This is a genomic window from Croceicoccus naphthovorans (genome assembly GCF_001028705.1).
Classification (GTDB): Bacteria; Pseudomonadota; Alphaproteobacteria; order Sphingomonadales; family Sphingomonadaceae; genus Croceicoccus; species Croceicoccus naphthovorans.
Genome location: NZ_CP011770.1, coordinates 2,720,082 through 2,777,752, shown reverse-complemented (window position 1 = coordinate 2,777,752; position 57,671 = coordinate 2,720,082). Strand labels below are relative to the sequence as shown.

Here is a 57,671-nt window from a genome sequence, read left to right as displayed (position 1 = left end):
TGATGGCGCGGGGCGGGGCCTCCAGCTTCGACGCGGCAAAGGCGTCCTCCATCGCGATGCAGACGCTGGCCTGTCCGTCGACCAGTGTGCCGTCGCAATCGAAGATCGCCAGCCGACCCATCAACGCTGACCTTTTGGTTTGGGTGATCCCTTGCCCTTCTTCGGCCCGCGCGACGGTGCTTTACCGGGTTTCTTGGCCTTGGGCGATGCACCCGTGGTGCGGGTGCGGCGCTCACCCCGGCGTTCCTTGCGGATACCCTTGGCATGGCGGCGGGCGGCCTGCTTTTTCTCTTCGCGCGTGGGCGGCGGCGGGCCGGTCTCGGGCAGCGCGTCGCTCATCGCCTCGTCGAAGCCGAGCTGTTCCATGCTTGCCGCGAAATGGTCGGGCAGGGGGGCGGTTACGTCCAGCGGGGTGCCGTCGGGATGGTCGATGATCAGGCGGCGGGCGTGGAGGTGCATCTTGCGACTGATGCTGCCGGTCAGGAACGCGGCCTGCCCGCCGTACTTGCCGTCGCCGACGATAGGATGGCCGATCGCCTCCATATGCACGCGAAGCTGGTGGGTGCGCCCGGTCAGCGGTTCGAGTTCGACCCAAGCGGCGCGGTTGCCCGCGCGGTCGACCACGCGATAGCGGGTTTTGGCGGGCTGGCCGTTTTCGTCGGGCATCATCTTTTCGCCACCGCTGCCCGGCTGTTTGGCCAATGCGAGTTCGATGGTGCCGGCCGAGATTTCGGGCACGCCGACGACCAGCGCCCAATAGACTTTCTTCGCGCTGCGGCCCGAGAATCGCTTGGAAAAGAACGCTGCGCTGCCCGGTGTTGCGGCGGTCAGCAGAACGCCAGAGGTATCCTTGTCGAGCCGATGCACGAGGCGGGGCTTTGGTCCATCGTCTGCGAACGCCTCCAGCAGACGGTCGACATGCCGCGTCGTCCCGGTGCCGCCCTGCGTCGCCAGCCCCGGCGGCTTGTTCAGCACGATGGCGGCGCGATCGCGGTGAAGGACCATCGCGTCGGCCTCTTCCAGCTCGGTTTCGGTCAGTTGGACGCGCTGACGCTCTGTCTTGTGCGGCGCGGCTCCGCCGGGGGGCACGCGAATCTGCTGGCCGGGGGTCAGGCGATCTTCGGGCTTGGCCCGCTTGCCATCGACGCGAACCTGCCCGGTACGCGCCCAGCGGCTGATCGTGGCGAACCCGATCTGCGGCAGGTGGCGACGGAACCAGCGGTCCAGCCGCACGCCATCGTCGTCGCGACCGACGGTGAACTGGCGGACTTCGTCTTCGTTACTACTCATGCCGCCATCCGCATCACGATCAGGCCAAGGAACAGCCCGGCCACGCCCGCCGCGACCGAAACGATCGCATAAAGTGCGGCCAGCCCCGGCGCGCCGCGTTCCCACAGCAACATGACTTCAAGGCTGAACGAGGAGAAAGTCGTGAACCCGCCGAGCAGCCCGACGCCCAGCAACAGTCGCCAGCCCTCCGCCTCTGCAGAGCCATACCGGGCCAGCCATCCGGCCAAAAGGCCCATACACAGACTGCCGACGACATTCGCGGTCAGCGTCGCATAAGGGAAGGCCAGCGCCGCCGTCGGGAACAGCGCGCCGACCGCGCGGCCAAGGTGGTAACGCAGCACGGCACCCGTCCCACCGCCAAGGGCGACGAGCGAGGTGGCGACAAGAGTGGTGGGCTGGGCCATGTCCGTCCCCCTAGCGGGCAGTCGCGATTTGCGAAAGAGGCCCTGTCTGTGGTATATGGGCAACATCGAAAATGACCGTCCGGCTTGCATTTGGCGTTCTGCGCTGGTAGCGGCGCCGCCGGTTATGGCCGATCGCTCGACATCCGTCGGGGGATTCGGCGTTCTTGTATTCTGACGAATTCATCGCGCTGTTGCGGTTCGCATCGATTTCCGCGCGGCGACAAACGAAATTGAGGTAGTGGCACTTTATGCAAATCATGGTTCGCGAAAACAATGTAGACCAGGCTCTCCGCGCGCTTAAGAAAAAGCTGCAGCGTGAGGGGGTGTACCGCGAAATGAAGCTGCGCCGCCACTATGAAAAACCGAGCGAAAAGCGCGCGCGTGAAAAGGCCGCCGCCGTTCGGCGCGCCCGCAAGCTGGAGCGCAAGCGGATGGAACGCGACGGTTCGCGCTAAGTCTGCGTAAGGGGCGCAAAGGCACTTGCCGCGCCCGTCTGCTTAAGCCAAAGGGGCGCCTGAGCGATCGGGCGCCCTTTTTGCTGCCCGTTACTTAAGAGGATCATCATGGCCGAAGTCACCCGCGTTCCGCTCCAGCCCATCGGCAAGGGCATTTTGGGCAAGCTTTGGCTGGGTGTTGTCGTGGCGATCCTGCTGGCCGCCGGTGCCGCATGGGCCACCGGGTACAAGGGCGTGACGGTCGAAACGCTGTCCGCCGGCACCGGATCCAGTCCGGCGATGGAAGACGTGGTTCTGGTGAACTACGAAGGCCGCCTTGCCGACGGCACCGTCTTCGATTCGGGTGAGCGCGTGCCGTTCCCGGTCAACGGCGTGGTTCCGGGGTTCTCGCAGGCCCTTGTCCAGATGCAGAAGGGCGGGCGGTACGAAATCTTCATCCCGTCCGATCTTGGCTATGGCAGCGAAGCGCGCGGCACGATTCCGGCGAACAGCGACCTGACCTTTACGGTCGAGCTGATCGATTTTCGTACGCAGGCCGAAATCGAGGAAATGCAGCGCCAGATGCAGCAGATGGGCATGATGCCGGGCGGTCCCGGTGCTCCGGGTGCTGCCCCTGAAAGCGCTCCGGCCGAATAATTCGACAGAATCTGCCCCGGCGGTGCATCGCACCGCTTGGCAAGCGCGCGCGGCAAAGCTAACCCGCGCGCCATGTCTGTCGATAAAGCAACGGTCGCCAAGATCGCATCGCTCGCCCGCATCCGCATGACGGATGCAGAGGTGGACGCGATGGTCCCCGAACTGAACCAGATCCTCGGCTGGGTAGAACAGCTGGGCGAGGTCGACTGCACCGGCGTAGAGCCGATGACCGCAGTCATCCCCAACACCTTGCGCCTGCGCGACGATGTCGTCGATGCCGACCCGCTGACCGGCGGCGGTGTGCGCGACAAGGTGCTGGCCAATGCGCCTGCTGCCGAACACGGCTTTTTCGGCGTGCCCAAGGTGATCGAATAATATGACCGACCTGACCGAACTCACCGTCGCCGCGATCCGCAAGGGCGTGGCCGATGGCACCTTCACCGCCGTCGAAGTGGCAGAGGCGTTCAACGCCAATGTCGCCGCTGCTGGCGCCCTGAACGCCTTTATCGTCGCGACGCCGGAAAAGGCGATCGAGGCGGCGGAGGCCACCGACGCCAAGCGCGCCAAGGGCGAAGCCTTGGGCAAGATGGGCGGCGTGCCGATCGGCATGAAGGACCTGTTCGCCACCGCAGGCGTGCAGACCACCGCGGCCAGCCACATCCTCGAGGGCTTTACGCCGCAGTACGAATCGACCGTTTCGCAGAACCTGTGGAACGCGGGCGCGGGCATGCTTGGCAAGTTGAACCTTGATCAGTTCGCGATGGGCTCGTCGAACGAGACCAGCTATTTCGGCAACGTGATCAGCCCGTGGAAACGTGGTGGCGGCGACAATGCTTCACTCGCCCCCGGCGGGTCTTCGGGCGGTTCTTCGGCGGCGGTTTCGGCGCGGCTTTGCCCGGCGGCGACCGGCACCGATACCGGCGGCTCGATCCGCCAGCCTGCGGCGTTCACCGGCATTACCGGCATCAAGCCGACCTATGGTCGCTGCTCGCGCTGGGGCGTGGTAGCCTTTGCCTCCAGCCTCGATCAGGCAGGGCCGATGGCGCGCGACGTGACCGACTGTGCGATCATGCTGGAATCGATGGCGGGCTTCGACCCGAAGGATGCCACCAGCCTGAACATGCCGGTGCCCGAATGGGAAGCGGGTCTGAACGCCGACCTGAAAGGCAAGAAAGTCGGCATCCCGCGCGAATACCGCATGGACGGGATGGACGCCGAGATCGCCAAAAGCTGGGACGACGGCATCGCTTGGCTCAAGGACGCAGGCGCAGAGGTCGTCGACATCTCGCTGCCGCATACGAAATACGCGCTGCCCGCCTATTACATTATCGCTCCGGCAGAGGCTTCGTCGAACCTCGCCCGCTATGACGGTGTGCGCTACGGCTTGCGCGACCTGCCCGAAGGCGCCGGGCTTCAGGACATGTACGCCGCGACTCGGGCCGACGGTTTCGGGCCGGAAGTAAAACGCCGCATCATGATCGGTACTTACGTGCTGAGCGCCGGGTTCTACGACGCCTATTACAATCAGGCGCAGAAGGTCCGTGCCCTGATCGCTCGCGATTTCGAACATGCGTTTACCCAGTGTGACGTGATCCTCGCGCCGACTTGCCCCAGCGCAGCCTTCGCGCTGGGCGACAAGACCAGCGATCCGCTGTCGATGTACCTGAACGACGTCTTTGCCGTGCCTGCCAGTCTTGCAGGCCTTCCGGCGATGAGCGTTCCGGCGGGCCTGAACAGCGAAGGGCTGCCGCTTGGCTTGCAGATCATCGGCAAGGCTTTCGACGAGCAGGGCGTGCTGAACGCAGGCCTCGCGATCGAACAGCGCGCCGGGTTCACCGCCAAGCCGGAGCGTTGGTGGTAACACGCAGGCCGACCGGGACGGCGCAGCCGCACCGGTTCGTCGCGCTCGATTCGCTGCGAGGGCTCGCGGCGGTGGGCGTGGTGCTGTTTCACCTGCCCGGTCTTGGCCCGGTGGGGAACTCGGCGCTGGCCCGGTCGGGCTATCTTTTCGTCGACTTCTTTTTCGTGCTGAGCGGCTTCGTCATCGCGGCCAGCTATGGCGACCGGCTGGCGCAAGGCTTTTCGCGATCCCGGTTTGCGGCGCTGCGGCTTGGCCGGGTCTATCCGCTCCATATCGTGATGGTCGGTGCCTATCTGGTCGCGGCGGTTGCGATCATGCGTCCGGCCTTTGCAGACGGGCGCGACCTGACGGATCTGTTTCGCGCGATCTTGCTGCTTGATGGCTATGCGCTCACCCGCACCAACTATTACAACGGGCAAAGCTGGTCGATCTCGGTCGAACTGCTGCTTTATGCCGGGGCGGCGATTTTGATGGGGCGGGGGCGGCTGGGCATCGCCATTGCCGGTGTGCTGGCGGTGGCCGCGATGGCATCGCTGCTGTCCGGGTGGCAGGTTCCGGTATGGAGCACGAATGTACAGCGCGGAATTTGCGGGTTCACGCTGGGCGCGGGCACCTTCGTCCTGTTTCGCAAAGGTTTCGGCGCGCGTCTGCCCGCCGGGCTTGCTGAAGGAGCGACTGTCGCAATCGCGATCGGGTTTTTGATCTGGGCTGAGCAGATTGGAACCCTGCGTTGGCTGGTGGTCTTTCCCTTTGCCGCACTCGTGCTTGTTTTCGCGCGTGATGCCGGGCCCTTGTCGCGGATGCTTGCCACGCGGCCCATGATGGCGCTGGGGCGGTGGTCCTACTCGATCTACCTTACGCACCCGTTTTTGTTGGGCCTGACCGGCCATCTCGCGCTGATGGCCGGGTTTGCAACCGGGCGCGGCGGGGCCGATCCGATCCTGGCGCGGCTGATCCTGCCCGAAGGGGGGCAGACCGCGGTTCTGCTAGGCTATCTTGCGCTGGTCGTCGGCGTATCGGCGCTGACCTATGCCTTGATTGAGGAACCGGGGCGCAAGTGGTCGAAGCGGTGGGCCGCGCGTTGGGGGGCGCCCGGTGCGGAACGGGTCGCCCCCACAATATGAGCGCGGCGATCTAGCCCCTTGGCGCGGGCGCGGCGGCGTTCTATCGGCTTATCCATGAGCACTTACACGATTCAGGGCGCGACGGGCGAATGGGAGGTTGTGATCGGCCTCGAAGTCCACGCGCAGGTCACCTCCAACGCCAAGCTGTTTTCCGGCGCCGCGACCGCATTCGGGGCAGAGCCGAACACGCAGGTTTCCCTTGTCGATGCCGCGATGCCGGGGATGCTGCCCGTGCCGAACCGCGAATGCATCAGGCAGGCGGTGCGTACCGGCATGGCGATCGATGCGCAGATCAACCAGTGGAGCCGGTTCGACCGAAAGAACTATTTCTACGCCGACCTGCCGCAGGGGTATCAGATAAGCCAGCTTTATCACCCGCTGGTGGGCGAGGGGCATCTGGAAATCAGTCTCGACGACAAAAATCCGGAAAACACCAAGCGGATCGGGATCGAGCGCATCCACGTAGAACAGGACGCAGGCAAGTTGATGCACGATCAGCACCCGACGATGTCCTATGTCGATCTTAACCGTAGCGGCGTTGCGCTGATGGAGATCGTGTCGAAGCCCGACATGCGTTCCCCCGCAGAAGCCGGGGCCTATGTGCGCAAGCTGCGTTCGATCCTGCGCTATGTCGGTTCGTGCGACGGGAACATGGAAGAAGGTTCGATGCGCGCCGACGTCAACGTCAGTGTGCGCAAGGCGGGTGACGAGTTCGGCACCCGGACCGAGACCAAGAACGTGAACTCCGTTCGCTTTATCATGCAGGTTATCGAGTACGAGGCGAATCGGCAGGTCGACGTGCTGGAATCGGGCGGCTCGGTCGATCAGGAAACACGCCTGTTCGATCCCGACAGCGGCACGACGCGCACGATGCGGTCGAAGGAAGACGCGCACGACTATCGCTATTTCCCCGATCCTGACCTGCTGCCGCTGGAACTGGACGATGATTTCATCGCCGATTGCCGTGCGTCCTTGCCCGAACTGCCCGATGCCAAGCGGCACCGGTACGAGACCGATCTGGGCCTGACCCCGTACAACGCGGGCCAGCTGACCGCAGAGGTTGAGACCTATGCCCGGTTCGAGGACCTGCTGGCCGCGACCGCGCAGAAACTGGGCAAGTCTGAAAAGGACGTCGCGACGCAGGTAGCCAACTGGTCGCTTTCCGTCGCGCCGGGCGTGATCAACGCCGTGGGTGACGAGGGCAAGATCGAGCACGCCACGACCGCGTCGCAGGCCGCGATCCTTGCCATGGTGGCGGACGGTTCGGTTTCCGGCGGACAGGCCAAGGAAGTGTTCGAGCATGTCCTGAAGTCGGGCCGCGACCCGGAAGAAATCGCCGAGGCGGAAGGTTTGAAGCAGACCAGCGACACTGGCGCAATCGAAGCGGTGATCGACGAGGTTCTGGCCAACAACGCCGACAAGGTCGCCGAATACAAGGGCGGCAAGGGCAAGCTGTTCGGCTTTTTCGTCGGCCAGACGATGAAGGCCATGCGCGGGCAGGGCAACCCGCAGGTGGTGAACGAGGTGTTGAAGCAGAAGCTGGGCTGATTGGTCCGGCACGGAATGCGAAAGGACGGCGGGAGCGATCCTGCCGCCCTTTTTGTTTGCGCGCGATCAAGGCGCGAGGCTCTTGAATAGGGCACGCTGAATGTAAATCTTGCGGCTTGGCGGTGCGGCAGACTTGTGTTGCAAAAGTGCAACACTATCTAGGGCCGGTATTCAGGAGAGACGACGCAATGAATCTCGAAAAGTTCACCGACCGGGCCAAGGGCTTTCTGCAGGCGGCGCAGACTGTGGCGATCCGCATGAACCATCAGCAGATCACGCCCGACCATATTCTGAAAGCCCTGTTGGAAGACGGCGAAGGCATGGCCAGCGGCCTGATCCAGCGCGCGGGTGGCAATGCCGCACTGGCGCAGGGCGAGGTCGACAGGGCGCTGGACAAAATTCCCGCGGTGTCTGGTGGCGGGGCGCAGCAGACGCCGGGCCTCAACAACGATGCCGTGCGGGTCCTGGACCAGGCCGAGCAGGTCGCGACCAAGTCGGGCGATGCCTATGTCACGGTTGAGCGGTTGCTGCTGGCGCTGACGCTGGCGACGACGACTTCGGCGGGGCAGGCGCTGAAGGCGGCTAACTTGACGCCGCAGGCTCTGGAGGCGGCGATCACCGACCTGCGCGGCGGCAAGAAGGCCGACAGCGCCAGTGCCGAGGAAAGCTACGACGCGATGCAGAAATACGCGCGCGACCTGACCGAGGCGGCGCGCGCCGGCAAGCTCGACCCCGTGATCGGCCGCGACGAGGAAATTCGCCGGACCATCCAGATTCTTGCCCGTCGCACCAAGAACAACCCCGTCCTGATCGGCGAGCCCGGCACCGGCAAGACCGCCATTGCCGAGGGGCTGGCCCTGCGCATCGCCAACGGTGACGTGCCCGACAGCCTGAAGGATCGACAGCTGATGAGCCTCGACATGGGGGCCCTGATCGCCGGCGCGAAATATCGCGGCGAGTTCGAGGAGCGGCTTAAGGCGGTGCTAGACGAGGTGAAGGGCGCCGAAGGCCACATCATCCTGTTCATCGACGAGATGCACACCCTGATCGGCGCGGGTGCGTCGGAAGGGAGCATGGATGCGGGCAACCTGCTGAAGCCCGCGCTCGCCCGCGGCGAACTGCACTGCATCGGCGCGACCACGCTCGACGAGTATCAGAAGTACGTCGAAAAGGACGCCGCCCTGCAGCGCCGGTTCCAGCCGGTATTCGTGGACGAGCCGACGGTCGAAGACACAATCTCGATCCTGCGCGGCCTCAAGGAAAAGTACGAACTGCACCACGGTGTACGCATCACCGATGGCGCGATCGTCGCGGCGGCGCAGCTGTCGAACCGCTATATTTCAGATCGTTTTCTGCCCGACAAGGCCATCGACCTGATGGACGAGGCGGCCAGCCGCATCCGCATGGAGGTGGAGAGCAAGCCCGAAGAGATTGAGAATCTCGACCGGCGGATCATCCAGTTGAAAATCGAGGAGCAGGCGCTCCAGAAGGAAACCGACACCGCGTCGCAGGACCGGCTGACGGCGCTGCGCGAGGAACTGGCGAACCTTGAGCAACAATCGAGCGAGCTGACCACGCGCTGGCAGAACGAGCGTGACAAGATCCAAGCAGAGGCGAAGATCAAGGAAGAGCTGGATGCCGCGCGTATCGAACTGGATCAGGCGCAGCGTGCTGGCGACCTCGCCAAGGCGGGGGAGCTTTCCTACGGCAAGATTCCCGATCTGGAGCGCAAGCTGGCAGAGGCTTCGGCGCAGAGCGAGAACGCTTTGCTGCGCGAGGAAGTGACGGAGGACGACATCGCGGGCGTGGTGTCGAAATGGACCGGTGTGCCTGTCGACAAGATGATGGAGGGCGAGCGCGAAAAGCTGCTGCAGATGGAGCAGGTCATCGGCAAGCGCGTCATCGGACAGGAGGACGCGGTGGTCGCCGTGTCAAAGGCGGTGCGCCGCGCGCGTGCGGGCCTACAGGATCCGAACCGGCCGCTGGGGTCGTTCTTGTTCCTCGGCCCCACGGGCGTCGGCAAGACCGAGCTGACCAAGGCGCTCGCCGAGTTCCTGTTCGACGATGATAGCGCGATGGTGCGCATCGACATGAGCGAGTTCATGGAAAAGCACGCCGTGTCCCGCCTGATCGGCGCGCCTCCCGGCTATGTCGGCTATGACGAAGGCGGCGTGCTGACCGAGGCGGTGCGGCGGCGGCCCTATCAGGTCGTGCTGTTCGACGAAGTGGAAAAGGCGCACCAGGACGTGTTCAACGTGCTGTTGCAAGTGCTCGACGACGGGCGCCTGACCGACGGGCAGGGGCGAGTCGTGGATTTCTCTAACACGCTGATTATTCTGACCAGCAACCTCGGCAGCCAGTACCTCGCCAACCTGGACGAGGGGCAAACGGTCGACGATGTCGAGCCGCAGGTGATGGACGTCGTGCGCGCCCATTTCCGGCCTGAATTCCTGAACCGGCTGGATGAGATCATCCTGTTCCACCGCCTTGCCGCCGAACACATGGCGCCGATCGTGGAGATTCAGGTGGGGCGTGTGCAGAAGCTGCTGAAGGACCGCAAGATCACGCTTGACCTTACCGAAGCCGCGAAGCGTTGGTTGGGCCGGGTGGGGTATGATCCCGTCTATGGCGCACGCCCGTTGAAGCGGGCCGTGCAGCGGTACCTGCAGGACCCACTGGCGGAGAAGCTGTTGGCAGGCGAGGTGCCTGATGGCAGCACAGTGCATGTCGATGAAGGCGACGGGGCGCTGGCGATGACGGTGGGGTGATCGGCAAAACAGATGCCACCGCTTGGTATATTAAGTAAGCGGTGGCGTTTGCGGATAGCAATCCAGAACAGAGCCAAGCGCCTCTTCCAGTTCGCCCAGATAAGGCGCGTAACTCTTCCAACGCTCCATGCCATCACGGTTGATCGGGGAACGCACCTGCTCTGAACTAGGAGTATAGACTGCCCGATCGTTCTCAAAAAAGCGCATGCAGCGTTCGTCAAACGGCAAACCGACGTAATCTAGAAGTCGGCGTACTTCGCGTTCCGTATCCTCAACCAATGATTCGTAAGTCAGGTGATGGATACGATTGGGTGCAACCGCATCAAGGTGCGCAATCGCGCGAACGTTGTTTTTATAAAAGTTCGCGATATGGCCAAGATCGTACGAATAATTGATGCCCCAATTGAAGTGCTGCATGAAATTGGCAAGACCGCAGCCCATTGGATGGCGTTTCACATCGATGATCTTTGCATTTGGCAGGATCGTCATAATCATGGCTGCGAAAACCCAATTGCTGGGCATCTTGTCTGTAAAGAAAGGGCGATCGGTATGGCGAAAACGCTTGGTTGCTTCGATATAATGGTCGCCCAAAGAGCGGATCTGCGCCCGGTCCATGCCGGGCAGGACATCAAGCCAGCCGCCGGTGCCGCCGGTTGGTGCAATCGATAACGCTATGCGTTCGATATCTCGGAGTTCTTCCGTGCCCTCGATCATCGGATGACTTGAGAGTATCTGTTCCACAAGCGTCGACCCCGATCGAGGGAGGCTGACTATGAAAATCGGGTCATTTCTTTCTGACCCCCATCCGGCACGATCGGCGAAGAACTTCGGTGTGCACGTTTCGCGCATTTTGTTCGTGTGTTGCGTCACCTGATCGGGATCATATGGGACTTCTTTAAGACGAATAGCGGCACCTTCGCTAAAGGTACGGAAGGCCTCCTCGAATCTAGCATTGTCATCAAGTGCCTTGCCTAATGCATAGAGCATGTGGAGCCGATTTTCTGCTGACATCTGCTCGGTCTGCAACGCCGCTTGCATCGCTGCAATATCCTGCTGATCGAAACGAATGGTTTTGAGGTTCGACAGCCCCCACCAAGCCAGCCCATAACTGACATCAAGCCCGATGGCGGTGCGGTACGCCTTGATCGCATCTTTCTGCCGTCCCACCGTCTTGAGCATGAACCCATGGTTGGCCCAGCCCCGTGCGTTTTTCGGGTGGTGTCGATGCAATTCTGTGAATGCCGTGTCGGCCTCATCGAAACGACGTAACTGTTCGAGGGCGGATGCCTTGAGCGCCAACGCGTTCAGTTGGTCGGGCTGAAGTCGAAGAACTTGGTTCAAAGCTTCCAGCGCCAGTTCGTAACGTCCTGTTTCCCGTGCATGTTTGGCGAAAGCGAGATGCGCTTCTGTGTAATGCGGCGCCAATAGAATTGCGCGCTTGAAAAGGTTGTCCGCTTCGACCGTTGCATTGCAGCTGGCGGCAATTTTTGCGAGCATGAGAGCAGCTGCGGGGTCGGCGGGGTCCGTTCTCAGATGGGCGCGAATAGCGACCTCAGCTGTCTCGAAATCATCCGCAAGAAATGCGGCTTGCGCTTCAGCAAAGGACGGTCGTTTAATGCCAATTGCGATAGCTTCGAGTTCTAACGGACCTGCGCTCATCTCGTCCCCCGACAGGCGCATCGCTTGCGCAAGACCGCGCAGGGCAACCATCTCGCGCTTCTGCGCGACGAGTGCCTGAAACGCCTCCACAGCATTTGCTGGATCGGTTTTGGTTTGCGCGAACGCTTCGCGAAGTGCCTGATCGTAGGCTCGGTCAGGCATCTGGCCCGAATTCATCAGATCGTTCCTAATTGCGATGGCGGTTTGGTGTGACTGCCAGAAGTGCCCTGCACCCTCGCAGGATCGTCGGCAGAAAAAAAGGGCGGAGCTTTCGCCCCGCCCTTTTTCAAATGGGATACCGATCGCCCGGGCGACCGGTATCCCATTTTATCAAAACGTGCGCGTCACATTCAGGAAGAGTGACCGACCGATTAGATCATAAGCGCTTGAGTTAAAGCGATTGCCAACGCGCGGATAACTACAGCCGGAGCTGGGGCAGTCCGAGATGATCGGCGGCTTGGCATTGAAGATGTTGTTCATGCCGAGCGTGAACTGACCAAGATCCTGGATCTTCCACTGCATCGAAATGCCGTGCTCGAAGTAGGACTTTGCCTTCAGATCAAGCGCAACCTCTCCGAGGAATGAAGCAACTTCGCCTTCGCCGAAGATCGACGAGTCCTGCGGGCCGACGAAGTCGACACCGTAATTGACTACGAAATTGCCGCTTGGGAAGGTGTATTTGAAGTTCAGGTCACCGACCCACTTCGGACCCGCGTTGTAGCCCTGCGTGCCCAGCGTACCATTGTAATCGAAGGGTTCTGACTCTTCGAAGCTCTGGTAGTACTGATGCAGCATGCGGGTGGCCGTCGAGCGGATTACTAGTTCGCCCCCTGCTAAGTCAGTCGCAAGCCGCGCGTCGAAGTCGATGCCTTCGGACTGACGCAGGGCGACGTTGAGGTAGGGGTTGAAGAAGGTGTCGAGGTTACCCCGCTGCGAGTCGCTTGCCGGCAGGCGATCACCGATCAAGTTACAGTAATAGTTGTCGGGGAAATCCTCTGCCTCATAGCAGCGCGACAGGATGAGGTTGCCAAGGGTGGCGACCTCGCCCTTAACCTTTACGTTCCAATAATCGACGGCGAAGGAGAAATCGGTCGAGCCGAGCGGAATCGTAAGGACGCCGCCAATACCGTAGGACGTTGAAGTCTCGGCATCGAGAGTCGAAGCGTTACCCTGGGTAATGACTTCGGGACCAGAGGTCGACAGGAATGCCAACGCACCTTCGACAACGTCAGGCGTTTCGGGATCATCGACGCCAAGAATAGGCGTAAGCACGGCCAAACAGTTGTCATAGATCGTATCGCCGGGGCTATAGCGGCCAGCGAAATCATTACACGGATCGACGCCCGAGCCATAGAAGCCCGACTGATCAGCAACGTTCTGTTCGAACAGGTTCGGCGCGCGGAAGGACGTGCCGTAGTTCGCACGGAAACGAATGATGTCGTTCGGTGCCCACTGACCGTTCAGGTGGTAAGTAAAGTCAGAGCCGAATGACGCATAGTTCGTGTATCGGCCCGAGGCACTGAGTTCGAGCAGGCGCGCGAACGGCTTGTCCGAGATGAGCGGCAGGTTGATTTCGCCGAAGACCTCGTCAACGTTATCCTTGCCCTTGGTAATGCCGCGCGTGCTGAAGCGATAAACGTTGCCGCTGATCGTATCGGCAGACGGGACGTCGTTGATCTTGTCTTCGCGGTGTTCGAAACCAAGCGCCACGTTGACCGTGCCACCGGGCAGTTCGAACAGCGGACCATCGACGATGAACGATGCCGTAATCTGACGGAATTTGCTCACGCCTTCGTCATATTGATACAGGTAGTTGTACTGGTTGTCGGGAATGGCACCGTTGCGCAGCGCGGCGAGGCCCATCAGATCGATTGGAACGCAAGTCGAACCTGCGATGAAGTTGCCCTCATCATCAACGTTGGAGGTGCAGGTGTAGGTGTTGCCGAAACCTGCCTGCCCTTCGACCGGGCTAACGGTCAGTGCGGCCGGTGTCCCATCGGGTGCGATGACCGTCGAAAGCGCATTGTTGAAGCGATCGATCGTTACCTGTGGCTGACCGGCCGTACCCTTCGTCTTCGAAAGCTGAAGGTTTGCGTCATAGCGCCAGTCGCCGAACAGTGTTCCGCGAAGACCGCCATTCCAGCGCATGAAATCGACTTCCTGCTTGCTCTTCGACAGGCGGTTTGGCTGGATGAAAGGCGTGAAAGCGATCACACCGGCATCGGCGAGCACGTTCGGGAAGAACGGACTGGTCGGATAGCCATACTCCGACAGCGGGGTGCCGTCATAGCTGCCGCCGTAGATTTCGATGGTGCTGAGGTCGAGCGAGTTAAAGTCGATCGACAGCTGGCGGCTGTACGAATAGCTCGACTTGCGGCGGGTAAAAAGAGCTTCGGTATAGATTTCAGCATCGCCCAGCGCTTCGATCTCGTAGCCTGCGGCAAGATATCCGGTCAGCGTTTTGACCGGGGCGATAATATCATCCTTGTACTGGATCGGATTGGGACCAACACGATCGCGGCCATTGACGACGGAGATGTTGCCATCTTCGTCATAAGTCAGACGACCGGAGCCAGAGAAGGTGTAGAAGATACCATAGCCGCTCGCCGTGCCGCTGCCACCGTCGGTAGTGTATGGAAAACACTGCAGCTCGCCGGTGTTCGGATCGATCTGGCCGATTTCCTCACCCGTCTCCGGGTCATAGAAAAGGTTGCGCGGGCAATTGCCGATCGAGTCACGGTCATTCAGCTGCAGGCCGGTCCGCTCGCGATATTCGACAGAGCCGGTGATGTAGCCACGATCAAACGTCTTGCCGGCAGTAGCCGACAGGCGATAGGTCCGGCCGCCGCCGCCGTGTGCGATCGGCTGGTCGGTGAAGCCGTCGAGAGTCAGGCCATCGACCTTCGTGTCGGTGATGACGTTGATAACGCCAGCGATAGCGTCGGAGCCATAGACAGACGATGCGCCTTCACGCAGCACTTCAATACGTTGAACGACAGCGCTTGGCAGGACGTTAAGGTCGGCGGCAACCAGTTCCGGGCCAACGCCGGCCGGAGCCAGCCGACGGCCATTCAGCAGGGTCAGGGTGCGAGCAGAGCCGAACCCACGAAGGCCGACGGTGTTCGCGCCAGTGCCACCTTCGGAAACATAGCCAAGGAAAGATCCGTTGATCTGGGCCGTACCCGATGTGACAGACGAGTTCTGGAGCACTTCTGCGGTCGAAGTGGCACCTGAGAGAATGGCGTCTTCGCGCGTAATGACGTTGACCTGATTCGGCGTATCGAAGTTGTCGCGACGAACGCGCGAACCTGTCACGACGATGGTGCCGGGTTCGGCAGTGGAAGCATCAGCGTTGATGCCGGTGCTGGCAGGATCGCAAACGCCGTCACCATCTAGATCGGCACAGTCCGTGATACCGTCCTGGGCAGAGGCGGGCGCTGCAAACGCCGCAATGGAAAGCGCAATGACGCCAGCGCCGCCGAGCATTGCGCTCTTCCCGCGAGTGGCGATCGTATTGATTTTCATGAGTTCAGTCCCCGAATTGTGGTCGGATAAAGAGTCCGCGCCACGTTTAGAGTGCATGATCCGAATGCACGCAGCTGCTGCTTTCGTACAGCTTGCAGCAGAAACTGCCTTTCGTTACGTTCGTAATCAATCTGAAAGAGTTACTGGCAGGCACAACCTTTGCGGCTGTTGCTAATTAGCAACATATGTAACCAATTGGCTTTGCATCCAGCCAGCGCTATGCGTCAGCATCGTTCGTTCTCGGCTTAATGCACCCAAATAGGTATGAAACTCGAAGCTTGGGAATGCGAGGTGAGTTTGTTCCAATTGTCGGACGGAGCGGATATCGATTCGCTGAGGGCGGAATTCGAACGACGAGGGTTTGTCGAAATGGCTCCCTTTCTCAATGCGGACTCTGCAGCCGTGCTGGAACGACATCTTGGGGTGAGGTCCGATTGGCTTGAGGTTTTCAACTCAGGAGCTAAGGACTATGAGATTTCAGCCTCAGAGTTCAAAGTTTTGTCTGACGCCCAGAAAGAAAAATTGGAGAGATTGATCGGGGAAGCTGCCGGCACCGGGTTCCAATATCGATACCGGAGCCTTCGCGTGCCGGACCACGCAAATGACCGCAAGGGCGATCATTCTGTTCTAAACGATTTCGCGCGGTTCATGTCTTCGGCACAAGTTCAGACATTCTTCCACCAGCTCGGTCTGCCTCAAACAGTTGATTTCGCGGACATGCACGCAACCGCCTATGACCCCGGCCATTTCTTGACCGCACACGATGACGATGTCGAAGGAAAGAATCGCCATGCTGCTTACGTTCTGTCACTAAGTCGTGATTGGCGGATCGAGCATGGCGGACTGTTGGCTTTTCATTCGTCCGACGAGCAGGCGGCAGAAATGTATGTGCCTCGCTTCAACGCACTGCGACTATTCAAGGTGCCCCGACTACATTCAGTCTCACAGGTCAGCACATTCGCACCCGGGCCTAGGCTTTCGATTACTGGGTGGTTGCGCGCCACGGGTGGACAATTCTTTTAAATGTCACGCGGATCGGGATAACCGAACCGGATGGCCCAAGGTGCCAATGTATCGAGAATCGGCGCAAGCTGCGGGCGATAGCGTTGCCAGCGACCGCTCGCGCGTGAATACATCTTTTCCGTGACCTGCGCATAGCTCGGCGTGCGGATATAGCCGCGGTCGCTCGCAGTCTTGCGGTAATCAAGTATGCGGTCGTCCCACTCCAGATTCAGAAAGTCGAGCAAGGGACGCATTTCGCCCTGAAGATCGGAAATCATGTCTTCGTATCGAACGGTATGAACGCGCAACGGTAAAATTTCGCGTGCCTGCATCCAGTGTTCCATTGCCGCCGCATACATCCCTACTGCATTTTCCAGCGTCAAAAAGCTGGCCATCGCCCGTGTGACTCTGAAGTTCTGCATCCAGCAAGACAGCACTACGTCACAGGGGTGGCGCAGGGCGAAAATAAAGCGTGCATCGGGAAATGCGCGATGGATAAAACTGGCCCGTAAAGTTGCTAGCGGGTATTTGTCGATCAACATCTTGTCCGGGTGGAGAGCGCCGCCTTTGGCTGCCTCGGCGAAATAGCTGTCCCGCATTTTGCCGATTGCCGGGTCATCCAGGTTGCCAAGGTTTTCGATTGGGCCTGCCTGCCGCTCCAACACGGCCACCATCTCTTCTTCCTCACGCACGTCAGTGTCAGGGTGGCCCATAAGGATCGTATCGAGGAGAGTGGTTCCCGATCTGAGGAAGCCCGTAAGAAAGACCGGATCCGCACGGTCGTCTGCGATCTCAACCGGCTTCCAACTTTCGAACCAGTCGGATGTGACGAGGCCTGTTCGGGACTGAATAAAGCGGCGGTGCTCGGTACCGTCGTACCGCAAGGCCTCTGGCTTTGTGGCCATACCAGCGTTCATGTCCGAAAAGGCTGCAAAGGCGGTATCTGTGTCGCCGAGTTGATCCGCGACCTGTCCGATAAATTGCGACCGGACGATTGAATCTACGCCTTCGGGCATGGTTTGCTGCGCCAGTTCGAGAGCAGCTTGCAAATTGCCTTCACGGCGCAGGACGAGCGCCTCGATATAGGTGATGTTCGCACCCGTCAGATTGCGGTCGCGGGCCTCTTCATAAAGGTCGCGCAGCGCTTCTAGCTGATTGCCTTGCTCGTAAAGGATCGCAAGCGTCAGGATCGCGCGATCGTAAGTTGGATCGCGGCGCAGTGCCATGCGATAGGCCTGTTCGGCCTGCTCTCTTTGATCGAGCGAGACGTAGCACAGGCCGATCAGGACGAAGACCTGCGGTTCGAGAATACCGCCGCGCGCCGCTTCGGACAGGCGGATCAGAGCCTGTTCGGCCTTCCCGTGCCGGAACAGGGACTTGCCAAGCTCGAAATTCACCTGCGCATCAGTGGGATTAAGCGCGATAGCCCTATCGAAAGCAATCTCGGCACGATCAAACCGCTTCAAGATCGAATTTGCGCGACCAAGATTGAGCCAGATTTGCGGTTCGTCCTGCATGTGAAAGGCAGCCCTTTCCAAGACTTCTACCGCGCGTTCCGTCTCGCCTGCTTCCAGCAAGGCGTTACCGTAATTGTTGAGCACTTTGCCGTCGTTGGGCTGTAAGTCCGCCAGCCTTGCATATGTTGACATCGCGTCACCGGCGTTGCCCGCCAACTTGTCTGCTTCGGCCAATAGCTGCACTGCATGCGGATCATTGCCCATAGGTTTGCACAAATCCGCCACCATCGCGGCGAGGCCCGCGTCGAGCGCCGCCCGCGCCGCATTCAGACGCAGCTGGCGATTGTGCGGATTCAGACGGAGGGCATGCTGCAAAGTAGCCAAGCCTGCCCGCTTGTCACCAGCCTGGGCCTGCGCGATGCCGAGAAACTGCATGATGTTGACGTTTGAAGGCTGTGATTTCAGGGCCCGTGCGGCAATATCCCGGGCGGTTGCGAAATCGCCGCGCTGAAATGCTTTCACCGCGCGATCCATCGATGTTGCAATGTCGTTCATAGGACCCTGATCTATCGTGTTCACAGCAAGATATGAATGACAAAGAAAAAGGGAGCGGGTTTCCCCGCCCCCTTTCTCGTTTCTTCGATCGTGCGAAGCGATCAGTACTTCACGCGGACCGAGACATAGCCCCGGCGACCGATGACGTCGTAGAGCGACGGATCGGTACCCGACTGCACGTTCGGCGCATAGAGTTCCGGCCCCTTGTTGAACAGGTTGTTCGCACCGACGCGGAAGGTGAAGTTCTCGACATTCGCTTCCAGAGCGGCGTCGACGTAGATCACGGAATCCACGCCGCTGAACTCTTCCCCTTCGAACTGCACCGATGCGCGGTTCTTCATCCCATCGATGTAGCGCAGACGCGTATCGAGGGCGAGATTGTCGGAGAAGTTCACCTTGGTTTGCAAGTTACCCTTCCAACGCGGGAAGCTGGTTCCAAGATTTGCGCCGAAGTAGGAAACCGTGTCGGCATAGTCGATGACTACTCCGGGCAGTTCCTCGACTTTGTAGTCGATGATGTAGTTCATCAGCAGGTTGAAATCGATGCTCGATTCCGGGCCAATGAATTCCGTCGGTAGCTTGTAGCCGAGCTGGAAGTCGATGCCCGAAGTCTTGATCGTGCCCTGGTTGATGTTCTGGAAGTAGCCCGAACCGTCGCCACCCAGCTCCTCGGGGACCGAGATGAAGCTGATGTCAGGCGAACGCGAAAGGATGCTGTCGCCTTCGTACGAACAATACTGGTTATCAAAGCTCAGGTCGGGGTTCTGGCCGAGATAACCATAGCAGCCTGCGATGATGATGTTCGGATCGGGAAGCAGGATCGCGTCCTTCACCTTGATGTTGTAGTAGTCGATCGATCCGGTGAAGCCCGCAACTTGGAAGACGCCGCCAAAAGTGAAGGTGTCTGAGGTTTCAGGATCGAGGTCCGGATTGCCGATGGTTCCCAGATAGACCTGGCTGCCCGGAGTCTGCTGGTAGTTGTCAACAGCACCCGGATCGATGCCCGTGGCGATGCAGAGGTCGCGAGCAGCCTCGCCACCGCTCTGGCGGAAGTTGGTGCTTGCCGAACAGGGATCGAAATACTGCGGAAACGCGCCGCCGCCCGAGAACAGCTCACCAAAGTTTGGTGCGCGGACCGAACGCTGGTAGCTGGCACGAAGGCGCAGGTCCTGGGTCGGCGCGACGCTGAGCGTTGCACCATAGGCCCACGAATCCTTCTTCTCTCCGTCGATACCGTTCTGGATGTCGTTGTAGTCGCTAGTCGAACGACGAGCGGACAGCGACAGTTCGGCGGAGTCGACAAAGCCACCATCGACCAGCGGAACCAGCAGTTCGCCGAAGAAGTCGGTGAAGGTGTTGGTGCCAAGGTCATCGGTACCGGTGTTGAAGCCGGCGATCGGGCCGTTCAGCGTGCCCGCGTCATACGAATACTTGAACTTGCGGTGTTCGGCGCCAAGCACCATCGACATCGGGCCGGCGGGTAGTTCGAACAGTTCGCCGGTGATGTAGCCCTGATAGACGTCTTGCGTGAATTCGGTCGTCGTGAACGCCGCTTCCTTCACATAGTCGAGGCAGTCGGCCGAGAGCGGCTGAACGCCGAAGGGATTGAAGCCACCGTCGCAGATCGACGCCCCGCCATCGGGCGCTTCGAGCAGTTCCTGCACACGCTGAACGTTGACGTTGCCCTGCAGATCGGCGGTGATCGTCGTCTTGCCCTTCGAGGCATAGGCCTCGTAGTTCCAGCCCGGTGCAAATTCGCCGCGCAGGCCGATCAGACCCTGCAGCACTTCGGTGTTGAAGTTCTGCTGACGCAGACCGGCATCGAGGAAGCGCTTCGAAATCTGGAAAGGTTCGTCCGCCCCGCTGCCAACAAATTGAGTGTTATCGCCGGTGCGGGCTGCGAGCAGCGTGGCAAGGTCATCGGGAATGAACGGGTTGGTCACCGGTACAACGAATGCCGTGGCGCGTGAGCCAACTTCAACCAGACTTGAAACCGCGTTGCGCTGCGAGGTTTGGCTTGCAGGGTTGTTGATCGAGGTGCTGACCGGGGTCGGCGCCAGCGCGGTCGCCGAGTTGTACTCGGTCCACGAACCTTGCGCGAAGAATTCAGCCGCAGGGCTGATTTCATAATGCGCGCGACCGAAGGCCGAATCGCGATCCAATGGCAACACCAGCAAGTTGATGATGTCGAAGTTATAGGTGTAGAAATCCGGGAAGAAGTTCGTGTTGGCGTTCGCGCCTGAACCCGTCGGATAGCGATAGTTTGTCACGCTTTCCGGATTGTTGAAAATGCCCGTGCCGAACAGCGTACCGTCGTTGTTGAAAGCGATGTTCGAAGCGCCTGAAGTCGGCGCACCCGATGTCACACCATAGGTGGCGAATAGCGCGTCGATTGCGTCCTGCGGGATTGCATTGTTGCCTTCAACCAGTCGGCCAGTCGGGAAGGTGCGCGTGGTCGACGTCGCCTGCTGCGAGAAATCGCGCTGCGACTTGATCAGACCTTCACGCTCCGCATGTTCGAATGCCACTGCGATGTTGCCGCGACCGTCGGCAAAATTGCCGCCAATTGTGCCGCTGAGCTGATATTCCTCGGCATCGCCGGTACCCAAACCAATGCTGTTTGAGTAGGTGCCGCGAAGGTCGAGACCTTCGAAGTCGTCCTTCATGCGGATGTTGACGACACCGGCGATGGCGTCGGCGCCGTAGATCGCGCCGGCGCCGCCGGTGACGATTTCGATTCGCTCGATCAGGCCCTGCGGAATGGTGTTAAGGTCGACGTCCTGATTGGACGAGGACACCATCGGGCGGCGACCGTCGATAAGGACGAGGTTGCGGTTCGAACCAAGGCCGCGAAGGTCGACGTTGGACTGACCATTGTTGCCGGGGTTGTTCGACGTGGTCGTGCCGGCCGGGTTAACCTGCGGCAGCGTGTTTAGGTAAGTGTCGAGCGTAACGTCGGCATTTTCGACCGTTGCATCGCCATCGACAACCGCGATCGGGCTGTTAGATTCGAGGTTCGGACGAACGATGCGCGAACCGGTGACGATGATGGCGTCGCCGGCCGGAGCCTCTGCCGTATCTTGCGCGAACGCGGGCGTCGCGATTGCGCCGCCCGCGCCGAGCAGCGCAAGAGTCGGCAATGCCGAGCCCGTCCGCAGCATGCGCTTGCGAAATGTGCTGGTGGTCATGATTTGGTCAGTCCCTTGTCTAATCCGCCCGATAAGGCGGAGTTGTTGCCCTAACGTACATGCGCCTCGGGTCATGGTCCGTTACTTCCACCAAGCCAGCTCAATGCAAAGCGATTTGGTTACCAGGGAGACGAAATTAGCGGGACTGTTGCGGGAACAGCACATAGCTGACTGCTCTCCTAGCTGGTTTTGGCTGAAACAAGGGGCGTATAGGTTTGTGTCAATAGCAACGATGAGGCTAATGAAAGAATGATGATAAACAGGAGTTTATATCGAGCAAAGCAGATTGCTCGCTGAGCAGCTTCGTTGTCTGACAAGCATCGCACAGAAAGTTGAGCCGACGTTCAAGTTCCGGTGCCACTTAAATCTAGAAGCATATGCAACTTTCTGTGCCATGAATGCCTCTTGCGCGCATCGAAAGTACAAGAGCTTTGCGATAAGCAAAATATTTCGTAATAGCCTCCTTATGTCCCAGACCAGCCCCAAATCGCCGCCACGATTGTCGGAGTTTCTGCCGTACCGCCTTTCGATCACGTCGAACGCGGTCAGCAACCGCATCGCGGTTGAATACCGCGCGCGATTCGGGGTGAACGTTCCGGAATGGCGAGTCATGGCTGTGCTCGGCGATGTCGGTGCCCTGACGCAGCGACAGTTGGTCAGTGCGACGTTCATGGACAAGGTTGCCGTGCACCGCGCCTGCAAGGTTCTGGTCGATCGCGGGCTTCTGGAGCGCAGCCCGAACGATAACGACGGGCGTTCGCATATGCTGGAGTTAACCGCCGCGGGGCGCGAGATGCATGGTCAGATCATGCCGCTGGCGCTGGGTATGGAAGACCGGCTTCTCGAATGCCTGACCCCCGCAGAGCAGCGCAATCTGCGCAAGATTCTGGACAAGTTGTTCGCGCAAGTTCGCGATTCGGATATCAGCTGAGGCAGGCATCGGCAGCCGCTCGCGGCTGGGCGATCCACAAGGGCCAATGAAAAAGGGGCGGAACCGGCATACCGGTCCCGCCCTTTTTCGTTCCGGATTCTCGCCTTCGCTCAACCTCTGTTGAGGAAGGTGTCCGAGATGGCACAGGCCGCCGGGCCAAGGATCACGATGAACAGAACCGGCAGGATGAACATGATGAGCGGCACGGTCATGATCGCGGGCAGGCGCGCGGCCTTTTCTTCGGCCCGCATCATGCGTTCGTTGCGGAACTCGGCCGACAGCACGCGCAGTGCCGATGCCAGCGGCGTACCATAGCGTTCGGTCTGGACCATCGTCGTGGTCACGCCCTTCACCGCCTCCAAATCAACGCGATAGGCCAGGTTGTCGAAGGCCTGTTTGCGTTCGGACAGGAACGACAGTTCGATAGAGGTAAGCGCGAATTCGTCCGACAGTTCGGGATAGGCGCGGCCCAGTTCCTTGGCGACGCGACCGAAAGCGGCGTCGACGGTCAGGCCGGCCTCGGCGCAGATGACCAGCAGGTCGAGCGCGTCGGGCAGTGCCTTGCGGATGGCCGTGGTGCGCTTGCCGATAAGGTTCTTCAGGTAGATGTCCGGCGCCTTGTAGCCGAAAATCAACACCGCCGCGAAGGACATGAACCGGCGCGTCGAGCCCCATGTGGGATAGGTATCGGTCCAATAGATCGCCGTTGCGGCCAGCAAGCCCAGCGTGATCATCAGCACCGGACGCGCGGCGACGACGACATAGGCCAGTTCCTTGCGGCGGATACCGGCGTGCATCAGCTTCTGTTCGATCGTCGCGATCTGCGAATCCTGCAACATGCGCAGCGAACCGAGCACATCGCGGATCTTGTTCGTCACGTCGGTCTTGCGGCGGATCGAACGACGCACGTTGACCGTGCCCATCAACCCGGCCTTCAGATCTTCGCGACGGTCGGTTAGCGACTTGACACGCTTTGCCATCGGATCGCGGACGGTGACCGCGGCATAGACCGCCATCATCGCGGCCAGCGCGGCAACGCCGGCCAGGATGGTCCCGACCATGATGATGTCGAAACCAAGGAGCGTGGGGCCTGCGGGATTATTCATGGGTTCGTGCCTTTCCCGCTCAGATCTCGAAGCTGACCATCTTGTACATGATGAATGCGCCGATGCTCATCCACACCATGCCGCCCAGACCGGCCACGATCAGGCGATCGTCGGTAAAGAACCCGCCCAGGTATTTGGGGTTCAGCATGTAGACCATGATGAAGACGACAAAGGGCAGGGCGCCGACGATATAGGCCGATGCCTTGGCTTCGGAGCTCATGGCGCGAATCTTCAGCTTCATTTGCGCACGGTCGCGCAACACCTTGGCAAGGTTTGACAGCGTTTCGGCAAGGTTACCGCCGGTCTCGCGCTGAATGGCAAGGCTGATGCAGAAGAACTTGAATTCGGCAAGGTCGAGCTTGTCCGCAGTTTCCTGCAGCGCGTCATCCAGCGATTTGCCGACCTTTACCCGGTCCACCACCATCTGGAATTCTTCGCCCACCGGGCCCGGAACTTCGCCTGCGACGACGCCCAGCGTCTCGGTAACCGGCAGGCCCGAACGCAGGCCACGGACCAGCAGTTCGATGCCGTCGGGGAACTTCACGTTGAAGGCGTTGGTCCGCTTGGCGATCAGCCGTTTCACGACAAGGTGCGGCAAACCGGCCCCGACCATCGCGCCAACCGCGAGGCCCAGCAACGGTGCGCCGAATTTCAGGATGACCAAGGCGGCGACGATGACGCCCAGCCCGACCGAACCGTAAAGATACTGCTGAACCGTCCAGTCCTTGCCCGTGCGGTCAAGCCGCAGCGAAAGCGCCGCAATGCGCGAATCGGCCCCGGCGGTGCGGTGGGGTCGCATCCGGCGGGCGGCGACCGCCTTTTTGAACTGCGCCTCGACCTTGGCCGCGCCGTTTTCCGAATGGCGGAAACGGATTTGCTGCAGGCGTTTGGTCTGCGCACGCGTTGCGGTCGAACCGTAAAGCGCGATGTAGGCGATGAACATGATCGCGAACAGGCCAAGGGCGATTACCCCGATTTGCGCTATATCCATCGTCTTCGTCCTCTACGTAGTCCCGGTTGGCACGGTGCCGTGTGGGGGCGTGCGCCCCGATCAGGCCTTCTGCTTTGCGCCCAGCACCGAGCCGAGATTGAACTTGTCCATCAGCGAGCCCTTGCTGCCGCCCTTCGCCTTTCCGGCGTCGGCATCGCCGCCCGAAGCGACGATCGTGCGGGCCAGATCGCGCAGGGCGATAGACGCCTTGCTGGCGCGGTTGGCATCGACCAGCACCTGGCCCAGCTTTGCCGCCTGCGTCGCCGCCTTGACGTCGGCAGGGATGACATAGTCGATCTTGCGCTCGATAGAGGCTTCGAAGTCGGCCCGGCTGATTTCGCCAGCACCCTGCGCCACCTTGTTGGCGACGACGATGGTGCGCATGTGCTCTGCATGGCTTGCGCTCCACGACAGGATGCGGATCGCATCGCGGGCAGAGGCCAGCGTCAGTTCGGTTGCCAGGACCAGCGTGTTCACGCCGTTCAGGATGTGCGCGAAGTTGATGAGCATGTTGCGCGGCAGGTCGACGACGGTCATGTCGAAGGCCTGGCGGAACTCGTCTTCCAGTTGTACAAAGGCCGAACCGTCGGTCATTAGCGGCGTGTGGATCGGGGCCTCTGCCGACAGGATCGACAGGTTGTCGTTCGCCCGTACCATGGCGCGTTCGATGAACAGTCCGTCGATGCGCGACGGGTTGTCGATTGCATCGGTCAGGCCGCGACCGGGTTCCAGATCCATCGTCAGCGCGCCGGTGCCGAAGTGCACGTCAAGGTCGAGCAGCGCGGTCGGCAGCTTGTGTTCGGTGCTGAACATCCAGCCGAGCGAGGTCGCGATGGTCGAGGCACCGACACCGCCACGGGTGCCGACGACCGCCGTCATCACGTGATCGCGGGCCGCGCCGTTGTCATGGCTGACGCGCGGTGCAGAGAAGCTCGCTTGTGCCTGGATCAGCGCATCGCGTAGCGCATCTTCGGTCAACGGCTTGAGCAGGTAATCCTGAATGCCGCTGGCGGTAAGATCGCGATAGAGGCGCACGTCGTTGACCTGACCCACGGCAACCACGACGGTGCCGGGCTCGCAGACTTCGGCAAGGGCGTTGATGTCGCTCAGCGGGTCGCCGCATTCGGACAGGTCGACCAGCAGGATCGACGGGCTGGCCGAAACCGAAAGGGTCTGGACAGCGTTGCGAAGGCCCCCCTTGTGACATTTTTCGTGCGGCAGGCCGAGTTCGGACGTGGTGTTGCGGACGACGTCCATCGTCGCTTCGTCGCACAGAAAGGCGGCGAATGCGTCGCGGTCGCTGTTGCCAGAGCCGGCGTTCCAGGGAGCGTTCATGTTACTTACCTCCTGCCTTACTTGCTGTCGGATGCGACCGCGGTAACGGTGTTGCCACCGCCGGTCGGTTCGGCCGAACGATAGGCGTCGATCGCCTTGGTGTTGGTCATCACGACGGTTTCGCCCGTGCCGCGCTGACCGCGCAGCAGGTCTTCCGGATCGGCGATCATCGCCGCCAGATTGCCGTTGACGGCACAGCCGTATCCGGGGCTGGTCGCGTTGTTTGGGTTGGAGTCCGAATTGGCGGACCAGTTCGGGCAGTTCGGCACGGTTGCCACCGCACGGGTGACGACCACGCGGGCCACACCTGCGCCGGGCATGCCTTCGGTCAGCGGAGCGCCTTCCTTCAACAGAAAGCCTTCCTGATCGGCGAGTGCGAACAAGTCGTCACGCGCCGCGGCGCTGATCCCGCTGGAATCCACCGATACCTTGTCGCCGTAACCAAGCTCCAGCGCGTCGAACCAGTCGGTCAACCGGCGCTGTTCGCTGCTGGGAACGCCCGTTGCGCTGGTCTGCACGTCGAACACATAGTTCGTGCGGCTGACCACCGGCTGGTTTTCCGAATAGAGCGAGCGGTTGGTGGGAACGCCGCCGATGCAGCCCGACAGGGCGAGGGCGGAAACAAGGGCCAGCGCCATCGGGCGGAACGCCGGCTTGCGGGCGGACTGTTGTGCGATTTTCGTCATCGTCATCACCTCTTCAAGCGCGGATCAGAAGGAAAAGCCCGGGGCGGAATTGCCCGCGTCGGCACTGCGAACCGGTGTCTGTGCCGGATAAGCGGCACCCGGTGTTGCGGCGCTGATCGACGGCGCGGTCACGTCTTCCGCCGCGCGCGGCATCGGGCGTGTCTTGCTGGCGTCGCCGTCCGTCCACTTGTTCAGCAGCAGGCGTTCGATTTCGCCCGGCGACTGCAACCCGTCGGTCGGCAGCTTGATGTCCTTCGCGTCGACCGGCTTCACCAGATACGGCGTCACCACGATCACCAGCTCGGTCTCGCCGCGGCGATAGGAGTTGGAACGGAACAGATTGCCGAGGATCGGAATATCGCCGATTGCAGGCGTCTTCTCGATCGAGGTGCTGTACTGGTTCTGCAGCAGGCCGGCGATCATGAAGCTCTGGCCTGAACCCAGCTCGATCGTCGTTTCCGCGCGGCGGACTGTCAGGGCGGGGATAGAGAACCCGCCCACGGTGACAGCGCCCTGCGTCGACAGTTCGGACACTTCCGGACGGACGCGGATCGAGATGCGACCGTTGGCCAGCACCGTCGGGGTGTAGGACAGCGAGACGCCGAACTTCTTGAACTCGATTGAGGTCGAGCCGAGACCCGAGCTGGTCGGGATTGGATATTCGCCGCCCGCCAGGAATTCGGCGGTCTCGCCCGACAGCGCGGTCAGGTTCGGCTGCGAAATCGTGGTGACCAGACCCTGATTTTCGGCCGCTTCGAGCAAGCTGATAACGTCGAGGCCGAGGAACTGCGGAAACTGCGTGATCAGGTTCGTGTTCGATTCGCCCAGTGCGTACTTGGCGCCTGTCACATTGTTGTTCTCGTCGAAGGCTTCTTCGATGAAGTCCGTGCCACGCTGCACGCCGAAGTTGAACCCGTCGGTGCTGTCGAACACTTGCAGGTTCGAATTCAGGGCGCGAACCAGCGTGCGGCTGACTTCGGCAAAGCGGACCTGCAGGTTGACCTGCAGCGGCGTCGTCAGGCGCAGGCGACTGATCACGTTGGTGCCTTCGCCGACAAACGCGGTGACAAGGCGTTCGGCCTCTGCCGCGTCTTCGGGGGCCGCGACCGTACCGGTCAGCAGGATGGTGTTGTTCATCGTCGCGGTCTGGATGCGCGCCTCGGGCATCGCCAACGTCAGCATCTGGTCGATGCTGTCGATATTGTTGCCGACCCGGACGATCGACGACCAGATGATGTTGCCCGCTGCATCGGCGGCATAAAGGGTGGTTTCACCCGGCGCCTTGCCCAGAACGAAGACCTGGTTGCTGGACTTCACCTGCACGTCGGCGATCGATTCGTCGGCGATGAAGATATCGGCCATCCGGCCGTTGATCGTGACCAGCTGCCCGGTCTTGACCGACAAGACGATTTCGTTGGTCGGCTTGGCCAAGGTCTGGGCGGCGGCCGTGCCGGAAATTCCGGCGGCACCGATCGGCGCCAGTGCGGTGGCGGCGAAGGCAATGCTGGCAAGCAGGCGTTTCATCTTGGTTCCCCCCTGGGAATGGATTGTCTTGCTCATGACCGTCTGGTCCTTCGTTTCTCTGGGCTGTGCGGGCTCAGTTCTTGACCGGGACCATCGCGGTGTTGGTACCGCGGGTAATGCGGACGACCGGGCCGGTGGGCTTTGCAGGGCCAGCCGGGGCTGCTGCGCCGCCGCCACCGATGCGCGGGGCAGGTGCGCTGTTGATGCGCGAGGCGAAGCGAGAGACGTCGCCACCGGTCTGGTAGGTCGACTTGCCTTCCTGCGGCTTGTTCATGGCAAGGCGCAGGATCTCTTCCTCTTCCTCGGGCGAGGCGCCGTCGGGGACGACCACTTCGCCGCGGGCGATGGCGCGATCCAGTTCGGCGCGCGTATCGGCCAGCGGACGCAGCGAGAGGCTGAGCGAGCCGAGCGTCTGGGCGACCGAAATCTTCTCGGCGATCCGCGGGGTCGCTTCGATCGTGACCATGCTGGTCTTGGCAACGACGGTCTTGCCGTCGACGACCTGGCTGTCGGTGCGGGTATCGGTGGCGATAACGCGCAGGTTGCGCAGCACGGTTTCGGTCGCGCTGAAGGACTGTTCGCCTTCCTTGACCTTCTGGGTCAGCATCAGATCGACGCGGTCACCCGGGAATACGAAACCGGCAACGGCGGTCTTGGCCGAAACGGGGATCGTCACGGCGCGCATGCCGGGGCCAAGCGCCGCGGCAAGGAAACCGCGATCGCCGGGCATGACCAGCGCGCCCTGCGTCACCGGCTGACCGGCGGTAACCGGAAAGCGGGCGACGGTGCCGAGCAGCTTGTTCATGTCGGCCTGACCTTCGACGAAATAGGCATCCTGCACCATTTCCTTGGGCCAGAGCTTGAACTGCAGGGCATCGGCGGTGATGATCGTGCCGACGGGCAGCTTGCGCGTCGCGACCAGGACGCGCGGGCCCTGCGGTTCGGTGGTGGCAGCCTCAACCTGAGGTGCGGCGTTGCCGGCGAACATGGAACGGGCCATCAGCGCGGTACCCACCGCGACGACAAGCGCCACAACCAGCAAAATCAGCTTCTTCTTGTCCATGGCTCTAGTCGCCCCTTCGTCATGTCCACATCAGTCGCGTTTTCGATTCTCTCTCGCGACTGCGTTACCGGGCCAGACTCGCCCGCAATGGTTAAAATCAGGTCAAGACAGCATCGAATTCGTTGTTAAGGTCTGCTGCAGGCCCGGCCCGTACTTGGCCGCGAGCAGCACGAGCATGCAGACCGCCACCGAAACGCCGTAGGGAATCTGCAGCTGGCCAACGTCGCGTCCGCGGCGTTTCGCCTTGCGGTGGCGTTGGATCATGGCGACCGTCAGAACGCCGTTGGCGATGCAGATCATCAGCATCAACGCCACGAAAACCATCGGCGGCAACCACAGCGCGATCGCGGTCAGCAACTTTACGTCGCCGCCGCCCATCTGGCGAAAACGGAACATCAGCGCGCCGAAAAAGAACATGCCGACGGCCAGCGCGATCTGGATGGCGACGCCCGGCCACAGCGACAGGCCCGATGCCCACCAGAAGGCGGGAGCGCTAAGCGCGACGCTGAGCGTAAGGCGATTCGTGATCTTGCGGCTGCGGATATCGGTGAACGCGGCGTAAAGGACCGCGATTGCCAAGCAACAGAGCAATCCGTAAGTGACCAGTGCGGTGTTCATTCAGGGCCCTTTTCACGATCGATGGGTTCGGCAAAATTTACCAACTTGGGGCCCGGTCTAAGCGCGATGGCTTACCAAACAGTAACCAACACAAACCGGCTTTCGTCTGACCGGTGAGCCAGTCGGCAGCGCAATTCCGCCGTGCGATCCCGCCGGTCGCGACCGAGGCGACATGGCACGCCGCCGACGGCCACGCGGTGCGCCGGATCGACTGGCCCGGTGCGGCTGCCGAAAGCGGTGTGCGCGGGGCGATCCTGTTTCTGGCGGGGCGGGGCGATCATTACGAAAAGTATCTGGAAACGCTGCACGGCTGGCATCTGAAAGGCTGGGCGGTGACGGCGCTGGACTGGCGTGGGCAGGCGGGGTCCGGGCGGTTGGGCACTGACGCCACCACCGGCCATGTCGATAATTTTGCGCACTGGATCGACGATCTGGACGCGTTCTGGCCGCAATGGCGCGCGGCGCACCGCGGGCCGCATGTCGCAATCGGGCATTCGATGGGCGGGCACCTGACGCTACGCGCGCTGGAGGAAAAGCGAATCGATCCGGTCGCGGCGGTGCTCGTCGCGCCAATGCTGGGTTTTTCGGGCATCCAGCTGCCCTATTGGCTGATGCGCGGTTTTGCCCGCTGGCGCGCCGGAATGGGCGATCCGCGTCGTCCGGCATGGAAGTGGAGCGAGCGGCCCGGCGAGTTTCCGGCGGGGCGCAAGGCGCTGCTGACCCACGATGCGGAGCGTTACGCCGACGAAGGTTGGTGGCGGCAGGCGCGGCCCGAACTGGTGATGGGGCCGGGAAGCTGGGGCTGGCTGGAGCAGGCGGTGGTCTCGATGCAGCGCGTCATGCAAACCGGGGCGCTGGCTGGCATGGAAGTGCCGACCCTGCTGCTGTCGACTAAGGCCGACCGGCTGGTTTCGCCCGCCGCGATTCGGCGCGCGGCGAAGTTGTTGCCAAAAGCCGAATTGCTGGAATTCGGGCGCGAGGCCGCGCACGAGATTCTGCGGGAAGCCGATCCGGTGCGCGAGCGTGCCTTGGCCGCCATCGATCGCTTCCTTGCCGAAAAAGCCCCCGCGTGGTGAGCGAGCGGTACGATATCGTCATCGTCGGTGCGGGCATGGCCGGAGCCAGCCTTGCCGCGATGGTCGCACCGCACGCATCGGTGCTGATGATCGAGACGGAGGAGCGGCCCGGCTATCACGCCACCGGGCGCAGCGCGGCGTTCTGGGAAGAGACTTATGGCGGACCCGGCGTCTATCCGCTGACCGCTGCTTCCGGCCCGTTCCTGCGCGACGGCGGTTTTCTGTCGCCGCGCGGGGCGCTGAATATCGGGCGCGAATCGGATCGGGCCAAGGTTGAGGCATTCGTAAAGCGGTTCGCCGCTTTGGGTGCGGATGTCGAGTTGCTGGGCCGTGACGAGATAGAAGCGCGTGTGCCGGGACTGGCCGAGGAATGGACCTGCGCCGCTTGGGAAGCGCCATGCTCGGACATCGACGTCGCGGCCTTGCACCAGCACTACCTGACGGCGGCGAAGAAGACGGGGGCCGCGTTGCGTACGCGCGCGGAGTTGAAGGCGGCGTATTGCGAGGCCGATGGCTGGCGGCTGGACTTGGCCGACGGGTCGCAGGTTGCGTGCGACACACTGGTCAACGCCGCCGGAGCCTGGGCGGATAGTGTCGCCGAAATCGCCGGTGCCGCGCCCATCGGGATCGAACCGCTGCGCCGCACGGTCGTGCAATTGCGCACCAGGCCCGAAGTGCCGAACGACGTGCCGCTGGTTCTCGACATCAACGAGACGTTCTATTTCAAGCCCGAGGCCGGGCGCATCTGGCTGACCCCGCATGACGAGACGCCGAGTGCGCCTTGCGATGCCGCGCCGGATGAACTGGACGTGGCCATCGCCATCGAGCGCATGGAGCAGGTGATCGGCTGGGAGGTGGAGGCGGTAGAGCGCAAGTGGGCGGGCCTGCGCAGTTTCGCGCCCGACCGGCTGCCCGTCTATGGCTTTGACGCGAAGGTGCCGGGTTTTTTCTGGTGCGCGGGGCAGGGCGGTTTTGGCATCCAGACCGCGCCTGCCGGGGCGGCGCTGGCGGCGCAGCTGTTGCTGGGCAAGCGGGTGTCGTCGATTGCCGACGGGATTGATCCTTCACCCTATGACCCGGCGCGATTTGCGATGAATTGAGCGGTTGCGCGCTGCGTTCAGCGCGTTAAGTTGCCGCCCCGGTCGAACGAAAGATTGGGGATTGGCATGGCGCATCGTTTCGAAATCCGGAAGAACAAGAAGGGCGAGTTCGTCGCCTATTTCTGCTACAACGCCGAAACGATGTTCTGGACAGAGGGCTATTCCTCGAGAGCCAGTGCCAAGAACGCGATCGATTCGATCATCAAGAACGGCCCCAAGGCCGAACTGATCGACACCACCAAGGAATAAACGCGCTAACCCGCCGCCAGCAGAGCCTGATCGCTGGCGATGGTATCGACGCGTTCGTTTTCCGGATGGCCGGCGTGGCCCTTTACCCAGTGCCACGCGATCTGGTGCGGCGCGGTTGCGTCCAATAGCGCGCGCCACAGGTCTTCGTTGAGGACCGGTTTCTTCGCCGCCGTCTTCCACCCGCGCCTCTGCCAGTTGTGAACCCAGCTGGTGATGCCGTCGATCACGTACTTGCTGTCAGTGAACAGGTCGACTTCACAGGGGCGTTTCAGCGCCTTCAACGCCTCTATCACCGCGGTCAGTTCCATGCGGTTGTTGGTGGTCTGCGCCTCGCGCCCCGAAAGTTCCTTTTCGGTTGAGCCCAGCCGTAGCAGCGCGCCCCAGCCGCCGGGGCCGGGATTACCCTTGCAGGCGCCGTCGGTGAAAATCTGGACGCGATTTTTGGTTTCCGGGGTCATGCGAAAACCGACGCACCGTTTTCGCGATAGAACGCCAACCGGTTCCAGAATGCACAGGGGTCTTTACGCGTGACCAGCGCATCGACGGGCGTGTTCAGCCAGTCGTATGCCCGCGTCAACAGGAAGCGCAGCGATGCGCCTTGCGCCAAGAGCGGCAGCGCGTTGCGCTCGATTTGGGTCAGCGGGCGAACCGCTTCGTACCCTTCGATCAGGGCCCTGCCGATGGCGGCATCGTGGCGCTTGCCGTCTGGCGAAAAGCTCCATGCCGCATGTGCGACGGCTAGGTCGTAGGCCATCGGTTCTGTGCAGGCGAAGTAAAAGTCGATCAGGCCCGATACCGCATCGCCCATCAGCAGGACGTTGTCGGGGAACAGGTCGGCATGAATCACCGATTGCGGCAATTCGCGGGGCCAGTCGGCGATGACCTCGTCGACCAGCCCGGGCACCGCCTCCAGCTTCGGGTCGATCTCTGCCCAGCGCCCTTGGCACGATTCGACGAACCCGCGCCACGCGGCATGGCCCATGCCGTTCTTGCGGCTCATGCCGAAATCCTGCGCCGCCCGGTGGATCTGCGCCATCGCACCGCCGACCGCATGGGCCTGTGCCGAGGTGGGGTTGTCCGCCGACACGCCGGGAAGGAACTCGATCAGGGCCAGCGACTTGACCTCGCCGCCCATCTCGATCTGGCGGAACGCCGCGCCGCTGCGGTCGTGGATCGTGCGCGGCACCGGGCAACCGGCGGCGGCCAGGTGGTCGAGCAGGCCCAGGAAAAACGGCAGGTCCTCTACTTCGGTCCGTTCTTCGTACACGGTGAGGATAAAGCGCGCGCCGCAACCGTCCGTGCCGGTCGTCTCGATCAGCCAGTTGCTGTTCGATACACCCTCGGCAATGCCCTTGGCGCTGGTCAGCGTGCCGACATCGAACTGCGCGATCAGCGCCGCCATGTCCTCGGCCCCGATCCGGGTATAGACCGCCATGCCGTTTAGTCCTGAAGCTGACGGGGCAGCTTGAAGGTGATGCGTTCCTGCGCGGTGCGGACGACTTCCTCGGTCAGCGGTCGGAATTGCGCAATCCGGTCGACCACTTCGCGAACCAGCACTTCGGGTGCGGAGGCTCCGGCTGTCAGGCCGACGGTGTCGATACCGTCGAGCCACGCGGGATCGACGTCTGTGCCGCGCTGTACCAGCTGCGCACAGGCCCCCATGCGCTGGGCGACTTCGACAAGCCGCAGGGAGTTCGACGAATTGGGCGCACCGATCACCAACACCAGCTGGCATTCGCCCGCGATGGCCTTTACCGCTGCCTGACGGTTGCTGGTGGCATAGCAGATGTCGTCGGCCTTGGGCGCGACGATGGCGGGATAACGATCTTCCAGCGCGGCGATGATCTGGGCGGTGTCGTCCACCGAAAGAGTGGTTTGCGAAAGGTAGGCCAAAGGCTCGTCCGGTCCGAATGACAGGGCGGCGACATCCTCTACCGTTTCGACCAGGGTCATTGCACCGTCAGGCACCTGTCCGAATGTGCCGACAACTTCGGGATGGCCCTTGTGCCCGATGAACACGATGTGGCGTCCTGCCTCGACCTGACGTTCCGCCTGGCGGTGAACCTTGCTGACCAGCGGGCAGGTCGCGTCCAGATAGTCCAGTCCGCGTTCCTCGGCATTGGCGGGCACCGATTTCGGCACGCCGTGAGCGGAAAATACCACCGGCACGCCATCGGGCACTTCGTCCAGTTCCTCGACAAAGATCGCGCCCTTGGCCTTCAGCGAATCGACGACGAAGCGGTTGTGCACGATCTCGTGCCGTACATAGACCGGCGCGCCATAGCGTTCGATCGCCCGCTCCACGATCTCGATCGCGCGGTCCACCCCGGCGCAGAAGCCGCGCGGGGCGGCGATCAGCAGGCGCAACGGGGCGGTGCGGGCATTTGTGGCAGAGGCGGATGAAGTCATGCCCGCCCTTTAAGCCCGCCCGACCCCCGGCGTAAAGCGCCGCGCACGCAATGCGCCATCGGTAAATGTTGCAGACAGGTTCGCGGGGCCACAGCGCGCCATAGGGCATATATCGTGCCTGCCGCATTGCCGATCCGCCAAGGGCGGGCTAGGGCAGGGCGCAAGAACAAGCATGCAAGGCACAGGTTTCCCGCTGATGACCATCCGTTTCCGCACCGCCGCCACCGTCGTGATGGCCGCCGCCGCGCTGGCCGGCTGTAAGTCGCAGGGCGATCTTGTCGTCAATCAGGGCGTTGGCATCACTGCGATCCGCTCGCTGTGCCCGGCGGTCGGCGTGCCCGACTATACCGGCAACGTCACCACCTTTACCCAGCCCGGCGCGAAGACTCAGTCGGCCCTGGACGTGACGGCGGTGATCACCAATGTCCGGCCAACCTGTGACGAATCGGGCAACCGCGTCTATTCGCAAGCCAGCTTTGACGTGCTGGCGACCCGCCGCGATAACACCGGCGCGCGCAGCGTGGACCTGCCATACTTCGTAACCGTGCTGCAGGGCGGCACCGCCGTGGTCAGCAAGCGCGTCGGCACCGTGCGCGTGAACTTCGCCGCGGGGCAGGACCGTGCGCAGGCAACCGCACAGGCCGGGACTTACGTCGATGCCACCGCCGCGACGCTTCCGGCTGAGATCCGCGAAAAGATCACGCGCCGCCGCAAGGCTGGCGATGCGGATGCCGCGCTCGATCCGCTGGCCGATCCAGAGGTGAAGGCGGCTGTGGCGCGCGCGACGTTCGAAATGCTGATCGGCTTTCAGCTGACGCAAGAACAGCTGGCATATAACGCCACGCGTTGATTTGATTGTGTCCTCGCGCTGCGAGGACCCCTCAAACGCCGGGCGGTTCCCATCCGGGGGCCTTGGCTTCGCCGCATTAGCGCCGGCGCGCGTTCGCGCTTGCAGGAGTCGCTTCGCGCCACGGTGGAGCGAGTCCGCCGAACTTCACTTTCCCTATCGGCCCGACTCCGCTAACCGCGCGGCCATGACCGATACTGCTACCATTCACGATACCATGACCCGGGCCGTCGATGCGGCGCTGGATGCGCTTGTTGCCGCCGGAACGCTGCCTGCCGAAATCAGCCGCGCCAATGTCGCGGTGGAGCCGCCGCGCGATCCTTCGCATGGCGATCTGGCGACGAATGCGGCGATGGTGCTGGCCAAGCCTGCGAAGACCAATCCGCGCGCGCTGGCAGAGGCGTTGGTGGCCGAATTGTCGAATCATCCTGCCGTGGCAGAGGCATCTATAGCCGGACCGGGGTTCATCAACCTGCGGCTGGCGGGCGATGCGTGGATCGGGGAACTGGGCGCGATTGCGGGCCTTGGCGATGCCTATGGCCGCAGCGCGATGGGCGCGGGGCAGACGGTGAACGTCGAATATGTCTCGGCCAACCCGACCGGCCCGATGCACATGGGCCACTGCCGGGGCGCGGTTGTCGGCGATGCGCTGGCGGGCCTTTTGGAGTTTGCCGGGTTCGCGGTTATCAAGGAATATTACGTCAACGATGCAGGCGCGCAGGTGCAGACGCTCGCCCGGTCGGTGCACCTTCGGTATCGCGAGGCGCTGGGCGAGACGGTCGAAATTCCCGAAGGGTTCTATCCCGGCGACTACCTGATCCCCATCGGCAAGGCTCTGGCTGCGGAATTCGGCGATACCTACAAGGACGCGCCCGAGAGCGAATGGCTCACGCTGTTCCGCACAAGGGCAGTTGCCGCGATGATGGACATGATCCGCGACGATCTTGCCACGCTGGGCATTCATCACGACCTGTTCTCGTCCGAGGCCGAACTCCAAGCCGCCGGCAAGCCGGAGGCGGCGGAGGCGCTCCTGCGCGAGAAAGGCCTTGTCTACGACGGGCTGCTCGAGGCGCCAAAGGGCAAGACGCCCGAGGATTGGGAGCCGGTCGAACTGCCGCTGTTCCGCTCGACCCAGTTCGGCGACGATCAGGATCGGCCGATCAAGAAGAGCGATGGCAGCTGGACCTATTTCGGCGCCGACCTCGCCTATCACTACCAGAAGGCGCAAGGTGCCGACGCGCTGATTGACATCTGGGGCGCGGACCATGCGGGCACGGTCAAGCGGATCAAGGCCGCCGTTGCCGCGCTGACCGAAGGCGACGCGGGCGGGGCAAAGCCGTTCGACGTGAAGCTGGTGCAGATGGTCCAGCTGCTGCGCGATGGCGAACCGGCCAAGATGAGCAAGCGGTCGGGCAACTTCGTCACCATCGCCGACATGGTCGAGGAAGTGGGCAAGGATGTCGTGCGTTTCACGATGCTGACCCGCAAGCCAGAGGCGCAGATGGACTTCGATTTCGCCAAGGTGGTGGAGGCGTCGAAGGACAACCCGGTGTTTTATGTGCAGTACGCCCATGCGCGCATCTGCTCGACACTGGCGAAGGGCGCGGAAGCGGGCTTTGCGCCGTCCACCGATCACTTGGGCCTGTTGGGCGAGGAAGAGATGGACCTGATCAAGGTTGCCGCGCAGTTCCCGCGTCAGGTCGAAGCCGCCGCGCGCGCGCGCGAACCGCACCGGATCGCGTTCTTCCTGAACGATCTGGCCGCAGCCTTCCACAGTTACTGGAACATCGGCAACGACCGGATAGACAAGCGTTTCGTGGTGGCCGACAATGCCGACATGTCCGGTGCGCGGCTGCATCTTGCCGCGCAAGTCGGGCAGGTGATCCGCAACGGCCTTGGCATTCTGGGTGTCGAGGCGGCGGAGCAGCTTTAAGGCAAAGGGCGTGCAAGGCATGGACAGGGCAGGCAACGACGGGGAGGCGCGGCTCGCGCTGGACGACCCGGACATGCGCCTGCCGTGGCTCGAATCGGCGGACGAGGATGTCGACGAGGGGCTGGACTGGGGTCGGATCGGCAAATTCGCCGGGTTCGTGGTGGTGTTGGCTGCCGTCATCGCGCTTAGTTTCGTAGGGCTGAGCGACTGGATCAGCCGTCCGCCCGAAGGCGACGGGTCGCTGATCGAGGCGCCGGAAGAGCCCTACAAGGTGCGGCCCGAAAACCCCGGCGGCGCGCAAGTCGCGGGCACGGGCGATACCGCCTACAAGGTGGGCGAGGGGGTCGATGATCGATCGGTTCTGGCCGATCCCTCGCCGGTGCCAACTCCCACCGACCGCGCTTCGCCGACACCGGCGGCATCGCCCGAACCGCCGCTGACCGGCGTTGCGGTGCAAGTCGGCGCTTATTCCAGCGAGGCCGACGCGCGGAAGGGCTGGGACCTGATCCGCAGCCGGTATGAGCCGCTGGGCAGCTATGACCGCCGCATTGTGCAGGGCCGCGCCGATATAGGGGTGGTCTATCGCTTGCAGGCGGTCGCCGCGAACACTGCTGCTGCGTTCGCGCTTTGCGACGATATGCGGCGCAACGGCATAGAGTGCCAAGTGAAGCGCTGACGTGAATCGGGGCATGGCGGCCTTGCGACTCTTGCCTTCGCGGGGCAGTTGGCGGCACGTTTCGAATCGATGATACCTGCAATCTTCGGCACCTCGGGCCTTGCGCTCACCGACGCGGAACGCGCGTTTTTTCGCTCTTGCGATCCGGCGGGGTACATCCTGTTCGGGCGCAATTGCGAAAGCCCGGCGCAGATGCGGGCATTGACCGATGATTGGCGAGAGCTTCACGGGCGCGACGACCTGCTGATCCTGATCGATCAGGAAGGCGGGCGGGTAACGCGGATGAAGCCGCCCGTTTGGCCCAAGTATCCGCCGCAGGGCGTGTTCGACCGGCTCTACGATGTTGCGCCGATTTCGGCGATAGAGGCCGCGCGCTGCAATGCCCGCGCCATCGGGCTGGACCTGGCCGAGGCGGGGGTGAGCAGCGATGCGCTCCCGTTGCTCGACGTGCGGCAGGAAGGCGCGCACGATGTCATCGGTGATCGCGCCTATGGCCACGATCCGATGCGCGTCGCGGCGCTGGGCCGGGCGTGTCTGGATGGACTGGCCGAGGCGGGTGTCGTCGGCATCGTCAAGCACATGCCCGGCCATGGCCGCGCGCTGTGCGACAGCCACAAGGACCTGCCCACCGTCACCGCCAGCGAGTCAGACCTCGCCGCCGACCTTGCTCCATTCGAATCGCTGAAAGACGCGCCCATGGCGATGAGCGCGCATATCGTCTTCACTGCTTGGGATGCCGACCGCCCCGCGACGCAATCGCCCAAGGTCATCGACCGGATCATCCGCGAACGTATCGGTTTCGATGGCCTGTTGATGAGTGACGATATCGACATGGAGGCACTGTCGGGCACGATCCCCGAACGCAGCGCCGCCGCCGTCGCCGCCGGGTGCGATGTCGTGTTGAATTGCTGGGCGAAGATGGACGATATGGAAGGCATCGCCGAACTGCTGCCCCAAATGCGCCGCGAATCGCGGGCGCGGCTGGATCGCGCTATGGCGGGAGCGCATGTTGCCTGCCCGTTTGAGGGCGCGGAGCGGCGCAGCGAGGCGATTGCCAAGCGCGACGAACTGCTCGCCGCCGCCGGGGTCTCTGCGTGAACGAGGAGCTGGACTGGGACGCGCCCGACGCCATTGCGCCAATGGTCGAACAGAGCGACGATCCGGCCCGGCTCTATCTCGACATCGACGGGTACGAAGGCCCGCTCGACATCCTGCTCGACCTGGCGCGGCGGCAGAAGGTCGATCTTCGCCAGATTTCTATCCTTGAACTGGTCGACCAGTACCTCGCCTTTATCGAACAGGCGGGTGAGTTGAAGCTGGAACTGGCCGCCGATTACCTCGTGATGGCGGCTTGGCTGGCCTATCTCAAATCGGCGCTGCTGCTGCCCAAGGACGAGCAGGAAGATCCCAGCCCAGAGGAGCTGGCGCTGCGCCTGCAATTGCGGCTGCAACGGCTGGCCGCGATGCGCGATGCGGCGGCGCGGTTGATGGCCAGCGATCGGCTAGGCCGCGATACGTTTACGCGCGGTGCGCCGGAGGGGCTGCGCGTGCTGAAAAAGCGGGCGTGGGAGTGTGAGTGGTTCGATCTTGTCCAGGCCTATGGGCAGGTGAAGGCGCGCACCGCGCCGGTCGTGCATATGGTGCGCGAACGGATGGTGATGACGCTGGAGTCCGCCCTGTCGCGCGTATCTTCGATGCTGGGCGTCGCGCTGGACTGGATGGAACTGCGCCAGTTCCTGCCGCCCCATGCCGATCCTCAGCTTAAGAAATCGGCGTTGGCATCCAGCTTCGTCGCCGCGCTGGAACTGGCGAAGCAGGGGCGGGCCGAACTGGATCAGGACGAGGTCTTCGGGCCGCTGCGATTACGGTCGATGAAGCGGGGCGATTCGTGAGCGCGCCCGACGACCTTGTGCGTGCGGTGGAGGCGGTTCTCTTCGCAGCGGAAAAGCCGCTGAGCAGGGAGGACATCAGCGAACACCTGGACGGCGCCGACGTGCGCGATGCGTTGGCCGAACTGGAAGAAACGTATCGTGAGCGCGGCGTGAACCTCGTGAAGCGGGGCAAGCTCTGGCATTTCCAGACCGCGCCCGACATGGCCCGACTGCTGCGCAAAGAGCGGGAGGACGTGAAACGCCTGTCGCGCGCGGCGACCGAGTGCCTGGCCATCATTGCCTATCACGAACCGGTCAGCCGCGCCGAAATCGAATCGATCCGCGGCGTCCAGACCGCGAAGGGCACGCTGGACGTGCTGATGGAGGCGGGCTGGGTCCGCGCAGCCGGTCGCCGCGAAGTGCCGGGCCGCCCGGTGATCTATGCGACGACGGCGGAATTCCTGACCCACTTCGGTCTTGCCAGCCGCCGGGACCTGCCCGGTTTGGCGGAACTGCGCGCCGCAGGCCTGCTGGAACCGGTTGAGGATGCGATGGAGCGCGAATTGGACCTCCGCGCAGCGACGTCCGACCAAGGCGACGAAAATACCGGCAACGACCGTCACGATGACGACACACGTCCACTGGATATGGACGGCGAAAGCGCCTAAAGAGGGCGTATCCCTTAGGAGAATTCGAAGTGAACGTCGGCCCCTGGCAACTGATCATCATCGCGCTCGTCATCCTCGTGCTGTTCGGGCGCGGGCGCATTTCCGAAATGATGGGCGATTTCGGCAAGGGCATCAAAAGCTTCAAGCAAGGCATGAACGACGAAAGCGGGAAGGACGCGCTGCGTCTCGACAAACCGCAGGATCCCGCGCCGAGCGCGACGCCGACCGCCACCGCCGAAACGCAAGAGAGCGACAAGAAGGCCTGAGGACGCGGGCGCGCTTGCGACCCTTCGGGACAGCCTGATCCATGTTCGATATCGGTGCCACCGAACTGCTGCTGATCGTCGTTGTCGCGGTGATCGTCATCGGGCCGAAAGACCTGCCGCTGGCGTTGCGCACCGCAGGGCGCTGGATCGGCAAGATGCGCCGCATGTCGGGCCATTTCCGCGCCGGTCTGGACGCCATGGTGCGCGAGGCCGAGATGGAGGACATGCAAAAGGAATGGGACCGCCGCAACGCCGAGATCATGGCGAAGCACCCCCATACCGATGCCGAGACCGGCAAGCTGGAAGCGGACGCGAACGCGGAGCTGCCCGCGCCGGATGCGGCGAAGGCAGAGAGCCTTGCGGCGGAGGCTGTCGTCGAAACGCCGGCGTCTTCTCCCGCAAAGTCCGCCCCTTCCAAACCGGCACCCGAACCGCAGATGGAGCCGTTGCCGCTATTTGGTGATGACGACAAGCAGGGCCAAGCTAAACAGGGTGGTTCCTGACCGCGCGCCATGTTCAACGTTTCCGATCTCGACGACACCGAAAGCCCGCTGCTCGATCACCTGATCGAACTGCGCCGCCGCTTGCTGCGCGCGGTGCTGGCGCTGATCGCGGCCTTTGCGATCTGCATGCCGCTGTCAGACAAGATTTTCGGCCTGTTGGTCCGCCCGCTGACGATGGCGTTCCCGGCGGGGCAGGGCAAGCTGATCTATACGAAGCTCTACGAAGCGTTCTTTACAGAGGTCAAGGTGGCGATTTTCGCCGCGTTCTTTCTGGCGTTTCCGGTGATCGCGAACCAGCTCTGGGCCTTCGTCGCGCCGGGGCTTTACGCGAAAGAGAAGAAGGCGTTCCTGCCCTTCCTTTTCGCCAGCCCGATCCTGTTCATCGCCGGGGCCTCGCTGGCCTATTTCGTGGTGATGCCCACGGCATTCAAATGGTTCCTTGGGTTTGAGGGCACTGCGGGCGGATTGCAGCAAGAGGCGCTGCCCGCGATGGGTGAGTACCTTAGCCTTGTGATGCAGTTCATCCTGGCTTTCGGGATCAGTTTTCAGCTGCCGGTGCTGATGTTGCTCTTGAACCGGGCGGGCATTGTGGAACGGGCGCAACTGGCCAAGGCGCGGCGTTATATCATCGTCGGCATCTTTGCCGTCGCGGCGATCATCACCCCACCCGATGTGGTGTCTCAATTGATGCTCGCTGCCCCGTTGATCGTGCTATTCGAAGGCTCGCTGCTGCTGATCTGGATCGGCGACCGGCGCAAGGCGAAGGAGCCTGCGCCAGAGCCAGAGCCAGAGACGGAAGAACCCGCCTAACGCCCCTGGGGCATATCGGTCGGCGCATCATTGGCCGACCAGACCTTGTGCCCCGCGATCCACGTTTCCAGCACCCGCCCCTGCCGCAAGGTTGCGGGTTGGGCCAGCATCGGGTCGACGGTGACGAAGACGAAGTCCGCCCACTCGCCCTTGGCCAGCGTGCCGAACCGTTTGTCTGCGCCCATCGCATAGGCCCCGCCCGCGGTGTAAGCCGCCAGCGCCGCTTCGCGCGTGACCACTTCCTGCGGCTGCCACCCGCCGAACGGTTCGCCCTTCGCATCCTGCCGCGTGATCGCATCGGCCAGCCCCTCGAACACGTCGGGCACCTCTACCGGCGCGTCGGACCCGAAGGCCAGCCGCCCTCCGCCCGCAGCCAGAGATCGCCATGCATAGGCCCCGGCCAACCGGTCCGGCGACAGGCGCGCCTCTGCCATCGTGCGGTCGGATACCTGATGATGCGGCTGCATCGAGGCGATGACGTTCAGCGCGCCGAACCGGGCGATGTCTTCAGGCGCGACGACCTGTGCGTGTTCGATCCGCCAGCGCCGGTCGCCCGGATAGCTGCCGCCCATCTCTTCGATAGCGTCCAGAGCCTCTCGGTTGGCGGCGTCGCCGATGGCGTGAATGGCGACCTGAAAATCGTCCATCGCCGCGCGGCTCATCAAGTTGCGCAATTGCGTGCCCGATAGCCGCTGCAACCCGGTTTCGTCCGGCACATCGGCATAAGGCCGTGTCAGCCACGCCCCGCGCGATCCCAGAGCGCCATCGAGATACAGCTTAAGGCCCGTCAGCTTCAGTCGGTCGCCATAGAGCCACGGACTTGGCCCCGGACCGGCGATCACGACCATGTCGTCAACCCCGGCGGCATAGGCGGCGACGCGCAAGTGCAGGCGGCCAAGGTCCGCCTCTCGCCGGATCGATTGCCAGTCGAGCAGGGTCGTGCCCATGTCCGAAACCGCCGTCACCCCGCGCGCCAGCAACAGATCCTGCGCCTTGCGGATCGCGATGTCGCGCTCTTCGGGCAGGGGCGCGGGCAGTTTGCTCTCCACCAGTGAAGTCGCGGCATCGATCAGCATGCCCGATGGTGCGCCGTCCGCGCCCTTGATGATACGCCCGCCGCCGGGTGCGGCGGTCTTCGCGGTGATCCCCGCCCGCGCCAGCGCAGCGGTGTTGGCCCAACCCGCATGGCCATCGGCGCGCATCAGCCATACCGGACGGTCGCCGACGGCGGCGTCCAGTTCTGCGGCGGTGGGCATCCGGTTCAGGCCCCACGACACCTCGTTCCAGCCACTGCCGATGATCCACGCCTTTTGCGGATTGCGCCGCGCATAGTCGGCAATCCTGGTCAGCGCGCCGGGCAAGCTGGTCGTATCCGACAGGTCCAGCCCGATGGCGGCAAAGCCCATGCCCGACAGGTGGACGTGCGAATCGATGAAACCGGGCAACAGCACGCGCCCCTTGCCGTCGATGCGATAGTCTGCGTCCTTGGGCAGTTTCTCACCCTGACGGTACAGCCGCTTTACCTTGCCCGCATCGTCGATCAGCATCGCGGCAAAGCGTTCGACGGTGCCGCCCGCCTCTACCCGAATGCCGGTCACGTTATCGACAAGCGTATCGGCCCATGCCGCGCCGGGCAGGGCCAGCGTGGCGGCGAATGTGAGGAAAAGGGCGGAAATCCGTTTGCGACCGATCATGGCCAGTGCCTTAAACGCCATTTCCAAGTCGCGCCATATCCGATAGGGGCCGCACCATCATGGATAGCACTAGCACAGCGACAAAGCCGGCAGGCGCAGACCTGCCCTTTACGGCAGACGACGTTCGGACCGCCGCCCGCAATATTGCGGGCCAGGTGGTGCGCACGCCGATTATGTATTCGCAGACGCTGTCCAAGATCGCGGGCGCAGACATCTGGTTGAAGTTCGAAAACCTGCAATTCACGGCCGCCTATAAAGAGCGCGGCGCGCTGAACGCGCTTTTGCAACTGAACGAGGAACAACGCGCGCGCGGCGTCATCGCGGCCTCGGCGGGCAACCATTCGCAAGGGTTGTCCTATCACGGAACCCGGCTGGGCGTGCCCGTCACCATCGTGATGCCGCGTACCACGCCGACCGTGAAGGTCATGCAGACCGAAAGCGTGGGCGGCAAAGTCGTGCTGGAGGGTGAGACGTTCGACGACGCGAGCGCCCATGCGCGCAAGCTGGAAAAGGAACTGGGTCTTACCTTTATCCACCCGTTTGACGACGTTCTGGTCGCGGCGGGGCAGGGCACCGTCGGGCTGGAAATGCTGGAAGACGTGCCGGAACTCGACACGCTGATCGTGCCGATCGGCGGGGGCGGGCTGATCTCTGGCATCTCGACCATCGCACGCGACATCAAGCCCGATATCGAGATCGTCGGCGTTCAGGCAAAGCTCTATCCCTCGATGTTCGCGCGGATCAAGGGTGAGGACCTGCCCTGCGGCGGCGATACTCTGGCGGAGGGTATCGCGGTGAAGGCACCAGGCGAAATCACCTCGAAAGTGATCGCCGAACTGGTCGACGACATCCTGCTGGTGGACGAGGCGGCGTTGGAAAACGCGGTGTCGCTGCTGTTGCAGATCGAAAAGACGGTTGTCGAAGGCGCGGGCGCGGCGGGCCTTGCGGCGGTGCTGGCGCATCGAGAGAGATTTGCAGGCAAGAAGATCGGGCTGGTGCTGTGCGGCGGCAATATCGATACGCGCCTGCTGGCCAACGTGTTGCTGCGCGATCTGGCGCGGTCGGGCCGTCTGGCGCGGCTGCGGCTGACGCTGCAGGATCGGCCCGGCGCGCTTTACAAGGTGATGCACGCGTTCGACGCGCATAACGTGAACATCATCGAGATCTATCACCAGCGCATCTTCACCACGCTGCCGGCCAAGGGCCTGATCACCGATATCGAGTGTGAGGCACGCGATCGGCACCAGATCGATCAGCTGATTTCCGACCTGACCGATCAGGGCTATTCGGTCAGCGAAGTGGAATTGGCCTGACCCTGCGTTGTGCGTATCGCGGCTTGAATTGTGCCGTCCTGATACGCAGTAACGTAGTTAATGGTCTTTAACCTTTTTGCCATGTGCGGCATAACGTCCGTCATCGCACCGCAGGCGGCTCTTCCTGGTTCGCCGTCGCGCGGTGCCGGACGGCAGGTCGGTCCAGTGCCCGGACCGACCGCCGCGCCGCCACACTGGCTGAAGGTAACAGGTACCCGTTCGTGACCGCTCCGGTTCGTTTCCCCCGCTTCTACGTGACGGCCCCCGCTCCCTGTCCGTATCTGCCGGGACGGCAGGAGCGAAAGGTGTTTACCGAGCTTTCGGGCCCCGACGCCGATTCGCTGAACGATGCGCTTTCCCGCATTGGTTTCCGCCGCAGCCAGACGGTCGCCTATCGCCCGTCCTGCGCTGGTTGCAACGCCTGCGTTTCCGTGCGGGTCGTGACGACTGCCTTCCGCGCCAGCAAGTCGCAGGCGCGCACGCTGTCACGCAATTCCGACCTGATCGCCACTGCTTGCCGTCCCTGGTCTACGGTGGAACAGTTCGAACTGCTGCAACGCTATCTGGCCAGCCGCCACCCTGGCGGCGGCATGGCCGCGATGGACGAGATGGACTATGCCGACATGGTCGAGCAGACGCCCGTCACCAGCTATATCGTCGAATATCGGGAGCCTTCGGTCGACGGCGAGCCCGGGCGGCTGGTCGGTGCGTGCTTGACGGACCGGCAAAACGATGGTCTTTCAATGATCTATTCGTTTTATGATCCGGACCATGAGTCGCGGTCAGGGCTCGGCAACTATATCATACTCGACCACATCCGACGGGCCGCCGAAGCAGGGCTTGCCTACGTCTACCTCGGCTACTGGATCGAGGGATCGTCGCGTATGCAATACAAGATCCGCTATCGCCCGCTTGAACGGCTTGGCGCAGACGGATGGGAACGGTTCGACCCTACGCGGCAGAGCGACCTTATTGCCGATGCCGCATCTGCTCCGCGACGCGATCGCGAAACTGCGGTCCTGTCGAAGGACGGGGTGGCCGATCAGCGACCGCTCCACAACACAGCCGATCCGACTCGCGATTAATCCGTTACGCCGGATTGCGCTTGCTTGCGGGGCCAGCGCGATGGTTATTGCCGCGCTGGGCGCGACACCCGCCTATGCCCAATCGCGCGATGCCGATCCCGAATTGGAAGAACTGATCCCCGATTCGGCGATTGCCGACCCGGAAAGCTGGGCCGTCGATACAGAGGCCGCGCGCACGCCCGAAGATGCCGGCCCCGATCCCGATACGCCGCTAAGCGATCCGCCGGAAATGACGCTGGCGTGGCCGGAGGAGGATCTGGACATCGCGATAGAGCCGCTGGAGGAAGATCCCCAGCTGGCCGAAGACCTTTCTCGTCGCAACGAACGCCCTGCCGCCGATCTGGCCCTGCCCGAAATGGCGGCCGCCGAAGAAGAGCGGGAAGAGCGTACGCGGGTCGAGCTGTCGAAAAAGATTACGCTGAATTACCCGGAAAGCTTTGCCGACTTCGACAAGATCGACGAGTTCCGCGACCGGTTCCTTGCGCTTTCGGATATCGAGACACTGGCCGATGGCGACGACAACCTGGCACAGCTGGCCAACCGCGCGCGCGCGGATCAGGAAACGCTGGAGCAATTGCTTTCGGTCTATGGCTTCTACGACGCCGACGTGCGTCAACGAGTGCGCACCCCGGCAGAGGGCGAGGGGTCGGGCGAGAACGGCGCGGTGCGCCCGCGCGATGCGCGCTTTATCTTCAACATCGATCCCGGCCCGCGCTATCGCTTTGGCCTGATCGATCTTGGCAATCTGGCGCAGACCGGCGCGGATTTCGAAACCCTGCGCAAGGCGTTCGAGATCGAGAGCGGCGATTACGTCAGCGAGGATGCGATCGTCTTCGAACGCATCGACCTAGACGTTGCGCTGGGCGAAAACGGCTATGCCTTTGCCGAAGTCGGCGCGCCCGACCTGCTGGTCGATCATGCGCGCGACGAGGCGGACCTGAACCTGACGGTAGAGCCGGGCGGCAAGTATCGATTTGGTTCGGTCGTGTCGACAATGCCCGATTTCCTCTCGGGCAAGCACCTGTCAGAAATCGCCCGTTTCGATGCCGGCGATCTCTACAAGGAAAGCGATGTAGAGGACCTGCGCCGCGCGATCCTTGCCACCGGGCTGGTCTCCACGCTGTCCATCCAGCCGCGCGAAACCGCGCCGCCCGCGAATGGAGAACCGGGGACGGTCGAGCTCGACGTCGACCTGACCGAAGCGCCGCTGCGCACCATCGCCGGATCGCTGGGCTATGCCACCACCGACGGGTTCCGGGCCGAGGCGAGCTGGGAACACCGCAACTTCTTCCCGCCCGAAGGCATGCTGCGCGTCCGCGCCGTGGCCGGCACACAGGAACAGCTGCTGGGCGCGACATTCCGCCGCAACAACTGGCACGGGCGGGACCGGGTGCTCTCGCTCGACGTTTTTGCCAACACGATCGATCGCGATGCCTATGAGGCGCGGACGATTTCGGCCATCGGCAAGTTCGAGCGGCTTTCGACGCTGATCTTCCAGAAGGAATTTTCGTGGTCGGTCGGGCTGGAACTGGTCGCGACGCAGGAGCGCGAGGGCACGCTGGATGGCGACGTCGGCCCGCGCGAAACCTATTTCGTTGCCGCGCTGCCGGGCCGGGTGCTGTTTGACCAGAGCGATGACCTGCTGGACCCGACGAACGGCTGGCGGCTGGAGGCGTGGGTTTCGCCCGAGGTGTCGCGCAACAATGGCGCACAATCGTTCTATGCCCGCAACTCGCTGGAAGGCCGCTATTACCAGCCGTTCGGGGATAGCGTCGTGCTGGCTGGCCGCGCGAAATTCGGGACCATACAGGGCGCATCGCTGCGCGATATAGCGCCGTCGCGCAGGCTCTATGCCGGTGGCGGCGGATCGGTGCGCGGCTATGGCTATCAGCAGATCGGACCGCAGGACGATCTGGGTGACCCGACCGGCGGACGCTCTCTGGTCGAGGCTTCGCTGGAGGCGCGCGTGCGCACCGGCTTGTTCGACGGATCGCTTTCGGTCGTGCCGTTTATCGACGCGGGCGCGGTCGACACCACGACCACGCCGCGCCTGCGCGACCTGCAGTTCGGCGCGGGAGTCGGCATCCGCTATCACACCAACTTCGGCCCGCTGCGTGTTGACGTGGCGACGCCGCTGAATCCGCGTCCGGGCGACAGCCGCATCGGCGTGTATGTCGCTCTGGGGCAGGCGTTCTGATGGCCGAGGAGAAGCTCCCCGATACGCCGCCAGAGCGGCCCAGGCGCGACTGGGGCAAGTACTGGCGGCGGCGGTTTGCGGCGGCGGTGCTGGGCCTGATCGGCTTGCTGGGCGTCGGCGCGCTCTTGCTCGACAGTTCGATCGGGCATCGCTTCATCACCGACAGCATCGCATCCTACGCGCCCGCATCGGGCCTGCGTGTGAAGGTCGGGCGAATCGACGGTTCGGTCCTTTCACGCGCGACGCTGCATGACGTGGAGTTCAGCGACAAGCAGGGCACGTTCCTGACGGTGCCGGAGATCGACCTCGACTGGCGACCGCTGAAATGGTTCACCAGCGGGCTCGACGTGCGCAAACTGGTCCTGCGGCGCGGGACCCTGTCGCGCCTGCCGGAACTGGAGCCGGGCGATCCCGATGCGCCCTTGCTGCCCGATTTTCCGATCCGGATAGATCGACTGGAACTGGACCGGCTCTATGTCGACGAGGCCGTGGCAGGCATCGGGCGGACGGTGAACCTGCGTGCCAATGCGGACCTTGCGAACGGGCGGGCGAAGCTGAACGTGCTGGGCGAACTGGGCGGAGAGGATGAATTGTTCGTCCATCTCGACGCGTCGGAACGCAAGAACCTGCTCGACCTCGCTTTCCGCTACAAGGCGCCGAAGGGCGGCTTCCTCGCCGGACTGGTCGGGGCGGAGGACGATGTCAGCGCGATGATCCGCGGCGACGGCACGTGGGCGGACTGGACCGGCGGGCTTTATGTTACAGAGGGCGGCGAGAAATTCGCGGCCATGCGCCTGACCAAGCAGGACGCGGTCTATGGCGCATCGGGGCAGGTGTTCCCCGGCGACATCTTTATCGGTATCCCGGCCCGTGCCATTGGCGATGCACTGTCGGTAAAGCTGGCGACGACGTTCGAGGGCAGCGTTTTCGATGGCACCGCGATCGTTGTCGGCGATGGAGTCTGGGCACATGCCAAGGGCACGGTCGACCTAGCGGACAACCTGTTCGACGGGCTGACGCTGCGCAGCCGCGTGACCGATCCCGACCTGCTGGGCGTGCGGGCCGAGAACCTGCGCGCAAAGCTCGATCTCGATGGGTCGTTTCAGGATCTCGACATCGGTTATCGCGTGACGGGCAACCGAATTGCGGCGGGGACGAGCGAGTTGGCGGGCATCCTCGCCACCGGCGATGCGACGTGGGACGAGAACGGGCTGACCCTGCCGATCAACCTGCGCGCGGACAGGATCGAGACGGGCGTGGAACTGCTCGATCCGCGGCTGGTCGGCGCGGCGCTTACCGGAACGGTGACATGGCGCGACGGCGCAGTCGCTTCAGACGATCTGGTGCTGGCCGCGCCGGGTGTCGATGCGCGGATGCGGCTGGCGGGGAATACCGATGCGGGGCGCTATACGCTGACCGGGCCGGTCGCGATGCAGGGCGTGCAACTGGAAGGCATGGGTCGCGCCAATGTGCTGGCCGATATAGAGGCGGTGCTGGGCGGGGCGCAGGGCTGGTCGGTGCGCGCCGCACTGGATGGCAAGCTGACGCAGGTTTCGAATGCGACGCTGGCCAATCTGGCCGGGCCGCAGATCGCCGTGAAGGCGGACGTGACGACATCGGCCAATGCGCCGGTCCTGGTGCAGATGGCGCGGCTTTCGTCACGCAACTTGCGCATGATGATTTCGGGCACGCGCCGCACCGATGGTACCGTCACGCTGACGGGGCGGGGTGAGCAGGCGACCTATGGCCCGTTCACGGTGGACAGCACCATCGACGGTTCGGGACCACACGCGGTGCTGGTCTTTGCCAGCCCGCTACCCGCCGCGGGGCTGACAGACGTTCGTGTCGCCATCGACCCGACCGGCGATGGCTTTGCAATAGAGACCGAGGGCGGATCGACGCTGGGCCCGTTTGAGGGCGAGATGTTCCTCGTCATGCCGGCCGACGGGCCGACGCAGGTAAATATAGAGCGGCTGACCGTGTCCGACACGACCTTGGCCGGAACGCTGACGCTAGAAGATGGCGGCGCGAACGGCACCTTGGCGCTGAACGGCGGCGGGGTAGAGGGCATGGTCTCGCTCACACCGCAAGCGGCGGGGCAGGGCATCGATGCCGATGTGATCGTGCGCAACGCGCGGTTCGAGGGGCCGACCCCGATTACCGTTCGCGCGGCGCGATTGGCGGTGAACGGCGTCATCGGCGATTCAACGACCCTTACCGGCGCGGTGAACGCGCAGGGCGTCACACGCGGCAATATGTTCATCGGGCGGCTGGCGGCAGAGGGTGAACTGACCGACGGCGTTGGAACGTTCCGCGCCAATGTTGCCGGACGGCGCTCTGCGCGGTTCAACTTGCGCCTGATCGGCGATATTGCGCCGGATCGCATCTCGGTCGGTGCGCGCGGGCGCTATGCGGGGGAGCGGATCACGATGCCGCGCCGCGCGGTGCTTGTGAAAACCGGCGAGGACTGGACGCTCGAACGCTCGCAGATCAACTTCGCGGGCGGCGCGATCCAGGCCGAGGGCCGCTATGGCGAGGCGACGCAGATCACGGTGCGGATCGCCGACATGCCGCTGGACATCACGGACCTTGTAATGCCCGATCTTGGGCTGGGCGGTACGCTTTCAGGCGTGGTCGAATACAACAACGTACCGGGTACGCTGGCCACCGGCAGCGCGCGGTTGAAGTTCGATGACCTGACGCGGTCGGGCCTTGTCCTGACATCGCGCCCCATCGACATCGCGCTGGTCGCGGACTTGTCGACCAACGACCTTCAGGCGAAGGCCGTGTTCCGCGACGGGGCTTCGCAACACGGCCGGTTACAGGCACGGATTGGCGGATTGCCTGCGCGGGGTGGGCTGGTGGAGCGTTTGCGCGCCGGAAACCTCTTCGCGCAGATGCGTTATGACGGCCCGGCCGATGCCCTGTGGCGTCTGGCCGCGATCGAAACCTTCGACCTGACCGGACCGGTGCGCGTGGCGGGCAACGTGACCGGCACGCTGGATAATCCGCAAGTGCGCGGCACTCTGCGGGCGGACGACCTGCGGCTGCAATCGACGCTGACCGGCACCGACATCACCGGGCTGGACGCGCGCGGCAGTTTCGACGGATCGGTCCTGCGCATCTCGCGCTTTGCGGGTAAGGCTTCGAACGGCGGCGCGGTTTCGGGCAGCGGATCGATCGACCTGTCCGACATCGCCACCAGCGGTGTGGGCATGGACATCCGGATCGCCGCACGCAATGCGATGCTGCTCAACCGCGACGATATGTCGGCGGCGGTGACCGGGCCGCTGCGGATCGTGATGCGCGACAATGTCGGGACGATTGCCGGGCGGCTCGATCTGGTGCGCGGCAACTGGGTGCTGAACAATGCAGAGGTGGCCGCCGCGCTGCCCAATATCCCCCGCCGCGAAGTGAACACGCCGCCCGACCGCGTAGAACGCCTCGCGCCCAGCGCGCCGTGGCGCTACCTTGTCGATGTGCAGGCGAACAATCGCTTTACCGTGACCGGCATGGGTCTGGACAGCGAATGGGGTGCCAACATCCAGCTTCGCGGCACAACAGACGAGCCGCGTATTCTTGGCGAAGCGAACCTTGTGCGCGGTGGCTACGAATTCGCGGGCAAGCGGTTCGAACTGACGCGCGGGCGTATCCGCTTCTCTGGCTCCAACCCGCCCGCGCCGCGTCTGGACGTTGTGGCAGAGGCCGACATCAACGAAATCAATGCGCGCATCTCGATCACCGGCACCGCGCTCGCCCCGCAGATCGCGTTCAGCTCGATTCCGGCCTTGCCCGAAGAAGAAGTTCTGTCGCGTCTGCTGTTCGGCGATTCCATTGCCAACATCTCCGCGCCAGAGGCCTTGCAGTTGGGTGCGGCGCTGGCGTCGATGCAGGGCGGCGGTGGCGGCGGGCTGGACCCGATCAACAAGCTGCGCAGCGCCATCGGGCTGGACCGGCTGCGTGTCGTCGGTGCGGATGAGGCCTTGGGCCGGGGGACCAGCGTAGCTGTCGGCGAGTATCTTGGCCGCAATCTCTACGTCGAACTGGTGACCGACGGGCAGGGCTATTCCGCGACGGAGCTGGAATACCGCGTAACCGCATGGCTCTCTCTATTGGCGACGGTATCTTCGCTGGGTGGCAATGGCGTAGAGGCCGAGATCAGCAAGGATTACTGATACGAAAACGCCGGCCTAATCGGACCGGCGTTTCGTTGCTTGGCTAAGCGGGTGGGGATCAGGGCGCGCGGAGCACCGTGTCGATCGGCATTGCGGCGCCATTGCTGGCCAATACCGGCTCGCCGACGACACGCGCCGATGCCCCGTCCGGCCCACTGACCGTCAGCGTGTCGCCGTCCATTGCGAAGGTGACAGTGGTGTCGCCCATCGTCGTCATCTCGACTTTGCCGCCATTGCTCTCGATGGCTTTGGCGATGTCACTCTCACTCAGCGCGCCGGGCAGGACATGATCGCGCAAGACTTCGGCGAGCAGTGCCTTGTTCTCCGGCTTGTCCAGACCTTCGCTGGCGATCTTGTCGAACGCTTCGTCCGTCGGGGCGAGCAGTGTATAGCTGGCGGTCCCGTCGAAGACCTGCGCCAGTCCGCTGTCTTTCAATGCAGCGCTGGCCTTGTCCAGCGATCCGGCATCGGCCAGTTCGCTGGCCAAAGTGTCGTTGCTGACCGTCTCGCCGGTCGCAGCTTCTTCGGTACCAGAACATGCGGCCAGCGGCAGCGCAAAGGCAACCGATGCGGCGACCAATAAGGCACGGCGGTTTTTGATACGGTTCATGTCGTGCCTTCCTTTAGATCAGCAATTCGATCGCAGCGGCGACGAGCTGTGTGGTCGGGTCGATCTCGTACACATAGCCATCGCTGTAGCGATAATGGGCGTCAGGCGTGTCGTAGTACCGATCGCGATAGCCATAGGGAACGTTGTACACGTCATATCCCATCGGCATCGGCTGACCCACGGTGAAGCTGTCCCCGGTCAGCAGAGCGGCGACCGATGTGATCGCGGCGGTTTCGGGATCGACGCGATAGAGCACGTTGTCGGCATAGCGATAGCCACGCGGGCCAAGGCCGTAGAAGCTCTCATAATACGTCGGCACGGGTTCGTAGGCGAACCAGTCGGGCCACACATTGCCAGCCGCCAGCGCACCGCCAAGAAGCGGATAATAGCCGAGGATCGAACCTGTCGGCGACAAGCGCACAAGGTTGTTGTCGTAATAGCGATAACGCCCGTCGATCAGGCCGGGCAGGCCCCACCATCCCGACCGGTCGTAATTGTAATAGTCGCGCTTCACGAGGCCCGGAGGGTTGCAGCCGTTGTTCTTCTTGGCGAGGCCCGGGGGGCACCCATCGATCAGCCCATAGTCGCGGACGATCGAATTGCGGCGGTCGAACGAGAAAATGTCGCCCCGGTCGCGGACGCGCACGCCATCGCGGCGGTCGTCATAATCGACGCGCACGGCTTTACCGTTTCCGTTGCCATTGCCGTTTCCGACAGAGCGGATCTTGGCGTTACCGTTGCCATTTCCATTCCCGTTGCCTTGGGCCACGACCCGTTTGGGGGCGTTGTTCTTGGCATTGCCATTTCCCCCGCCATTACCGGGGTTGGACCGTGCAACCTTCGGCGCTTTGCCCCCGCCGTTTCCGGGGTTGCCGGCGTTGTGCTTCGCATTGCCGTTACCCTTGGCCTGTCCGCCGCCACCGTTGCCCTTGGCCGCAGCGGCGTTGCCGTTTCCTTTGCCATTACCGTTTCCGTTGCCGTTACCCGGCTGTGCGTAGGCCCCACTTGCGGCCAGCGCGACGGCGGCAATGCCCATCATCAGATTGCGCATGGTCTTGAACTCCTTTGGCCGTCCAACGGGTGGGGCGGCGCGGCGTTCCTTTGATAAGGCGAATCGAATCGCACGCCGGGGTAAATTGCCCCGACCCTGCGGCGGTCGGAGCCGCAGAATTCCGGGATTTATCAGGGGTTCAGCTTCGATCCTGCGTCAGGTCGAAGGTAACGATGCCGCGACATTTGCGGTCCCGCCCGGTCCAACGCACATCGCGCAGGCTGCGATGCGCGTCGGTGTGTCCGGCATTCCAATGTTCGTCGATGGTATATCGCGAGAACTCGTAGTCTTTCGAATGGCTATTGAAAATGTCGCTGCGGTTGATCAGGTGCATGATCGAAACGCCTTGATGCGAAGGGAGGTCGGCCAATAGCCGCGCGTCGGGATCGTCGCGCAAGTCGTCTGGCAGCTTCGCGGTCAGCCGCCGCGCCGCATCGCGGATTTTCTCCATCTGCTTATAGAGGTCGGTGTTGAGCCGCGTCCGGCTGGAATATCGGATGTCCTTTTCGCGCTGCAACGCATCGGGCAGGGTGCGCGGCACTGCGCCGCGCGCGCTGAACAGGTCGACCTGAAATACGGTCAGCCCGCCGGTGGGGCTGGAATCGAGCACGTATTGCAGCGGGGTGTTGGACACGAGACCGCCGTCCCAATAGGGTTGTCCATCGATGAATACCGGCGGAAATCCGGGCGGCAGCGCCCCGCTGGCCATGATGTGTTCGGGGCCGATCTCCCGCTCTCGATTGTCGAAGTAGGTGAAGTTTCCGGTGACGACGTTGACCGCACCGACGCTGAACCGGATGCCGCCCTTGGCGTTCAGATAGCCGAAGTCGACCAGGTCGAGCAGCGTCTTTTTGAGCGGCGATGTGTCGTAAAAGCTGACCGCTGCGGGATCGTCCTGCCAGAACACGGCGGGTGGCAGGATGCGCGGCATGAAGAAGCCGGGAATGCCGATGGCGGCGACCGTCGCGGCGGAAAATTCGTTGAACCAGCGACGGGCATCGCCATGCGGTTGCAGCGGTTCGGATGTGACACGCGAGCTGACAAGGTCCCAGAAAGCCCGCAACCGTTCCACGCGATATTCGGGCGGGTTGCCGGCGATGATCGCGGCATTGATCGCGCCGATCGAGATGCCCGCAACCCAGCCGGGGGCGGTGCCTTCCTCTGCCATCGCGGCGTAGACGCCCGCCTGATAGGATCCCAAGGCGCCGCCGCCTTGGAGGACGAGGACGGTGCCTTCATCGACGGTGTCGTGCTTGCTCCGCGCGGAGCGGGGGCCGGGTTGGGCATAGGCCATGCGCGCAATATGGGCGTTTCATGCTGCAATGCAACACGTGTTGTGATGGGTATGGGGCGTTGTCACGCGGAGGCAGCAAACGAAAAGAGCGCCCGGTTTCCCGGACGCCCTTTTCTGTTTCGATGATCCTGGGATCAGGCCGAAAGCGAGGCTCTGCCGTTAGGCAGAATAGTACAGGTCGTATTCGACTGGGCTCGGCGTCTGTTCGACGTTGTATACGTCTTCCCACTTCAGTTCCATGTAGGCGTCGATCTGGTCCTTGGTGAACACGCCGCCTTCCAACAGGAAGTCGTGATCGGCGGCCAGCGATTCCAGCGCCTCACGCAGCGAACCGCAGACGGTCGGAACCTCGGCCAGCTCTTCCGGCGGAAGATCGTAGAGGTTCTTGTCCATGGCGTCGCCCGGGTGGATCTTGTTCTTGATCCCGTCGATACCCGCCATCAGCAGCGCTGCGGTGGCGAGATAGGGGTTCGCCAGCGGATCGGGGAAGCGGAATTCGACGCGCTTCGCCTTTTCGCCCGCACCATAGGGGATGCGGCACGAAGCCGAACGGTTGCGGGCCGAATAGGCCAGCAGAACCGGGGCTTCGAAGCCCGGGACGAGGCGCTTGTAGCTGTTCGTCGTCGGGTTGGTGAAGGCATTGATCGCCTTGGCGTGCTTGATGACACCGCCGATGTAGTACAGGCAGGTTTCCGACAGGCCGGCATAGCCATTGCCCGCGAACGTGTTCTTCCCGTCCTTCCAGATCGACATGTGCGTGTGCATGCCCGAACCGTTATCCATGCGGATCGGCTTCGGCATGAAGGTCGCGGTCTTGCCATAGGCCTGCGCAACCATCTGCACGACGTACTTGTAGATCTGCACGCGGTCCGACGTGGTGGTCAGCGTGCCGAAAGTGATGCCAAGCTCGTGCTGGGCAGCGGCCACTTCGTGGTGGTGCTTGTCCATCGGCAGGCCCATTTCGACCAGCGTCGAGACCATCTCGCCGCGGATGTCCATGCAGCTGTCGACCGGCGGAACGGGGAAATAGCCGCCCTTGGCGCGCGGACGGTGGCCAAGGTTGCCGCCTTCGTATTCCTTGTTGGTGTTGCCGGGCAGCTCGATGTCGTCGATGCGGAAGCCCGAACCGTCGTAGCCGTCATAGAACTTCACGTCGTCGAACATGAAGAATTCCGGTTCCGGGCCGACATAGACGGTATCGCCTAGGCCGGTCGACTTCAGGAATTCCTCTGCACGCTTCGCGGTCGAACGCGGGTCGCGCGAATAGAGTTCGCCGGTCGACGGTTCGACGATGTCGCAGAACAGCACGAGCATCGGGGTTGCCGAGAACGGATCGACATAGCAGGCGTCAAGGTCGGGCTTGAGGATCATGTCCGATTCGTTGATGGCCTTCCAGCCTTCGATCGACGAACCGTCGAACATCAGGCCCTGCTCCAGCTCGTCCTCGCCCAGCGGCGCGGCCAGCATCTGAAGGTGCTGCCACTTGCCCTTCGGGTCGGTGAAGCGGAGATCGACCCACTCGATCTCTTCGTCCTTGATCCTTTTCAGGATGTCCTTTGCAGAGGCCATTTTCATCCCTTTCGAGTTATAAGTCCCGGCCTGTGCCGGGGGATGCGGGTTGTAGAACGGGGCCGATCCCTGGCCCCGAGAGGGTTCTGATCAGACGGCGTCCGCGTCGCGTTCGCCGGTGCGGATGCGGATCGCGGTTTCAATCGGCGACACGAAGATCTTGCCGTCGCCGATGCGCCCTGTCTGCGCCGCGCCGGCAATCGCCTCTATCACGCGTTCGGCCATGTCGGAGGTGACGACGACCTCCAGTTTCACCTTGGGCAGGAAATCGACGACGTATTCGGCGCCGCGATAAAGCTCGGTATGGCCCTTCTGGCGGCCAAAGCCCTTTGCCTCTGTAACGGTGATGCCGGTGACGCCCACTTCGTGCAGCGCCTCTTTCACTTCGTCCAGCTTGAACGGCTTGATGATCGCTTCGATCTTTTTCACGTCAGTCGTCTGATGCCCCCGTGCTACGATCCGTAGTGGTGTCATGTTCTGTTACGGGCCGCACGGCCCGGCGTTCGGATCGTTCGCGTGCGTCCCCCGTAGAGCGCGCGATCGGTCCTT

At 62.8% G+C, this 57,671-nt stretch carries 48 protein-coding genes (1 of these 48 only partly in view); 25 read left to right on the top strand and 23 right to left on the bottom strand.

The annotated features are described in order from the left end of the window. The 3 genes in view from AB433_RS13885 to crcB are tightly spaced (each overlapping or abutting the next) and all read right to left on the bottom strand, a layout consistent with a single transcriptional unit that may run on beyond the window. Positions 1-121: the beginning of an HAD-IA family hydrolase gene (locus tag AB433_RS13885; RefSeq protein WP_047821809.1), read on the bottom strand. 536 nt of this gene lie to the left of the window's left edge; the window shows 121 of its 657 coding nt (coding positions 1-121); its start codon is at positions 119-121; its stop codon lies beyond the left edge, outside the window. Next, complete coding sequence (locus tag AB433_RS13880) at positions 121-1,290, bottom strand: RluA family pseudouridine synthase (RefSeq protein ID WP_047821807.1); 1,170 nt, start codon at positions 1,288-1,290, stop codon at positions 121-123. Before AB433_RS13880 ends, AB433_RS13885 begins: the two co-directional genes overlap by 1 nt. Beyond that, on the bottom strand, positions 1,287-1,694 hold the full coding sequence (gene crcB / locus AB433_RS13875) for a fluoride efflux transporter CrcB (protein ID WP_047821805.1): 408 nt from the start codon (positions 1,692-1,694) through the stop codon (positions 1,287-1,289). Before crcB ends, AB433_RS13880 begins: the two co-directional genes overlap by 4 nt. 248 nt (positions 1,695-1,942) lie before the next feature. Here crcB and rpsU point away from each other — a divergent pair, with 248 nt between their 5' ends. The 7 genes from rpsU (at position 1,943) to clpB (ending at position 10,086) form a co-directional block, all read left to right on the top strand. Further along, the gene (gene rpsU, locus AB433_RS13870) at positions 1,943-2,149 is read left to right on the top strand and encodes a 30S ribosomal protein S21 (RefSeq protein WP_047821803.1); all 207 of its coding nucleotides are present in this window, start codon (positions 1,943-1,945) and stop codon (positions 2,147-2,149) included. Positions 2,150-2,257: 108 nt separating this feature from the next. Then, positions 2,258-2,785, top strand: coding sequence for an FKBP-type peptidyl-prolyl cis-trans isomerase (locus AB433_RS13865; RefSeq protein ID WP_047821801.1), 528 nt, complete (start codon positions 2,258-2,260; stop codon positions 2,783-2,785). Between the two features lie 72 nt (positions 2,786-2,857). Then, entirely contained in the window at positions 2,858-3,160 is a 303-nt protein-coding gene (gatC, locus tag AB433_RS13860) for an Asp-tRNA(Asn)/Glu-tRNA(Gln) amidotransferase subunit GatC (RefSeq protein WP_047821798.1), read from the top strand. A gap of 1 nt (position 3,161) precedes the next feature. Further along, positions 3,162-4,646 carry an Asp-tRNA(Asn)/Glu-tRNA(Gln) amidotransferase subunit GatA gene (gene gatA, locus AB433_RS13855; protein ID WP_047821796.1) on the top strand — a complete coding sequence of 495 codons (1,485 nt, stop codon included), beginning with the start codon at positions 3,162-3,164 and terminating at the stop codon, positions 4,644-4,646. Beyond that, positions 4,640-5,770: an acyltransferase family protein gene (locus AB433_RS13850; RefSeq protein ID WP_169749364.1), complete on the top strand. Its 1,131-nt coding sequence runs from the start codon at positions 4,640-4,642 to the stop codon at positions 5,768-5,770. Before gatA ends, AB433_RS13850 begins: the two co-directional genes overlap by 7 nt. A gap of 54 nt (positions 5,771-5,824) precedes the next feature. Next, positions 5,825-7,318 (top strand): Asp-tRNA(Asn)/Glu-tRNA(Gln) amidotransferase subunit GatB, encoded by a 1,494-nt coding sequence (gene gatB, locus AB433_RS13845; protein WP_047821792.1) that lies wholly within the window; start codon positions 5,825-5,827, stop codon positions 7,316-7,318. A 188-nt stretch (positions 7,319-7,506) separates the two neighbouring features. Further along, positions 7,507-10,086, top strand: a complete 2,580-nt coding sequence (gene clpB / locus AB433_RS13840) for an ATP-dependent chaperone ClpB (RefSeq protein ID WP_047821789.1) — start codon at positions 7,507-7,509, stop codon at positions 10,084-10,086. A 30-nt stretch (positions 10,087-10,116) separates the two neighbouring features. Here the strand turns inward: clpB and AB433_RS13835 are convergent, their stop codons facing one another. Further along, positions 10,117-11,922, bottom strand: a complete 1,806-nt coding sequence (locus AB433_RS13835) for a tetratricopeptide repeat-containing sulfotransferase family protein (protein WP_053059179.1) — start codon at positions 11,920-11,922, stop codon at positions 10,117-10,119. Between the two features lie 153 nt (positions 11,923-12,075). Further along, positions 12,076-15,270: a TonB-dependent receptor domain-containing protein gene (locus tag AB433_RS13830; protein ID WP_047821787.1), complete on the bottom strand. Its 3,195-nt coding sequence runs from the start codon at positions 15,268-15,270 to the stop codon at positions 12,076-12,078. A 264-nt stretch (positions 15,271-15,534) separates the two neighbouring features. Here AB433_RS13830 and AB433_RS13825 point away from each other — a divergent pair, with 264 nt between their 5' ends. Then, on the top strand, positions 15,535-16,293 hold the full coding sequence (locus AB433_RS13825) for a 2OG-Fe(II) oxygenase family protein (protein ID WP_047821785.1): 759 nt from the start codon (positions 15,535-15,537) through the stop codon (positions 16,291-16,293). Here AB433_RS13825 and AB433_RS13820 read toward each other — a convergent pair. Both AB433_RS13820 and AB433_RS13815 read right to left on the bottom strand, forming a co-directional pair. Further along, positions 16,290-18,284 carry a tetratricopeptide repeat-containing sulfotransferase family protein gene (locus tag AB433_RS13820; protein ID WP_047821783.1) on the bottom strand — a complete coding sequence of 665 codons (1,995 nt, stop codon included), beginning with the start codon at positions 18,282-18,284 and terminating at the stop codon, positions 16,290-16,292. The two genes, AB433_RS13825 and AB433_RS13820, sit on opposite strands and share 4 nt — an antisense overlap. A gap of 101 nt (positions 18,285-18,385) precedes the next feature. Further along, positions 18,386-21,472 (bottom strand): TonB-dependent receptor domain-containing protein, encoded by a 3,087-nt coding sequence (locus AB433_RS13815; RefSeq protein ID WP_169749363.1) that lies wholly within the window; start codon positions 21,470-21,472, stop codon positions 18,386-18,388. A 466-nt stretch (positions 21,473-21,938) separates the two neighbouring features. On the opposite strand from AB433_RS13815, the gene AB433_RS13810 reads away from it, so the two are divergent. Further along, on the top strand, positions 21,939-22,403 hold the full coding sequence (locus tag AB433_RS13810) for a MarR family winged helix-turn-helix transcriptional regulator (RefSeq protein ID WP_047821778.1): 465 nt from the start codon (positions 21,939-21,941) through the stop codon (positions 22,401-22,403). A 110-nt stretch (positions 22,404-22,513) separates the two neighbouring features. Here AB433_RS13810 and AB433_RS13805 read toward each other — a convergent pair whose 3' ends face one another. The 7 genes from AB433_RS13805 to AB433_RS13775 all read right to left on the bottom strand — a co-directional run bounded on the left by AB433_RS13805 (position 22,514) and on the right by AB433_RS13775 (position 29,726). After that, the gene (locus tag AB433_RS13805) at positions 22,514-23,509 is read right to left on the bottom strand and encodes a type II secretion system F family protein (protein WP_047821776.1); all 996 of its coding nucleotides are present in this window, start codon (positions 23,507-23,509) and stop codon (positions 22,514-22,516) included. Positions 23,510-23,528: 19 nt separating this feature from the next. After that, positions 23,529-24,500: a type II secretion system F family protein gene (locus tag AB433_RS13800; protein WP_047821774.1), complete on the bottom strand. Its 972-nt coding sequence runs from the start codon at positions 24,498-24,500 to the stop codon at positions 23,529-23,531. 60 nt (positions 24,501-24,560) lie between these two features. Next, positions 24,561-25,835: a CpaE/TadZ family protein gene (locus AB433_RS13795; protein WP_047821772.1), complete on the bottom strand. Its 1,275-nt coding sequence runs from the start codon at positions 25,833-25,835 to the stop codon at positions 24,561-24,563. A gap of 17 nt (positions 25,836-25,852) precedes the next feature. Next, complete coding sequence (locus AB433_RS13790) at positions 25,853-26,521, bottom strand: CpaD family pilus assembly lipoprotein (protein WP_311735594.1); 669 nt, start codon at positions 26,519-26,521, stop codon at positions 25,853-25,855. Between the two features lie 24 nt (positions 26,522-26,545). Further along, positions 26,546-28,045, bottom strand: coding sequence for a type II and III secretion system protein family protein (locus tag AB433_RS13785; protein ID WP_245626667.1), 1,500 nt, complete (start codon positions 28,043-28,045; stop codon positions 26,546-26,548). Between the two features lie 73 nt (positions 28,046-28,118). Further along, the gene (gene cpaB / locus AB433_RS13780; RefSeq protein ID WP_047821769.1) at positions 28,119-29,108 is read right to left on the bottom strand and encodes a Flp pilus assembly protein CpaB; all 990 of its coding nucleotides are present in this window, start codon (positions 29,106-29,108) and stop codon (positions 28,119-28,121) included. A 102-nt stretch (positions 29,109-29,210) separates the two neighbouring features. After that, positions 29,211-29,726 (bottom strand): A24 family peptidase, encoded by a 516-nt coding sequence (locus AB433_RS13775; protein ID WP_047821767.1) that lies wholly within the window; start codon positions 29,724-29,726, stop codon positions 29,211-29,213. A 113-nt stretch (positions 29,727-29,839) separates the two neighbouring features. Here AB433_RS13775 and AB433_RS13770 point away from each other — a divergent pair, with 113 nt between their 5' ends. From AB433_RS13770 to AB433_RS13760, 3 genes are all read left to right on the top strand, one after another. Continuing rightward, a complete protein-coding gene (locus AB433_RS13770) occupies positions 29,840-30,802 on the top strand; it encodes an alpha/beta fold hydrolase (protein WP_047821765.1) in 963 nt (320 codons plus the stop codon). Next, positions 30,799-31,902 (top strand): NAD(P)/FAD-dependent oxidoreductase, encoded by a 1,104-nt coding sequence (locus tag AB433_RS13765; protein ID WP_047824141.1) that lies wholly within the window; start codon positions 30,799-30,801, stop codon positions 31,900-31,902. Before AB433_RS13770 ends, AB433_RS13765 begins: the two co-directional genes overlap by 4 nt. A gap of 66 nt (positions 31,903-31,968) precedes the next feature. Further along, complete coding sequence (locus AB433_RS13760) at positions 31,969-32,151, top strand: YegP family protein (protein ID WP_047821762.1); 183 nt, start codon at positions 31,969-31,971, stop codon at positions 32,149-32,151. Between the two features lie 5 nt (positions 32,152-32,156). Here AB433_RS13760 and rnhA read toward each other — a convergent pair whose 3' ends face one another. The 3 genes from rnhA to ispH are packed head-to-tail and all read right to left on the bottom strand — an operon-like array spanning position 32,157 to position 34,560. After that, positions 32,157-32,609: a ribonuclease HI gene (gene rnhA / locus AB433_RS13755; protein WP_047821761.1), complete on the bottom strand. Its 453-nt coding sequence runs from the start codon at positions 32,607-32,609 to the stop codon at positions 32,157-32,159. After that, positions 32,606-33,586: a homoserine kinase gene (gene thrB / locus AB433_RS13750; RefSeq protein ID WP_047821759.1), complete on the bottom strand. Its 981-nt coding sequence runs from the start codon at positions 33,584-33,586 to the stop codon at positions 32,606-32,608. The genes rnhA and thrB overlap by 4 nt, the downstream gene beginning before the upstream one ends. Positions 33,587-33,591: 5 nt before the next feature. Continuing rightward, complete coding sequence (gene ispH / locus AB433_RS13745; RefSeq protein WP_047821757.1) at positions 33,592-34,560, bottom strand: 4-hydroxy-3-methylbut-2-enyl diphosphate reductase; 969 nt, start codon at positions 34,558-34,560, stop codon at positions 33,592-33,594. A gap of 196 nt (positions 34,561-34,756) precedes the next feature. On the opposite strand from ispH, the gene AB433_RS13740 reads away from it, so the two are divergent. The 9 genes from AB433_RS13740 (at position 34,757) to tatC (ending at position 42,134) form a co-directional block, all read left to right on the top strand. After that, positions 34,757-35,410, top strand: coding sequence for a hypothetical protein (locus tag AB433_RS13740; protein WP_047821756.1), 654 nt, complete (start codon positions 34,757-34,759; stop codon positions 35,408-35,410). 184 nt (positions 35,411-35,594) lie between these two features. Beyond that, a complete protein-coding gene (gene argS, locus AB433_RS13735) occupies positions 35,595-37,340 on the top strand; it encodes an arginine--tRNA ligase (protein WP_047821754.1) in 1,746 nt (581 codons plus the stop codon). 19 nt (positions 37,341-37,359) lie between these two features. Next, positions 37,360-38,016, top strand: coding sequence for an SPOR domain-containing protein (locus AB433_RS13730; protein WP_053059177.1), 657 nt, complete (start codon positions 37,360-37,362; stop codon positions 38,014-38,016). Between the two features lie 69 nt (positions 38,017-38,085). Beyond that, positions 38,086-39,114 carry a beta-N-acetylhexosaminidase gene (nagZ, locus tag AB433_RS13725; protein WP_047824134.1) on the top strand — a complete coding sequence of 343 codons (1,029 nt, stop codon included), beginning with the start codon at positions 38,086-38,088 and terminating at the stop codon, positions 39,112-39,114. A 41-nt stretch (positions 39,115-39,155) separates the two neighbouring features. Then, complete coding sequence (locus AB433_RS13720) at positions 39,156-39,908, top strand: segregation and condensation protein A (protein ID WP_047824132.1); 753 nt, start codon at positions 39,156-39,158, stop codon at positions 39,906-39,908. Beyond that, on the top strand, positions 39,905-40,555 hold the full coding sequence (gene scpB, locus AB433_RS13715) for an SMC-Scp complex subunit ScpB (protein WP_047821752.1): 651 nt from the start codon (positions 39,905-39,907) through the stop codon (positions 40,553-40,555). The genes AB433_RS13720 and scpB overlap by 4 nt, the downstream gene beginning before the upstream one ends. A gap of 29 nt (positions 40,556-40,584) precedes the next feature. After that, positions 40,585-40,821 carry a twin-arginine translocase TatA/TatE family subunit gene (gene tatA, locus AB433_RS13710; protein ID WP_047821750.1) on the top strand — a complete coding sequence of 79 codons (237 nt, stop codon included), beginning with the start codon at positions 40,585-40,587 and terminating at the stop codon, positions 40,819-40,821. A 41-nt stretch (positions 40,822-40,862) separates the two neighbouring features. After that, on the top strand, positions 40,863-41,324 hold the full coding sequence (gene tatB, locus AB433_RS13705; protein WP_047821748.1) for a Sec-independent protein translocase protein TatB: 462 nt from the start codon (positions 40,863-40,865) through the stop codon (positions 41,322-41,324). Between the two features lie 9 nt (positions 41,325-41,333). After that, entirely contained in the window at positions 41,334-42,134 is an 801-nt protein-coding gene (tatC, locus tag AB433_RS13700; RefSeq protein WP_047821747.1) for a twin-arginine translocase subunit TatC, read from the top strand. Here tatC and AB433_RS13695 read toward each other — a convergent pair. Further along, positions 42,131-43,849, bottom strand: coding sequence for an amidohydrolase (locus AB433_RS13695; RefSeq protein WP_082134939.1), 1,719 nt, complete (start codon positions 43,847-43,849; stop codon positions 42,131-42,133). The genes tatC and AB433_RS13695 overlap by 4 nt on opposite strands. A 38-nt stretch (positions 43,850-43,887) precedes the next feature. Between AB433_RS13695 and AB433_RS13690 the strand changes: the two genes are divergently transcribed. The 4 genes from AB433_RS13690 to AB433_RS13675 all read left to right on the top strand — a co-directional run bounded on the left by AB433_RS13690 (position 43,888) and on the right by AB433_RS13675 (position 52,598). Beyond that, on the top strand, positions 43,888-45,141 hold the full coding sequence (locus AB433_RS13690; protein ID WP_047821745.1) for a threonine ammonia-lyase: 1,254 nt from the start codon (positions 43,888-43,890) through the stop codon (positions 45,139-45,141). Positions 45,142-45,362: 221 nt separating this feature from the next. Continuing rightward, positions 45,363-46,226, top strand: a complete 864-nt coding sequence (locus AB433_RS13685) for an arginyltransferase (RefSeq protein WP_047821743.1) — start codon at positions 45,363-45,365, stop codon at positions 46,224-46,226. Between the two features lie 40 nt (positions 46,227-46,266). After that, positions 46,267-48,423, top strand: coding sequence for an autotransporter assembly complex protein TamA (locus AB433_RS13680; RefSeq protein ID WP_047821741.1), 2,157 nt, complete (start codon positions 46,267-46,269; stop codon positions 48,421-48,423). After that, complete coding sequence (locus tag AB433_RS13675; protein WP_047821739.1) at positions 48,423-52,598, top strand: translocation/assembly module TamB domain-containing protein; 4,176 nt, start codon at positions 48,423-48,425, stop codon at positions 52,596-52,598. Before AB433_RS13680 ends, AB433_RS13675 begins: the two co-directional genes overlap by 1 nt. Before the next feature lie 58 nt (positions 52,599-52,656). Here AB433_RS13675 and AB433_RS13670 read toward each other — a convergent pair whose 3' ends face one another. From AB433_RS13670 to AB433_RS13650, 5 genes are all read right to left on the bottom strand, one after another. Further along, on the bottom strand, positions 52,657-53,208 hold the full coding sequence (locus AB433_RS13670; protein ID WP_053059176.1) for a fasciclin domain-containing protein: 552 nt from the start codon (positions 53,206-53,208) through the stop codon (positions 52,657-52,659). A 13-nt stretch (positions 53,209-53,221) separates the two neighbouring features. Beyond that, entirely contained in the window at positions 53,222-54,259 is a 1,038-nt protein-coding gene (locus tag AB433_RS13665; RefSeq protein WP_047821738.1) for a hypothetical protein, read from the bottom strand. A gap of 139 nt (positions 54,260-54,398) precedes the next feature. Then, positions 54,399-55,553: a patatin-like phospholipase family protein gene (locus AB433_RS13660; RefSeq protein WP_047821735.1), complete on the bottom strand. Its 1,155-nt coding sequence runs from the start codon at positions 55,551-55,553 to the stop codon at positions 54,399-54,401. 159 nt (positions 55,554-55,712) lie between these two features. Further along, positions 55,713-57,122 carry a type I glutamate--ammonia ligase gene (gene glnA, locus AB433_RS13655; RefSeq protein WP_047824125.1) on the bottom strand — a complete coding sequence of 470 codons (1,410 nt, stop codon included), beginning with the start codon at positions 57,120-57,122 and terminating at the stop codon, positions 55,713-55,715. 90 nt (positions 57,123-57,212) lie between these two features. After that, positions 57,213-57,551, bottom strand: a complete 339-nt coding sequence (locus AB433_RS13650; protein WP_047821733.1) for a P-II family nitrogen regulator — start codon at positions 57,549-57,551, stop codon at positions 57,213-57,215. Between the last annotated feature and the right edge of the window lie 120 nt (positions 57,552-57,671).

Bases quoted from the DNA above. Each gene is read 5' to 3' on its own strand.
- AB433_RS13880 (WP_047821807.1), bottom strand. From the start codon at position 1,290: ATGAGTAGTAACGAAGACGAAGTCCGCCAGTTCACCGTCGGTCGCGAC.
- crcB (WP_047821805.1), bottom strand. From the start codon at position 1,694: ATGGCCCAGCCCACCACTCTTGTCGCCACCTCGCTCGTCGCCCTTGGC.
- rpsU (WP_047821803.1), top strand. From the start codon at position 1,943: ATGCAAATCATGGTTCGCGAAAACAATGTAGACCAGGCTCTCCGCGCG.
- AB433_RS13865 (WP_047821801.1), top strand. From the start codon at position 2,258: ATGGCCGAAGTCACCCGCGTTCCGCTCCAGCCCATCGGCAAGGGCATT.
- gatC (WP_047821798.1), top strand. From the start codon at position 2,858: ATGTCTGTCGATAAAGCAACGGTCGCCAAGATCGCATCGCTCGCCCGC.
- gatA (WP_047821796.1), top strand. From the start codon at position 3,162: ATGACCGACCTGACCGAACTCACCGTCGCCGCGATCCGCAAGGGCGTG.
- gatB (WP_047821792.1), top strand. From the start codon at position 5,825: ATGAGCACTTACACGATTCAGGGCGCGACGGGCGAATGGGAGGTTGTG.
- clpB (WP_047821789.1), top strand. From the start codon at position 7,507: ATGAATCTCGAAAAGTTCACCGACCGGGCCAAGGGCTTTCTGCAGGCG.
- AB433_RS13835 (WP_053059179.1), bottom strand. From the start codon at position 11,922: ATGAATTCGGGCCAGATGCCTGACCGAGCCTACGATCAGGCACTTCGC.
- AB433_RS13830 (WP_047821787.1), bottom strand. From the start codon at position 15,270: ATGAAAATCAATACGATCGCCACTCGCGGGAAGAGCGCAATGCTCGGC.
- AB433_RS13825 (WP_047821785.1), top strand. From the start codon at position 15,535: ATGAAACTCGAAGCTTGGGAATGCGAGGTGAGTTTGTTCCAATTGTCG.
- AB433_RS13820 (WP_047821783.1), bottom strand. From the start codon at position 18,284: ATGAACGACATTGCAACATCGATGGATCGCGCGGTGAAAGCATTTCAG.
- AB433_RS13815 (WP_169749363.1), bottom strand. From the start codon at position 21,472: ATGACCACCAGCACATTTCGCAAGCGCATGCTGCGGACGGGCTCGGCA.
- AB433_RS13810 (WP_047821778.1), top strand. From the start codon at position 21,939: ATGTCCCAGACCAGCCCCAAATCGCCGCCACGATTGTCGGAGTTTCTG.
- AB433_RS13805 (WP_047821776.1), bottom strand. From the start codon at position 23,509: ATGAATAATCCCGCAGGCCCCACGCTCCTTGGTTTCGACATCATCATG.
- AB433_RS13800 (WP_047821774.1), bottom strand. From the start codon at position 24,500: ATGGATATAGCGCAAATCGGGGTAATCGCCCTTGGCCTGTTCGCGATC.
- AB433_RS13795 (WP_047821772.1), bottom strand. From the start codon at position 25,835: ATGAACGCTCCCTGGAACGCCGGCTCTGGCAACAGCGACCGCGACGCA.
- AB433_RS13790 (WP_311735594.1), bottom strand. From the start codon at position 26,521: ATGACGAAAATCGCACAACAGTCCGCCCGCAAGCCGGCGTTCCGCCCG.
- AB433_RS13785 (WP_245626667.1), bottom strand. From the start codon at position 28,045: ATGAAACGCCTGCTTGCCAGCATTGCCTTCGCCGCCACCGCACTGGCG.
- cpaB (WP_047821769.1), bottom strand. From the start codon at position 29,108: ATGGACAAGAAGAAGCTGATTTTGCTGGTTGTGGCGCTTGTCGTCGCG.
- AB433_RS13775 (WP_047821767.1), bottom strand. From the start codon at position 29,726: ATGAACACCGCACTGGTCACTTACGGATTGCTCTGTTGCTTGGCAATC.
- AB433_RS13760 (WP_047821762.1), top strand. From the start codon at position 31,969: ATGGCGCATCGTTTCGAAATCCGGAAGAACAAGAAGGGCGAGTTCGTC.
- rnhA (WP_047821761.1), bottom strand. From the start codon at position 32,609: ATGACCCCGGAAACCAAAAATCGCGTCCAGATTTTCACCGACGGCGCC.
- thrB (WP_047821759.1), bottom strand. From the start codon at position 33,586: ATGGCGGTCTATACCCGGATCGGGGCCGAGGACATGGCGGCGCTGATC.
- ispH (WP_047821757.1), bottom strand. From the start codon at position 34,560: ATGACTTCATCCGCCTCTGCCACAAATGCCCGCACCGCCCCGTTGCGC.
- AB433_RS13740 (WP_047821756.1), top strand. From the start codon at position 34,757: ATGACCATCCGTTTCCGCACCGCCGCCACCGTCGTGATGGCCGCCGCC.
- argS (WP_047821754.1), top strand. From the start codon at position 35,595: ATGACCGATACTGCTACCATTCACGATACCATGACCCGGGCCGTCGAT.
- AB433_RS13730 (WP_053059177.1), top strand. From the start codon at position 37,360: ATGGACAGGGCAGGCAACGACGGGGAGGCGCGGCTCGCGCTGGACGAC.
- nagZ (WP_047824134.1), top strand. From the start codon at position 38,086: ATGATACCTGCAATCTTCGGCACCTCGGGCCTTGCGCTCACCGACGCG.
- AB433_RS13720 (WP_047824132.1), top strand. From the start codon at position 39,156: ATGGTCGAACAGAGCGACGATCCGGCCCGGCTCTATCTCGACATCGAC.
- tatB (WP_047821748.1), top strand. From the start codon at position 40,863: ATGTTCGATATCGGTGCCACCGAACTGCTGCTGATCGTCGTTGTCGCG.
- tatC (WP_047821747.1), top strand. From the start codon at position 41,334: ATGTTCAACGTTTCCGATCTCGACGACACCGAAAGCCCGCTGCTCGAT.
- AB433_RS13695 (WP_082134939.1), bottom strand. From the start codon at position 43,849: ATGGCGTTTAAGGCACTGGCCATGATCGGTCGCAAACGGATTTCCGCC.
- AB433_RS13690 (WP_047821745.1), top strand. From the start codon at position 43,888: ATGGATAGCACTAGCACAGCGACAAAGCCGGCAGGCGCAGACCTGCCC.
- AB433_RS13680 (WP_047821741.1), top strand. From the start codon at position 46,267: ATGGTTATTGCCGCGCTGGGCGCGACACCCGCCTATGCCCAATCGCGC.
- AB433_RS13675 (WP_047821739.1), top strand. From the start codon at position 48,423: ATGGCCGAGGAGAAGCTCCCCGATACGCCGCCAGAGCGGCCCAGGCGC.
- AB433_RS13670 (WP_053059176.1), bottom strand. From the start codon at position 53,208: ATGAACCGTATCAAAAACCGCCGTGCCTTATTGGTCGCCGCATCGGTT.
- AB433_RS13665 (WP_047821738.1), bottom strand. From the start codon at position 54,259: ATGCGCAATCTGATGATGGGCATTGCCGCCGTCGCGCTGGCCGCAAGT.
- AB433_RS13660 (WP_047821735.1), bottom strand. From the start codon at position 55,553: ATGGCCTATGCCCAACCCGGCCCCCGCTCCGCGCGGAGCAAGCACGAC.
- glnA (WP_047824125.1), bottom strand. From the start codon at position 57,122: ATGGCCTCTGCAAAGGACATCCTGAAAAGGATCAAGGACGAAGAGATC.